This window comes from Cellvibrio sp. KY-YJ-3 (assembly GCF_008806955.1).
Lineage (GTDB): Bacteria > Pseudomonadota > Gammaproteobacteria > Pseudomonadales > Cellvibrionaceae > Cellvibrio.
Map to the genome: position 1 here is coordinate 346,028 of NZ_CP031727.1, position 57,671 is coordinate 403,698.

Consider the following 57,671-nt stretch of genomic DNA (forward strand, 5'->3'; position numbering starts at 1 on the left):
CGACCAGTTCTGTGCCCGCGTTCAGCAGCTGCGTCACCACCGGCGATGTCTGCTCCGGTGTAGGGTGACTGGCTAGCCAGTCGGGATTTCCCGCCGCCGTGGGTAGCCCGGCGATGTGGAATAAATCTTTCACGCCCAGCCGCAGCCCGGCCAGCCTGCCGGATTCTGCGCAGGGATTGGGTTTGGTATTAGGATAGTGACCGCGCCATGCAAAGACGCGTTGATCGAGCGACATGAATGTGAAGCCTTTGAAAGCAGATTACTTGATTGGCAAGTCAGGCTCGCGCTACTACCTCTGAGACACGCCGTGAATACATCCATGTCTCCGATGGTCTCAGAGGTAGCAGCGCAAGCCTTCCGGAAATTGAGCGCTTAACAACACACTATTTCAAATCCGCCGGTGTAGGCACTTTGTCTTTGTAGGTTTCCCAATTACCCAAAATCTTGTCCATTACGGCAGTTCCTACAATATAGGCGGATTCGAGCGATGCATCTAACCCAGCATAGCCTTCATTTTCGGCGAGTAAATTTTCTGCCGCCGTAACACCCGGTGGAGGCATGGTGTAGTTACTGCCAGTGCGCAATACCAGCACACGGTTTTTATCGGCCTTGCCAATATTGTGCAAATAAGTCAGCGACAAATAAGTACCCGTATCTTCCATCGCGGAAGTCACAAATTCGCCTTTACCTTCGGTCCAATAATCGGTCCACTTATTGGCCCAGGTATTCATAATTTCGCCGTGCCAAAAGGTCATGGCCGCGAGCTGATCGCCTTTCAATACAAAGGGTTTACGCTGCGCGTTGGGGTGATTGGTATAGAGTGCGCGGGTCGCTTCCAAACTTTCGATATCGGGTAATTCAATATCCTTGGTCAACTGAAATGCCCACTCGGTTAAGTCGGGATTCAAGCGCAACATCTCGCCCGTTGGTTCAGGTTTTTTCGGGTCATAAGGTTTGCTGGTGTAACGGGCAAAATAACCTGTCTCCCAATCCGCCGGAATTTCGCGCGCATCAATTTCATGGGCGAGGTCGCCATCCACCAAATATTCGGCCCAAGCCGCTGAACCGATGGAGGCATCTTCCGGGTCAATACCGGCAATACCCGCTACCAACCAATAGGCTTGGCTGAAATCAAAACGTGGGTCCATACCTAACGCCATAGTCGCGGCGGTGGAATGTGCAGTGCCAATACCGGTAACTATGCCCATCACTCCGGTTTCCATATTCATATAAATATCGTGATAGGAATTGGGAAATTCAAATTTGGTATCCAGCTTTTGGCGCTCTTTCCACAACTGGAATTCACCGGCTTTATCGCCGCTGTCCTCACCAATTTCAAACATAGTGATGACCACAAATTTCACCGGAATAGGCGCCGGTGCCTGCACACTGGCTTGCACTGGTGTCGCTGCGGATTCGGTCGCGGGTTTATTGCAGCCCGTGAATGCAGCAACTGATAAAAACATCGCCGATAACAAAAAACCTGTACGCATTTTCATAAATAATTCATCTCGATAAAAATAAAAATTTAACCTTCAGTTTCCTGGCTGCGTTTGATCCAATTGTGTTGGCGACGCAAATCTTCCGCGTATTTCAACCAGGAGCCCGCCTGTTTTTCGGTATAGACATAGGCGCGCGCTTTTTTAAACGCATCAAAACCCTGATCAAATTGGGTTTGTTCGGTCATCACAATGCCCAGAATTAACCATGCCTTACCCGGCTCTTTGACGTTGCTTTGCAGCGCTTTGCGCAGGGCTTGTTCGGCAGGTTTCCATTTGGCTTGATCGACATAAATATTGGCGATGCGCACATAGGGGTCGCCACTGCCGGTAATTTTTGCCAGCTCTTCAAACGCTGCAATAGCCGGTGTATTTTCCCGTGCGGCGATCCAGGCGTTAGCCAACAAATCCACATAGGTTTCGTTGCGCGGCACCGCATTTTTTTGCAGCGCGGCATCCAGCAAACGCGCCCCAACTTCCGGCACGCCTTGAGTCACAGACAATTGCACCAGCGAGCGAATAGACGACTCTTTTTGCAATACGCCCAACTTCCACGCCAACTGCAAACTGGCTAGGCCTTTTAATTCTTTGCCCTGCATCACGTACACACTGGCCAACTGCTCCCAGTAATCCGGTTTTTGCGGCCAGGTTTTAATTGCGGTTTGCAAAGCCTCTGCTGCCTGGTTGTAATCTTTTAATTCAAAACTGCAGGCGATATACAGTTGATACCAGCTTTCGCGCGGCTCCTTACCACTGGCAACACCTGCGGCGATGGCTTGTTTTACATAGGGAATGGCTTGTTGGTATTTTTCCGTTTGCGCAAAAATATTGGCCATAAAAATAGCTTGCTCGGGAGTTGGCGCGGCGATGGTTTTAAACCACTCCTCGGCAAACACTAAAGCCTCGTCATATTTTTCCTGCGCGGCGTAGAGTTGCGCCACCATATAACCCACGTTGTATTTCACGTTTTCCGGCAACATATTTAACGCGAGGCTGCGCTTTAAATAATCGATAGCCGGCGCGTAATTATTGCGCCCCATTTCGGTGTAGCCGAGCATTTGCAACACCAGCGCTTCATCAATAGAACCCTGCTCAACTTCGGCGTGCAGCGTTTTCAGTGCATTAAATGCCTCGGTAGATTTGTTGGCGGCAATCTGCTCTTGAATACTGGTGAGCTGTTTAAAGGTGGGGGCACTCACGGAGGTTGATGCACTCCAACTATTCGCCGCAAACACCACGCCCAGCATCAGCGCACTGAATTTTGTCGTGCGCCACAATCGCTTTTTAAATGGATGGGTTGCGGGATTAGCTAACGAATTGTTTTTTGCCATGATCGACACCTGTTTATTTATCGCGTGTTATTCACCACACGGGAACCGCTATTGACTCAATTTAAAATCAATGGTCTGGCGCGCACGTTGCGCCTCGGGTTTACCATTCACAATTTTCGGGCGGAATTTCCAGCGCTGCATGGCTTGAATGGCGGCCTGATCAAATAAGCGCGGCGGGTTGGATTCAAGCACTTGCACATCGGCCACTGTGCCGTCGGGGCGAATGGTTACCGCCATGGTCACCTTGCCTTCCAGCTTCGCTTGCTTGGCCCGCTGTGGATACGCAGGCGGTACCCGCACCACCGGAATCACATCGGTATCAAAACCGGACATGCCATCACCGGCGGCAAGGGTGCCGAGAAATGGCCCCGAACCGCCGCTGACTTGCGTACCGATTTTGGGCATATCCATACTCAAATTGGTATTGTTGGCCATCATCTGATTACTCAGGTCAGGCACATCCGGCGGTGTTTCTGGCGGCGGTGGTGGCTCCGGCAAACGGCGATCTTTGGTATTTACATCGTCGTTGCTGGTATCCACGCGCACAAAATTTAAATAGGTGTGATTTTTATCCGGCTCGGCAAACATGCCGTCTGTCGCGATCAATGCCTGCATGGCGACAAACACCAGCAGCCCAAGCACTACGGCTGCTACCAGGCTGAAGCTGTATTTCGCAAGCATTAGTCATTCTCCGACGCAACCGAAACCGATGTCGCACCGGCGAGGCGCGCCTGATCCATAACATCAATCAAGGTGTGAGTATTGGAATCCTGATCGGCCACAATAATGACGGACGCACCGGGGTTTTCAGCGAGGGATTTTTCCACGTTGGCGCGAATCGCACGCTTATCAATTTGACGTTTATCCATAAAAATTTGATTCGCGGCCGTAATGCCAATTTGAATTGCATTGGATTCAGTAACCACCGAGGTTTTCGCCTGCGGCCGTGTGACATCCACGCCCGATTCTTTTACAAACGTAGAGGTAACGATAAAAAAAATCAGCATGATAAACACCACGTCAAGCATGGGTGTTAAATCGATTTGCGCTTCATCTTCTTCATTCATTAAAAAACGATTGTCACTCATAAAATTCTCACTTGTCTAAAGGCGACCGTTAATGAAACAGTGGCATTGCCGCCGCGTTTTCGCGCAGCTCGCGCTGGTAGCGGCGATTTAATTCGGTCATAAAAGGAATGCCCACGAGTGACAGCACCATACCGGCCATGGTGGGAATAGTGGCCGCACTCACACCATTGGCCATCGCGCGCGGGTTGCCTGAGCCGAGGTAAGCCATGACTTCAAATACCTGAATCATGCCAGTGACCGTGCCGAGCAAACCCATCATCGGCAAGAGTGCAATCAACGCGGGAATTAATTTCATGTTGCGCAACATTAAACAATCCAACTCCGACAACAATTGTTTGCGCTGCTGCTCGGCAAACCAGGAGGATTTATCGCTGCGCGCTTGCCATGCCGCGCGATTGCGCGCGCGGAAGGCCGGGTATTCACGCAGGTAAAACCAGTAGCGCTCAATAATCAGAAAAAATAACCAAAAACTGATGAACATAATTGCCCAGAGCACATTGCCGCCGGTGTTGAGAAAATCACCGAGAGATGTAACTAATTCCATGACGGCGTACCCCCGCGTTAGGCTTTGGACTGGGCAATATCAACCGCTTTTTCAGCGATCATGCCCGACGCTTGTTCACCAATCACTTTGCTGAGTTGTTGCGCGCGGCTGCTGAGCATATTGCTCGATAACAACAGCGGAATCGCCACCACCAAACCTTGCACCGTGGTCACCAGCGCTTGCGAAATACCACCGGCCATGAGTTTTGGATCGCCTGCACCAAAGAGTGTGATCGCCTGGAAGGTGCCGATCATCCCGGTCACAGTTCCCAACAATCCCATCAGCGGTGCAATCGCGGCGAGCACTTTAATGGTGGACAACCCTTTGCGCAGTTCAGCCAAATCTTTGAAAATAACTTCATCGAGTTTTTTGCTGAGCACATCCAAATCTTTAAGGTGTTTGTTTTCGTAGTAAGCCAGCATCATCCGCCCCAAGGGGTTGTCATTGGCCGCATGATCCATATCTTTCAATTGTTTTTTCATCAGTGCCGATACTCGGCCCAATTTGATCATGCGTTCAAGCACCACCAGCAGCCCGATAAAACCCAGCGCAATAATGGCGTAACCCACTTCTTGCCCCTGATCAACACGCTCCATAAAACTGGGCGATTGCACCAGCAAGCCGAGCAGCGCACCGCGCGATGGATCGAGCGCAAAACCTACCGATGTATCGCCGGATGCCTCACTCAAATCGGCGGCTGTTGCGCGAATTGCACCGCTGGGTTGGCGCGCCAGTTCAACCAGTTGTTGACTATCGGCCACGTAATTTAAATATTTGTCGTCGGCAACAATATTGAATGTACCTACACGGGTTACCGGCGCGGTATAAGCTTCGCCATCAGGTTTTATCACGGTGGTTTCAAAACGGCTCACCGATCCCGACAGGGAAATTTCCTGCAGCATCAAACTCCACAGTTGTTGCATTTGGGTGATGGTGGGAACTTCTTTGGTTTCTGCGAGGGATTCCAGCAGCGCAATACGCTCCGGATGTTCTACCGAAATTACCGAGTCAAATAACATTTGTTGGGTATCGCCCGCCATTTGACGAAATACGCCGAATAATTCACCCAGATTGCCGGTGCGTTTATCCAATTGGGTGGACAACTCTGCCAGCTGGGTTTCGTTAGCATCAAACACCAATTGCATTTCAGCGCGCAATTTTTCTTGCGCTGCCAATTTGCCTTGCACCTCTGCCAACATCGCCTGCTGTTCGCCGGCGGCCGCGCGGAAACGCTGCTCGCGCTCGGTATTGTGCGTGGCCTCGGCAGTGACTTCTTTGTTGATTTGTTGATACAGATCTTGCAATGAATTAGCGGTTTGCGCCTGGGCACTGATACTGGTGGTCAGCGCAACAACACCTGCCGCCATGCCAATGCTAACCAGCGCATTGGCAAGTATATTTTTCAGCGATACACTTTTTACAAAAGCGCTTTTCATAAAAATGCTTTTCATTAAAAAGCGTGGAGCAAATTTCAAAGTAGGTTTCATAAACGGAATTCCTTACTTGGCAGGCACATTAACGGGGAGCGTTAACAACTCAGGCGGTGTTTGTTTGCGCGCAATACGCAAACCATCGCGAACTGCAGTGCGATAACTGGCGTCAAGCATTTCCCAGGAGCCGCGTTTGCCATTCCAAAAACCGCTCTCGCTGCCGTCCAGTGTTTGGTAATACAAGCCCACGCGACCCACACGTAAAAAATCCACACTGCGCGCCGCATCGTTTACCACTAATTCACCGCGATAAGCTTCAATCGTGCGGCCGTATTCCACTTCCACCAAATAGGCTTCCATAATGCGGCGATATTTTTCACCGGCGGTGACATCGGCGCGATCAATCAGCGTTTGCAAATTAGCCACGCGCTCTTTGCGTTCATCTTTTAAAAACGGCACATCGGCTTCCACCAAATCGGTGAGCGTTTTGGTCATTTTTAACATCAGCGGCAAGGCACCGGTTTCGATGGTGTCAATTTCACTCGTCTGCCGCTGAATGCTGGAAATTTCATTTTTTTGTGAGGCGATCAGTTTTTCCATTTGCTGGTTGTAAATGGTCAAACTTTCCAACCGCTGGGAGGCAGTGCGATAGGTTTGCAATGCATCTACCGTTTGATCGGCGAGTTTGTCGATGCGCTGCTGACTGGCAGCCGCATTTTTATCAATTGTTTCCTGCTTTTGCAGGCTGTCTTCAACGGCAAAAGCCGGATGCGCGAGCAGGGTAACCGCCATCAGTGCAGCGCCCAGGGGTTTACGCAAAACCATAATCAACCTCAATCAAATTGCGGGGCTCATACGAGCCCCCTGTAACATGAATTAAAACTTGAAGGATGCAGACGCAACAAAGTGACGCGGCAATTCCGGCAGGACGATGGTGCCACCAAACAGATCCGGGAAGTTCGCGCGGAAGTAGCGCTCATCCGTCAGGTTTTTACCTTGCAGGCTGAATTTCCACGCATCCACATCAAAACTAATACCGGCGTTAAGCAAGGTGTAAGACGGCAATTTCACCCCTTTGGAGAAGCCGGAATAAGTGGCATCGGCGTGCACCGTACTCGCTGTTACACGCACACCATTTCCAAAGTCATAGGCACCGGTCAGGCTGTACATGTTTTCCGGAATACCGGATTTGGTTGCATCGTCTTCATTGCCCACCAGCGTTAAACCTTGCATCACATAACCGTAAAACAGTGATGGATCGGTTACGCCGGTTAAATCACCTGCGCCCATAAAACCGAACTGGGTACCGTTCTCCAAGGCGGTGAGGTTAGTGATTTCCAAATGGGTCATAGCAGCGGTCAGCGTGAAATTACTGGTCACCAAAAAGCGCGCTTCCAACTCATAACCTTCGGATTGTGTAGTGCTGTTACTCACCTGATCTTGCGCGCTGTAATTAGTGCGGATCTGATCAAAATAGGCAGCGGCGACATACAAACGGTCATCAAAGAAACTGCCTTTAACACCCACTTCTTCCAACTCGGAATCAGCCAGGGCATTGCCGGCCGCCAAACCATTGTCGAGCGTAATCAAGCCGGGAGAAATTTCTGAACCCTGTCCCATCACGATGGTGGTTTGTGTTGATTTGGTGATGTAAGGCGTAAAACCAAAATCAGTTTTGTAGGAGAGACTTGCCGTCCATGAACCACCTTCGTCTTTATCCTCACCCACTACATCGGCAGTCGCGCCGCGAATTTTTTCAGCAACGGTGGTGGATTCCATATCCAACAAGTCATAGCGCGCGCCTAGCAATACGCTGAGTTTTTCTGCAACGGTATAGTCCGCTAAAAACGCCATACCGTAGTCGGTGTAATCGCCCACTAAATAGTTGGAATAATCCGAATCGGTTACAGTTGCCAATAATTTGCGATCAATACCATTGGAGGGTTTGGTCAAATCGCGACGGTCAAAATATTCGTAGTTGAAATCATCACCCTGTTTAAAATCGGTGTAGCGAATACTGGGCGATACTTGATAGCTGCCTTTTAACCAATCGGTGTGTTCAGTGTTGAAGGCAAAAATTAATTGATCTTCAAACGCGTAGCTGTCCACAAACTGTGAAAAGCCATACGCATTTTCATTAATGTTTTCGAGGGATTCATAAAACATTTTGTTGGTGATGCTGAAGCTGTCGCTAACATCGTGGATCAGATCGAAATACAGGGTTTGTACCGTAGTCACCAACTGGTCTTCCGGTGCCACCATGGTTTGGCTGCCACTCAACTTGGTCGTGCCTGGGTTCAGCAGTGCCCACTGGGGCGCCATGCTCGCATCGGTTGCAGAAGAACCGGGTACAAAAAAGTTACTGTAATTTGCAAAACTATCTTTCCACACATCAAATTCCGCGGGCGAGTTATAGCCATCGCCGTCGGTATCCACTGAGGCGGGCGAACCGGTGATGTAGGTACCGTTATCAATCAGGTCTTGCGTCAAACGGTTCCAACCTGCCACTTGGTTGCCGTCGTATTCGTGATACATACCGCCAAATTCCACGCGGGTTTTATCGCTCAAATCCATGTTGAATGACGCTTGTAAAATATTTTGGTCAGTGGCGGAGTTTTCATAATAACTGCCGGAATTTTCGGTTTCGGCGTAAACGTAATAACCGAGTTTTTTATCGCCAATTTCTGCTGGGCCACCCACTTCGGCGGTGAGCACATTTTTGTCCCAGGTGCCGCGGGTGATAGAAATTTCGCCCGCCGGTTTATCCAAATACTGACCGGTTTCTGCACGCGCTGACTTGGGTTCAAAGTTGAGGAAGCCACCAATTTTTGAAGGGCCATAAATCGGTGATGCGGGGCCGCGCACAATATCGATACGGTCAGTGGCGCCAATTGGCGTTGGGTAGTTACCAGGGTTGTTCACACGACGCACACCACGGAAATAGACTTCACCGGGAGTACCGCGTACATCCAGTGAACCTGCCACACCAAAAAAAGATTGGGTAAATGCACCGGGGGAAATTAATACCAGATCATCAATATCGTTGATGCTGAAATTTTCCATCATATCCGCGCTCACCGAAGTGACGCCGCGCGGTGTTTCCAAAATCGTTTTACCAAAACCGAATACCGACTTAACCGGCTCGGTGGACATCACACCCATGGTGTCTTCTACCTGGCCTTCGGCTGTGTAGGTTTCCAACTCCACTACTTCATCTTTTTTAGCCTCTTGCGCCAACACAGCAGGAGCAGCCACAACGCAGCCAAGGCTGATCAGTAACGCGAGTTGTTTCGGTTTGAATCGTTTGTGCATGATCATGAGGGAACACTCCAAGGGTCTAATAATGATTGCCTGAAACACAAACCAGATTTAGCAAGCGCTGTGCCATTTCCTGTCCGATTGGTTACATTTTTGATTAAAATGATTTATATCCTTATTAATCAACTGGTTATGAATCATAAAAACCGGTTCACTTGCTCATTAATCGATGAATACCAATTTGAACAGCGAACCACAGGAAAAATAACGATCACTGATGAAGCAAAAACACGCGCCATGCACCAAGTAAAAAAGCCAACTTGGTGCACAGCAAAAATTTAACGCCAATCACATAACGCATAGCGTTTGCAGGTGAAGCCGTAGGAGACAGGAGCAGCCGCCGTTAAGCTGGCAATACCCTTGGAGCGGAATTGTTTTTCAAAACGGGCGGCGCGGGTGTTATAGGTGTTGAGCAGTTGTTGTTTGATATCCTCTTCCACAAAACTGTATTGCAATGAATTGCGACTGAGTAATAACAACTCCTCCCAGGACAAATTAAATTCCTTCACCGCCACAAAAAATTCGTCGGTAATATTGGAGTCCCACATGCCGCGATCATCGGTGGAAAGCGCAACCGGAATGCCCAAGCGCAAATATTCGGGGAAAGGATGTTGTGAATAATCGCTCACGTATTCGAGCAATAAATTGGAAATTAAATTAATTTCGATCAGGTAGGGGCCGTGGCGCATTTCGCGCAACAAATCTTTGTCGGTAATTAAATTCACACCGTGACCAATACGATCAGCGCCGAGCATCAGCGTATCGCGAATATGGTAGTTGGGTTCGTCCACCTCACCAGCGTGTACCGACAAACGCACATTGTTGTATTTGTGGCGCAGCTCGCGCAGGGTTTGGGTAAAACGCAGCGGGTAGCCTTTGTCATTGTCCTCACGCCCCACCATGTTCACCGCCACATACAAATCACGGTGGCGCGACACTATGTCGTAAGAGGCGCGCAACTGGTCTTCTGCACTCGGTACAAAGCGCAAAATGGAATCCTGAAAACGCACGGTAACACCGGTTTTTTTCGCATCGGCCTGGGCTAAACGCTGACGAAATATAGCCACGGCTTCATCTTCGGTGAAGGCTGTGCCATCCGGTTTAAAATAACCACCCGCCTCTACCATCGCCTCCAAATAAATTAAACCTTCGTTGCCAAAGGCTTGCATATTTTTATACAGCACTTCCGCGATTAAATAGGGGCTGTGTAACAACTGATCCAATCGCTGCCAATGGGTTTGAAAAAATTCATCGCGCCCTTCGTGTTCGTGATTGAGCATTACACTTTGCACCCAGGCAGCTTTTTCTTTTTCGTCCAGCTCTTCCAGGCGTTTGTATTCCGCTTTTTCACACTCCGGCAATTGCTGGTAAGACGCCTCGGTTAAATTATTAAACAACATTAAATAAGGGCGACGCACAAATTCATTGTTGCCAAAATCGCGGCAATTATTGATGCGCACTTTGGTATAAAAACGATAACCGTGTACTTTTTGCGACAGCGCCAGGTCGTACCACCAATCCGACAATACCGCGCCGCTAATATGGTTGTGCAGGTCGCCACCTTTGGGCATGGCATATAAAAAACGGTATAACTCTTTATCCGTTGCCGTGGATTTAAATTGTTCAAACCAGTGATCTTTGGTAATCACCCGGTCACTGGCGGGGCTACTGACCAGCGCATGGGCATTTAGGCTAGTCAGCCCGGCAAGTGCAATAAGCGCAGCAAACGCAAGGTCGCGGCCTGCACCACAAAGGCTATTCATAGGAAGCAATTGCATAAGCGAGTTCTCTAACAGTTCGGGGGGTTGATATAAAGAAAGGAAGCCATCCCCCAGCCCAATGCAATTGTGATACCAGCCAGCGGCATTTGGCGCCAGCACAAGACAGCCCTGTCATTCCCCCCGCAAATAACCTGTCCGATTGGACAGGTTATGCTTTTATCTGGTGCATGCCATTGCGGATTTGCCCAGTAATATTGCGGCCTGTACCGGAATCACAGCGTAAAACCTAAGGCTGGACGATGGCACAGAATTTGATACAGCCGCTCAAGACCCAACTGTGGAATGCATCATTCAACCTGTGGAATTTTGTTATGCCCAACACCACTGACACCCGCCCCTACCCGCGCGACTTGCTTGGTTATGGCCGCAACCCACCACCCGCCAACTGGCCGGGCGGTGCGCGTATTGCGGTGCAATTTGTGCTGAATTACGAAGAGGGAGCGGAGAATTGTGTGCTGCACGGCGATGCCGCATCGGAAACTTTTTTGTCCGAAATTATTGGCGCGCGCGCCTTTGAAGCGCGTCATATGAGTATGGAATCACTGTATGAATACGGCAGCCGCGCGGGTTTTTGGCGATTGCACCGTTTGTTTAATAAATATCAATTACCGGTGACAGTGTACGGCGTGGCCATGGCACTGGAACGCAACCCCGATGTGGTAGAAGCCATGCTCGAATCCAATTGGGAAATTGCCAGCCACGGTTACCGCTGGATTGATCATCAATTTATGCCAGAGGAAATTGAACGCGAACATATTCGCACCGCGATTGACATCCACACCCGCGTCACCGGTTCGCGCCCACTCGGTTGGTATACCGGGCGCGACAGTCCCAACACGCGTAAATTGGTCATTGAACAAGGCGGATTTTTATATGATTCGGATTCCTACGCCGATGACCTGCCCTATTGGACGCAGGAATATGCGCAGATCAATAACGGCAAGCCGCATTTGATTATTCCCTACACCCTGGACAGCAACGATATGCGCTTCGCAGCAACGCAGGGTTTTAATTGCGGCGAGCAATTTTTTACTTACCTGAAAGACAGTTTTGATGCGCTTTACGCCGAGGGTGAATTTGCCCCAAAAATGTTAAACATTGGATTGCACTGCCGCATTATTGGCCGGCCCGGGCGCATTCAAGCGCTGGAAAAATTTATCCAGTATGTGTTGCAACACAACGATGTATGGGTCTGTCGGCGCGATGCAATTGCACGCCACTGGCACACACATCACTACCCGGCAGGAGCAGCATAAGATGGCGCCGCGCCCGCAGCTCTCTCACAGCCACAACCACAAACACAGCAACTATTTTTTTTCACGTTTTTTATTATTGATCTGTTTGCTGCTGATCTTTATCGGCCTGCTCAGCATTAGCCAAACCTTGCAGGCGCAAAGCTGTAAATTACCGGATCACGCCGCCACCGATTACGACTTTGACATGGCGACCGATAGCTTCGGCCCCAACCCCGACGCCAGCACTGACTATTACAAAATGGCGGTGAACTGGTCAGAAGATTACTGCAAGCGTATTAACATCAATCTCGCTACCGAAACCGACCCCAGCAAATTGGAAAAATTACAGCGGGATAATGAGTTCCAATGTTTTTCCAAGCAGAATTTTGGCTGGGTATTACACGGCGTTTGGGCTTCCTCCTGCGATGGAAAAAGTCTGGGGCGTTGTACGGATTTAAAAGAAATAAAAAAACACCCGCGCTTTTGTGCTGGCGATTTACCAGCACTGCCCTACGCCGACATTGAACCCTATTTATGTATGTCGCCGAGCGCTGCACTGCTACAAGCGGAGTGGGAAAAACACGGCGCCTGTGATTTCAACTCTGCCACCGCTTATTTTGAAAAATCCCAACAGCTGTTTACCGCATTGCGCTACCCACCACGCAACATGAGCCACAAGCAACTCGATCGCTGGATGAAACAAAACAACCCGCCGCTTGCCAACAAACGTCTGTTGTATCGCGGCAGTGAAATGTATATCTGCTACAACACAAACTTTGAATTAATCAGCTGCCCACGGCGCAATTGAACAACCAGATCACGAGACTTTTATGTTTACTAACTCATTAAAAACCTTGTTTAAAACCAGCTTATTAACCAGTGCCTGTTGCTTGAGCGCGTGCAGCTCCATGGAACCCGGTAATAGTGCGCAAGCGCAACCCACTTATGAACGATTAAACGCCGTCCTGTGGATGCAAACCTCCGCTGAATATTATGCGCTCACCCAAAGTGCATACACCCAAGCCACCAGCATGGTGGATAAAGCCTTGGCAGACAAATACTGGAGCGCCGCACAAGAACAAAGCGGTGACTACAGTAAATTACCGCCCGCGATTATTTTGGATATTGACGAAACTGTATTGGACAACCTGCCCTTTCAAGCGCAGTTAATTAAAGACAACGCCCCGTTCACGCAAGAAGCATGGGACAAATGGACCAAACTTGCTGCCGCTGAACCACTGCCGGGTGCTAAAGCATTTTTGGATTATGCCAGTGCCAAGGGAATTACTATTTTTTATGTCACCAATCGCGATGCAAGTCAGGAAGAGGATACGCGCACAAACCTGCGGCAACAAAATTTGCCCCTGCGCGATGACATTGATGTAGTGCTCACCCGCAATGAAAATCGCTGGAGCTCATCCGATAAGGGCGCACGCCGTCATTACGTCAGTCAGGATTTTAGAATTATTGCGCTGGTGGGCGATGACTTTGGCGATTTTGTTTCAGGCGCAAAAGGCACCGCCGAAACCCGCGTAGAACTGGCAAAAAATAGTGCGGCAGCTTGGGGCAGCAAATGGTTTTTAATTCCCAACCCGGTTTACGGTTCCTGGGAAGCCGCACTGTTTAATCACGATTACACTACGCCGGTTAATGAAGTCACTGGGTTGAAATTTAAAAAATTACAGGGGTTTTAAGATTATTAAAAATCTAACAACTAAATCAAAAAATCTCTTCATATAAATATGAAGAGATTAGGTATGCTTCTGTGGCTTAACTCTGAAATGATAAAAATCCCAAAAATGAATCGAATGAAGCAGTTGGCTATGATTTATAGGCTTCGGGGTAAAGCTCTTTATCTACCTCAATCAAATATTTTTTTAATTCCAGTTCGTCGGGAGATGCAAACTCTCTTGAAGAAATTATTCCGTAAGTGAATGATTTTCCTTCTGGGAGCGAGCTACGAGGATTTTTTCCTTGTTTGGCACAACTGGCAATAAAGTTAAGCTGAGCCAATATTGATTGAATAGAAGGATCATTTGTATTTATGATCTTTTGATTAGTAAATTTATCTATAGCTTGAAGCGCTGCTCTTTCAACATTCAAAAGATTCATTTCATATCCACTTCATATTTATACTAAAAATATTTTTTTCATCATTCATTAACAACTGAATACCAGTCTATTACACATGTAAATATTCAAATATTAGTGGAAAAACTTCATGAGTAACATAATGCAAAAAACGTGCGATTTTGGTGACCAGAGCAGGGGAAGTCGGTGAGGATATTTTAGTAAAATGGATACCTCAGAAGACCTAGACTAATTAGCTGAATCAGTTTCTAAAACTGATAACAGGCCCGACAGTCAATTACCTTCGGGCCTCCTATTGATTTATATAGTTTCCCCATCCTGCAAGAATTTAAGTAGAGCCATATCATCAATCGGACCGGTAATGCTTTCTTTAAGTATTGATCCTGATCGCCAAAGCCGCTCCAATGTCTTATAAAGATTATCACTCATAGTACTTGTTATTTTCCACTCGGAAAAATACCTTTCCTTAAGAGCAGGATCAATAAAATCCATAAATGACTCTCTAATACCATCCATATCTTTACTCAAACCACGAAAATTTCCAGCTGCAGCACTAATACCTGAATAATCCCCCTGTTTTGCTTCAGCAATTGAAGTCTTCATATTATTTTTCATATTCAAAAAGTTAGGGATTACTTTTAACTTCCATAAGTGAATATCAGAAGTCACGTTTAAGTACTCCGAATGACTTACCGGTTTTTCAAGAATTTTTTCATAAGCCTCAAATGCCAGTATTCCTGCACTAATAAACTCAATAAAATGTTTTGAATACGCATTCATATAATCAACCGAAGAGAACATTCTTAACAGTAATTTCTCTCTAAGTTTTGAATCTATTTTACACATAAGGCCAATTGGTTAATTTTTGAGTCAACTTTACAGGCGAGCTAAATGCAACATATATTTGCGTTCGACCACCCTCAGATAGCACTTAAACTTTCAAATATCCTTCAAGAAAAATCTGGAATCTTGCTGGCTGAAATTCACCACAAGAAAAAATAAAAATATATTTCCCGCTTTCCTCTATTGAGATATGACCATACAACCTTAACCCTTTCTTTCTTCCCTTGAATATTTTCTCTCCGTCAAATTCAATTACACCAAAATTTAATTCGGACTGTATATTTAATGACTCATCATGAGAGATAATTTTCTCAAGTTTTGAAAAGTCAAACAAATCCGGAAAACTCAGCTTAACTGATGTAACATCGGCAGTAAAAACCATTTCAATATCATTAGCCTCAAGGCTATCACCGTCATAAATTTTTTCATTTAATTTTTCAAACTTCATATCACACTTCCTTTAAGTAACCCTTACTCACCAAATCTTCAATAGTTAACGGCGTTTCTAATTGCGTGCCAAGACCAGCCTGATTAAACCAAGGAATAGCTTTTCCTGCATTAACTTTTGGAATGGGCTTAACCACCGTATATGACTTCATGGTTTTACTTTTAGTATCCGGGGGTAGCGCTCTGTTTTCAAATGGCTCACCTTTATAAGAAACAAAGGTACCAAAATCACGAAACTGGCCAGTATTCCTATCTATAAATCCGCCATAACGATCAATCTGAGTATCTATTTGTAAAGTTATCTCTGACGTACTTATTGCACCTCGATTGGGAGGCCAACCGCCATTGAGATTGTTATCGTTAAATAATGCTTCTAACTCATTCCATTGTTCTTTAGTGTACATCGCATACGCTTGCTCAGATAGCGCATTTCTAACTTCGAATTCTTCTACCGTACTACAAAACTCATCGTATGTAGCTTTCTTTGTTTCATCCTCATCCGATATCACATCACTATTTTTTTCTTTGGATTCAACAGTTGGACTAACCATATTCTGAGTAGGCGTTTCAATTTCCTCTGGATTCCGCGTACCCTCCGGTGCCAAAGGCACTGGCCTATCCGCTGCAGTGGCAGGGAGGAATTCTGCTGCTTTTGCTGGTGGTGCTTTTGGTGGCAAAGGAATTTTATAGGCAAGTAACTCACCCGTCGCGAACAAGTGCAAAGCGTCGGCTAGAGGATTTTGTTTTTGATTAGTGTTGTACAGGTTTTCACTGTTTAAATACGCTAAAAATAGCTGACTACTGATGCCCAACTGATTGAATAATTGCTGAGCAGCATCCGTAGTGTTAATCACCTCGGGTATTAGATCAGTAGCAATGTGCGGATTAGGGCCTTTAATGATACACAAGCCAAATCCATTTTTACCCTTTAATGCACCCGCTGCGGCCAATGTAGGTAACTTATAGATCGCTAGGTCGCCACGCAAAATACATTGGGCAACCGCTTGATATACCTCTCCCGGATGGCTGCTATGGAAATTAGCGCTATGATGGGTGCGATTGAGAATTTGCATCCACTGCTGCAGTGTGACCGGTAACCTGGCAACAAAACGAAAGGTTGAATAGGAATCACTGGAGTAGCGTTTTGCTGAAGATGTGCGAGGAGACCTGGTGCGGGCTGTCAGCTCATAAGACTGGCCGCTCTGGTCTTTAATAACGAGATTTATCACTATGGCATCCCTGTGGTAATTATCTTGATGAAAATTGAAAACGCAGTGTAAGGATTTTATTCAGTATGTCCATAACCGAAGCGCGGCTTATCCTCAAACTGTGAAAATAGTCAATTCCATTATTTCCCTTTAATTTCCCAATCACCCGCAGCCAGTTTCACCAAAGCAAAATTATGCATTTTTGAACGCGAACCCTCGCCCAGTGCCTTGGGTGGATAAAACGCGGCTTTGGCCTCAGGGTAGTCAATCAATAATTCATCCAATGCCGCACGAATTTCGCTCAGGGTTTTTTCCAGATTGGTATCAAAATCCGGGCGCTTACGAATGGTGTGCCCCAGTGCTACCAGCCGCATAAAATATTGATTGGCAAGGTGCAGTAATTCATCGGGTAAAATTGCGTGTTGGCATAGGCGCACACGGGGGTTTTGCTGACAGTAATTTAGCAATGCGGCATAAAAACACAGCGGTTTATTGGCCAGCTCTACTTTGTAATCCGTGTCGCGCAGTGCAATACATTTATTTTCCAAATCCAATACCAGTGCGATATGTTGGCTAGCGCCGGGCGCAAGTGTCGCAGCAATTGCTAGCGGTTTACGCTGCAAATAGGGCGATAAAAAAAACACCAGCAGCAAAGCGAAAAATAAGGGATATACCGAAATAGTTTGCCACAGACTGGGTTCGCAAATGCCCAGTTTTAAACTGATCACTTGCCCCGGCAGTTGCAACTGCCGCTCTACAAAACGGTGTGAATGCGACGCCTGACCCGACAAGTTCATCTCTGACTCAAAGCGCAACTGGGCATCAAACTGCTGCAAGCTGCTGACCCGCACCGATAAATTCTGCGCGACTAATAGTGCATTTAGTTTTTCTAAATAGGCGTGTACTTGCGCCGGGTTGCCGGCCATGTTCAACGCGGGATTGGGCAGCGAAAGCCGCGGCAGATCCAGTGACACACGATTTTCCACCGCGAGGATACTGCGTTCCAGATTGAATTCGCGCTGCAGCGAGGAACCAAAAAAATAAGCTAATTGCAGCGCAACAAAACTACCTACCAATAACAACAGATGGGCGTAGCTGAGCGTATTTTTTAATGCCCCCAGCTGCGGCCGTTTAAAGCGCGGCAATTTCATACCCAAGGCATTGAGATATAAACTTTGCATTAACGTTTCACCAGCGGCTGTGGGCAACCTTCCGCGTAACTGAGTTCACCAAAATAGGTGGACTGTTGTTGCTGTGCGAGGTTACCCAAGGTGGTTTGCAGGGCGCAGAATAGATCCGTATTGCGCCCATTCATTTTTAAATACCAACTGCTGCCGCGAATATCGCTGTCGCCGATGGCTTGAATATAATTTTCTGAAAATTGTTCGCCGTCTTCTTCTGACCAATAGCTGGCAATCATATCTACCTTGCCGCTGGCGAGTAATTCACGCAGGCCGGTGTGATTGTGGCTGTACACAATGGATATTTGATCCTCGCGTAAATCCAACTCGCGAAATAAATGCATGGGAATAATATGCCCGGAGCGACTGGACGGATAATCCAATAAACCTATGCGCCGACCGAGTAAATACTCGCGGGTTAATAAGGGTTTTTCATGGCGACCAATTAAATAGGCTTGATACTGTGAATAGCTGGCAAGACGTTTATAGCCGTGGGTATTTTCCGCATCAAACGCCTGCACAATATTGTCTTTGGTATTCACTAAATCGCCGATGCCTTTGCCGATAAAAGTGATATCGGAAACATCGCCCGTACCCCAATAGGCTTGCACCTGTTGATACTGCCGCTGCACCACCGGATCACCGCACAATAAATTGGCGAGATTGCGCGCAACGCTTTCTGTGTTCATATACACCGTTAATTTTTCTACCGCGGGATTGTTTCCCGCCGCGCAGGTGTAGCTGTCTTCAATCAAACTCGGCAAATGATAATTAAGCGGTGCCTGACTATTTTTGCCCAGCAGCCACATAGCCAATACCGCTATAAAAAATAGCGTGAATGGCAAACTTAGCGGTGCAAAAATTTTTAAGTCATTCATGTGCGTATTCTTATCAGCCCCTGAAAGAAAATTGCAAAAATCGTACCCTTAATACAGAAACGCCTGTGTGTTTGATAAAACTTGTCTATTAGTCGCAAATAGCGGGATTTTTCTCTTGGTTCAATGTTAAATCACGTGTTTTTCTGCTTTTTTCCGTAGAGAAAAAACTCTGGCTGAAAAGACAAGTATTAATTGACCACTGCAATAGTGCGCTTCAGCCACTGCATGCACCAAAGCAGACCAAAGCGGCGACCGGTCAGCGAAAAAACTCGCGACTGCGCGCTCTTATCCAACTCGAATTTTCCTCTCCAGCTCGCACTAACAGCGCACCCGCAACCGATAAACCTTCACATAAACCTGCTTTATTGGTTTGGATAAGCTTATTTATTCACCATAACTAATTGATGTTAAAGATTTATTAACCAGTAACTTTGAATTGCGACAAATGCTTTCTCGCGCACACGGCAATTTGGATGATAGGCCAACACATCTGTTATTGACCTTGTTTGAATTGCTGGAGTTTGTAATGAAGATCGCCCGATTTGTTTGCGGCCTGCTGTTGGTGACCACCAGTGTGCAGGCACTGGCCTGGGGACAAAATGGCCACCGAATAGTTGGCCAGATAGCCAATGAGCACCTGACCAAAAAAACCCAACAAGCCCTGCTGCCATTATTGGGTGGCGACTTGCTGGCCGAAGTGGGCACCTGGGCCGATGAAATGCGCTCCGACCCCGCCGAGTTTTGGCAAAAAGATTCCACCCGCTGGCACTACATTAATGTGGCCGCCCCCAAAGATTTTGATGCAAGCCACTACCACACACCGCAAACCAAAGAAGAAGTAAAAGATATCTACGGCGGCATTTTGCGCTGCATCGCCGCGCTTAAAGATAAAAACACCCCACTCGCCGAGCGCCAGTTTTACTTGCGCTTTCTGGTGCATTTGGTGGGCGATATTCATCAACCCATGCACACCGGCCACGCGGAAGATCGCGGCGGCAATTTGATAGAGGTGAAGTTTTTTGGCGAGCAGACCAATCTGCACTCGCTGTGGGATACCGAGTTACTGGAATCACAAAACCTGAGTTTCAGCGAATTTGCCGCCTTTATTAATACGCAGGACAAACAGCTCATCAAAACCTATTTAACCAGCAGCCCCGCTGACTGGCTCAAAGAATCCATGGCGCTGAGCGAGAGCATCTACCAAAGCGCCACACCCGCAGCAACCAACACCCTGCCCGAATTCAGCTACGGCTACATCCATCAACAACTACCGGTTGCCGAAGAGCGACTGCTGCAAGCGGGCATTCGCCTCGCTGGTTTACTCAACAGCATTTTTGACCCCAGAGCCAAACCGGGCATTGCAGCCTTGGCGGTAAAACCCTAACGCCTTGGCCACACAACCGATCACACAACCATAGCTCGGTAGCGAGCACTGTTATTAACCGCTCCATTACTCTTGTTTAGGGAACACACACTATGAAACCGCTATTAAAAAGAAGCGCCCTCTTTATGGCGATGACTGCCGGGATTTCCGGTTATGCCCATGCACAGGACACCAGCTCATCCATCCTCGGTAAAATCAGCGCGCCGGACGGTTCACCCGCCGCCGATACCCGCATCATCGTGATACATGAACCCTCCGGCACGCGCAGTGAAGTGAAAACCAACAGCGCCGGTAGCTACTCGCTCAAAGGCCTGCGCATTGGCGGCCCCTACAAAATCACCATCGATTCCGATACCTATCGCGACGCCGAGATGCGCGATCTATTTCTGCAATTAGGCAAGGTGCTGCGTCTGGATCAAACTCTGGAAGCGGCAGATATAGCCGAGTTGGAAGAGGTGCTGGTGATGGGCACCATCATCAACTCCAGCACCAAAGGCGCCAGTTCGGTATTCAGTGAAGACGATATTAAAAAGACCCCCGCCTTCAGCCGCGATATTAAAGACATCATCCGCAGCAACCCGATGGTGGTGGTAGAAGACGGACAGCTGAGCATTGCCGGTAGCAACCCGCGCTTCAACAATATCACTGTGGATGGTATCGGCCAGAACGACGACTTTGGCTTGAACTTCGGTGGTTACCCCACGGCGCGCCCACCGGTATCACTGGATGCCGTAAGCCAAATCAGCGTGAATTCGGCGCCCTTCACTGCCAAAGTCGGCGGCTTCTCCGGCGGTTTGGTCAACGTGGTGACTAAATCGGGTACTAATGAGCTACAGGGCTCAGTATTTGCTGAAGGCACCAACGACAGCCTTTCCGGCGACCCGAAAACCGGCGACCTGGATCTGGGCGAAGAAACTACCATGGGGTTCAGCGTGGGCGGGCCACTGGTGGAGGACAAAGCGTTTTATTTTATCTCTTACGAATCCTTCGAGCAGGACACCACCGCGCTCTACGGCCTGAATGGTTCCGGCGCCAACGAGAGTGAAATCACCAGCGCCCAATACGAGCAGTTCCTGCAGATCCTCAACGATACCTATGGCCTGACCGACTCAGTAGCCGGTGGTGCGGGCGAGCGCGATGACAAGCTGTTGGTCAAGTTCGACATCAACCTGAGCGATGAACACCGCCTGGATTTCAGCTACCAGAAGCAGGATAACGAACTCGACCGCAACAGCCCGGATCAGGATTACCAGCTGCGCTTGAATTCCAACTTCTTCACCATCAAAACCGAATCAGACACCTACAGCTCACACCTGTTTTCTGACTGGAGCGATGCCTTCAGCACGGTCATCGGCCTGTCCTACAAAGACCTGACAACTGACTCGCTGAAAAACTCGGACCTGGGTGAAGTGACCGTCAATATCGGCAGCAATGAAATCCTGTTTGGTACCGACCGCTCGCGCCACGCCAATATCGCCGATACCCAAACCTGGCAGCTGCATTTGGACGGCACCTATTTGTTAGGCAACCACGAGTTGCGTTTTGGCTACCAGGGCCAAAGCGTGACCTATTACAACCTGTTCGGCCAATACACCGACGGCGTGTGGGAATTCGCGAGCCTGGATGATTTTGCCGCGAAGAAACCCAATTTCTTTGCCTATCGCAATGCCTACACCAATAACGCCGAAGACCTGGCCTACAGTGCAGAACGCACCACCCATGCACTTTACGCCGAGGACAGCTGGGCGGTTACTCCCTCGCTGTTGCTCACCTTTGGCCTGCGCTATGAGCAGCTCGCCTCAGACGATGTACCGCAAGAAAATACGCGCTTCGTGAGCACCTATGGTTACAGCAATACCGAAAACCTGGATGGGCTTGACATCATCCTGCCGCGCTTCAACTTCAACTGGGACTTGAATGAGACCATGACCCTGCGCGGTGGCATCGGCCGCTTTAGCGGTGGCAAACCCAACGTCTGGCTCGCCAACTCCTTCACCAACGACGGCCTCACCTACGTTGCCGCGCCGAGCAGCGCTACCAACGCGGCCATCACCGACCCCGCTAATGTCGACTTCACCCAAATTCCCGACTCAGTGCAAGCCTCATTGGTCAGCGGCACTGGCAGTACCGCCTATGTCGACCCGGACTATGAACTGGAATCTGATTGGCGCTATCAACTGGGTTGGGATCAGGAGCTGAACATTCCCTATTTGGGCGATGGTTACCTGTGGAGCACCGAATTCAACTACATCGACAAGGAAGACTCCTCCTTCTGGGTAGATACCTCGCGCACCGAAAGACGCCGCACCGCCGACGGCCAGCGCATCATTTACCAGAGCATTTACAGCGGCAACCTGGCCAACAACTACGACCTGATGCTGACCAATGCCAAAAAAGATGGCCGCAGTATTATCTGGACCACAAACCTGAAAAAAGACTGGGATAACGGCGTGAATATGTTTGCCGCCTATACCCATCAGGACGTGACCGAGGTCAACCCCGGCACCAACTCCACCGCCTCATCCAACTACAACTTCAACGTCACCATGAACCGCAACGAGGAGTTGGTTGGCACCAGTAACTACGAAATCAAACACCGCTTTGTACTCAACCTCGGCTACGCCGCCAACTGGTTTGGCGATAACGAAACCCGTATCAATGTAGCGTTTGAGCGCCGCTCTGGCCGCCCACTGAGTTGGACACTCGACGCCTTTAACGACAACGACTTTGGCGACCAGCGCGACTTCCAAAACAGCGATGTCTACCTGCCTTACATTCCCACCGGCCCGAACGACACCAATATCGATTGGGAGGGCAGTAACTGGCCGGGTGCCACCACCAACGAAGAAAAATACGCCGCCATGCTGGAGGTTATCCAAGGCGCTGGACTGGAGGGTTATGCCGGCGGTTATGTGCCGAAAAACTCCACCACCCAACCCTGGGTTACTGACCTGGACTTGAGTGTGCAGCAGGACATTCCCGGATTTGCTGACGGTCACACCGGCACCATTTATTTCACCATTGAAAACCTGCTCAACCTGATCGACAGCAGCAAAGGTGAAGTCCGTCGCATGGAATTCCCACAACAAACCCTGTGGGACTACGACGTGAATTCCACTACCGGCCAATACCAATACGACGTGCGCTTTAACGGCACCAACACCAACAACTGGAGTGAATACATTCCGGAAGCCTCGGTGTGGCGCCTGAAACTGGGCGTGCGCTACAGCTTTTAACCTCAGCTCAACTTCCCGTTAACGAACGCAGCTCCCGCCCTTTTGCCTAGCGGCAAAAGGGTCTGGGCAAGCTCGCGCTCAATTCCGGGCTTTTCGCGTGTTCCACCTTTATCAATCACCACTGTTAAGGAGTTACCTGTTATGAAAAAGCTCGCCCTTGGTTTACTCGCGCTCGTCGCACTCAGCGCTGCCACCACCCAAGCCGCCAACTGTATTTACGGCTGTCCCACCGGAAAATCCGGTCAAGTCGTCACCCGTTCGATTTACACCATCAGCAATAACGCCACCACCAAGTTTGCCGATTGGGCCGCCTATCAAGTCACAGCGGCTACTATCGATGGCCCCTCACGCACCCGCACTTGGCGCGTCGACCCCAGCATCACCGCCGCCAATACTCTCGAACCCGCCGACTACACGGATGCCGCCGCGGTATTGGGTACTGATCGCGGCCACCAAGTCCCACTCGCCGCGTTTAGCAACACCGCCGATTGGGCAACCACCAATTATTTATCCAACATCACCCCGCAAGCCGCCGAATTAAATCAAGGTCCCTGGGAGCGATTGGAAAATGCCGAGCGAGTTATTGCACGCAGTGGGCAACCGATTTTTGTTGTCACCGGCCCACTCTACGAATGGTATTTCGGCTCACTGCCCGGCGCCGATGAATCGCACATCATTCCCTCAGGCTATTACAAAGTTGTCATCGCCGTAATCAACGGCACAGTAAAAGCCTCCGCCTTCATCATGGAACAAGACTCCGCGCGCGCGGATAATTTTTGCAATAAAGAAGTCACCATCGATGAAGTAGAAATGCGCGCAGGCATTAACGTCATGCCCAGTTTATCCACCACGATCCAAGCTCCCGTTGAACGGAGTTACGGTGGATTAAAAAGCCAATTAGGTTGCTAACCGAGTTAGTGTTGTTTTCATGAGCGCTCCACTTGAGCGGGTTCGCCCGCTCTTTTTTTATTATTGTTATCTGACTACTACACCTGCCCCACTGTACTCTAACCTAGCCCGCAACGGGAGTTGATTGAGTCATTAATTAAAAGGTAGGAACCAAACAGTTACTGATTCAATGTTTTGGTAAAAAGAATTTTATCATCCCCTTTTACATTTCTCTGCACGCCTGTAATCGCATAATTCTGGGTGATTAACAGGAGCAACATAGCTTTGTACTTATTCATGCTTTTAACAGAAATTTCTTTTGCCCCCATTTCGCTAACGTGCCGTTCTTGCTCAAGTAATAATTTTTTCGCTATACCTTTTTTTCGGTAATTAGGATGAACGCCCCCTAACCAACTATAAAAACATTGTTCATCAATCCAATAACCCAACTTGTACCCCACCAAAACACTTTTATTTTCTGCAACAAGCAAAAGGAAATTTTTATCTCCAATACGCTCCGTAAAAAAATCAGTGTCTGTTAGAGGTGAAAGCTCTGTAATGTCATTATGCAGAACCAATATTTCATCAAATGAACCAATGCGTATTTCCATAAAAAATCCAAATAACAAAAAATAATGCGCCTATAGCGTTTTGCCCTACTCATATCGGTAAATTATTATCTTAAATAAACTTACTGATCAACGCTAACCCATTCTTTTATAAGCATTAACAACAACTCAACCTGAGTTCTATTAAATCATTTCTCGCTTACCTGCACTGCTTGATGATCGATCTGAGTTTTGATCCGGTTATTAACCACTTTAAGCAGGTGATAGAAATGAAACGTAGTCTTTTTTTACCCGCCGCGTTGATTGCGGCTTTTTCACTGCCATTGCAGGCAGAGGTTTTAATTTCAGAGGTGCTTTACGATCCACCCAATGGTTTGGACAGCACATTGGAATGGATCGAGCTTTTTAATGCGGGCTGTGATGCGATTGATCTGAGCACCTATACCTTGCAAGACAAACAAGGCGCGCCGGTACTTAACCTGAGCGGCACGATTCAGCCAAATAGTTATTTAACATTTGCGCGCGAGGCAGATGCGTTTACCACACGCTACGGCTTTGCACCCAACTTGACAGGTATGTCGCTTGCGCTGGGCAACAGCGGTGATTTATTTGTTTTAAAAAATAATGGTGTCGATGTAGATACAGTTGCATGGGAAAACGGTATTAGCGGTTGGACAATTGCAGCGGTTGATGTATCGATTTATCGCGTTGATAACACAACGCCGGCAACCAACGCGCAGTGGGCAGTCAGCACTGCGGATAGCCCCGGCATCGGCCCGCTCACGCAAGATTGCTCCGGTGGTGGGGCGTCGAGTAGCAATACAACTAGCAGTATAAGCAGCAGTTCAAGTAGCACTGAAGAAATCAGTAGCAGCTCAAGTTCCAGCGTTACATCGAGTGAAAGCAGTAGTATAAGCAGTTTGTCATCTGCCAGCTCATCATCGTTAGCAATACCTTATAGCTACGATGTGTATTATGCACCGGCAATGGGACTTGAAGGATTTGAGTTGCGCGTCGCGCTACACAATATTATTCGCACCGGCCATATTAATTTAAGCTACAGCCAAGTGTGGAGCGCGCTGCAATATGCCGACGAAGACCCGGATAACACCGCAAATGTATTGTTGTTATACAGCGGCCGCTCGGCGGATAAAAATGATCGCGATGGGCAACCTGGATTTGATAACGACTCCTGGAACCGCGAACATGTTTGGGCAAAATCCTACGGCTTTCCTGATGACAATCAATTCGCCTATACCGATATTCATCACCTGCGCCCGGAAGATAAAACCGTTAACAGTTCACGCAGTAACAAAGCCTTTGATAATGGTGGCACTGCGCAAGGTGAAGCACCCGATACCTTTACTGATGACGATTCATGGGAACCGCGTGATGCGGTAAAAGGCGATGTGGCGCGCATGATGTTTTATATGGATGTGCGTTATGAAGGCACCGATGGCAACACACCGGATTTGGTTTTAGTGGATAACACGGCCATGGCAAGCGGTGATGCCAATATCGGTAAGTTGTGTACTTTGGTTGAGTGGAGTCAGCTGGACCCGGTCGATAATTTTGAAATGCGCCGCAACCATCGTATTCAGGAATGGCAAGGAAACCGCAATCCGTTTATTGATAATCCAAATTGGGTACTTAGTTTGTGGGGCGATTTCTGCGGCGTAACATCGTCTTCCAGCAGCAGTAGTACTACAAGCAATGAATCAAGCAGCAGCATAAGCAGTGAAGCCAGTAGCGCCATATTATCAAGCAGCTCATCTACGGCCATAAGCAGTAGCGCAAGCAGCACTGTTATTTCCAGCAGCTCAACCGCTTCTGCGTCAGCCACTAACAGCGGCTCGGGTAGCGGCTCATTAAACTGGTTAAGTTTATTGTTGCTATTAAGTCTAGTTAGATTGCGTAGACAATAAGACCATACGCTTTGTTTTGAATTATAAAATCTATAAACATAAAAATAAAAAACCAGCTTAATCGCTGGTTTTTTATGACTTAACGAAAAATCATTTTTCTCTGTTCCTAATTTCTATGGCAATACTAGCCAGCTGTTTTACGATTTCATTGTGGCTCTTTGCTATTTCCTGCTGCGACGCGGCAATACGTTTTATGGATATAACCATAACAATGAATAAACAAATGACTAACACATAAATTGCGAACATTCCCAGCATCACTACTGGCCCTAATACAGAAAACATACTATCCCTCATAACAAGTTGAAAAACATTCTCATTAAACGAGAAAACGCAGCAAAAATCAACTTGCGGATTAATCCGTTACGCACAATAAAAATCTATAAATTTTTATCAAGCCAGTAAGTGGTTATTGAAAGTACAATTTCCGCCGTAGATTGATCTTCCGCCAAGCCATTCGCCGTAGCTGAACCTAAAATGTTAAACATATGATCTGCACCTTTGATAAGGTGGAGTTCTGCATTGGTGGTACCGGCGTGGTTGATTATATTTATCGATGACTCGTAGGGAACCAAGGTATCCGCTGTACCGGCAATTGCGAGTAATTTTCCGTGATAATTTTTTAAGTCCTGCAAACTGCTATTGGCTTTAACTTCTTCAAACCACTGCAAACCAAAATTTAATGGCTCGGGGCGCCAAGGGAATTTTACGACTGCAAAACCATTGGCTTTTGCCTCTGCATAATAGTCGTCAAAAAAGGATTGGAAAACACCAGTGCCATTTCCACTAACACTGGACCAGGCAACCAGCGATTTAATGCGAGCATCTTTTGTGGCAACGAGCTGTGCAATTAATCCGCCCTGACTAAATCCAATCAGGCCAATGCGCTGTGCATCTATATCCTGCAGAGTAGTTAGATAATCCAGCGTGCTGGCAACATCGCGCTGGGCGCTGGTGAGATTATAAAAGCGATAATCCACCGGGCTATCGCCAGTACCAGCAAAGTCGATACGCACGGAGGCGATACCGGCTTCGGCCAAATCAACAGCCAAACGTTGATACAATCCCCCCACTTCATTTTTCTGCGATGCAGTGCCATGCAACATCACCACCACCGGAAATGGTTTGCCGGTTGCCTGAGTTGGCTTTACTAAAATGGCAGGAATTTTATAAGTACCATTATCGATAAATAATGGCTGCTCGACATAAACAGATCCAACGGGGGTTGCATGATTTGGCTTAACGACGCAACCAGTGATGGCGACAAAACAAAATACTACCGCTAAAAACCTAACGTACTTTAAACGAATCATTAGCTTCACCCGATTAATTATCGCCATTAAATGGCAACGCCATAAAAGTGCACACTTATACAATTAGAAAAATTTAAGAATTACAATTTTCACCCTGTGTAATCCACACTGCCTTCCACAATAATCATATTGGCCGTTGCATTCGCCGTGCGCAGTGCATGGATGGGGGCATATTCCGCGCAAGTCGCCCAATGATTGGCAGTGGCGAGATCAGGAAATTCCATCACCACCAAACGTTTGGGTTGCCAGTTACCGCTAACGACCTCGGCGTTTGCGCCGCGCACTAAATAGCGTCCGTTGCAGGCAAATACTGTGGGCGTAATTTTCGTGAGGTAATCTTTATAGTTTTCGGGGTTATGTACTTCAATATCGACAATCACATAAGCAGCCATAATAATTCCTGCACTCATCCGCTATTGTTGCGCAAGCCAATCGATCAGGGTTTTACGTTCCAAATCAGTCATGTGATGAAAATTTCCCAGTGGCATATAGCCCGATGACAAAGCCGGTAATGCACGCACTTTTTGCGCAGCAAGGTGCACAGTGGAATCAATCACCAAACCAGCAGGTGCGGCATTAAAACCCGGTTGCGAGGGCACAGCCGCATGACAATTGGTGCAGTGCACGTGAATTAATTGGTTAATGCGCTCATCGGTACTGACGCTTTGTTCTGCTGAAGTAACAATTGCCGCTTTTTCAGCTTGTTTAGCGGCAATACTCGCGGGCGATGTCACTGCCATTAGCACCGCAACCAATACCAGGCCGCTAAAACTGCTCAACAAAATAAACGGCTTTACTACACCCAAATGTTTGAGATTAAAAAAGTGCCTGCCCCATGCCAAACATAAACCTATTGCAACCAATACCAGCCAGGAATAAACATGACTGTACAAAAAAGAATAGTGATTGCTGAGCATGCAGAAAATAACCGGCAGGGTTAAATAATTATTGTGCGTTGAGCGTAACTTGGCGAAGGCCATAGCACAGGTGTCCGGCGCTTCATTGTTGCTGACTGCCGCCACAAATTTACGCTGCGCAGGCATAATTCCCCAGAACACGTTGCCTGCCATCCAGGTGGCAATCATTGCACCGACATGCAAATAGGCAGCGCGCGGTGAAAATAACAAGTGCGCCAAATAACTCGCCACACTAATCACCAACAACAATATTGCGGCAAATAATAATCCGCGTTTTACCAGCGGTGTGCGCAACAATAATTCGTAGAGCGCTTGGCCACCGAGAATAAAACCGATGCTGGCAACGACCGCCCAACCTGGTGATTGAATCAGGGTGTTGTACCCCACCAGATAAGTTTGTGCTTGCAGGTAATACATTAATATTAACAAGCCGGTGCCACTCAACCAGGTGCTGTAAGCTTCCCACTTAAACCAGTGCAACTTTTTGGGCATTTCTTGCGGGCGCAAATGGTATTTGGCCACTTCATAAATACCGCCGCCGTGAATTGCCCACAAATCACCTTTTACGCCTTTATCCGCTTTCCATTGTGGCGGCTCACGTAAACTCAAATCCAACCAAATAAAATAAAATGATGCACCAATCCAGGCAATGGCCGCGACCACATGAAACCAGCGGAATGCCAGATTTAACCACTCCAATACCAGCGGGTTAATTAAATCGCCCATGACAATGCTCCTTCTGTAGCGGGTGCGCGGCTAAATACTTTTTTACCCATCACATAGGTGTGGGCGATATTGTGTTCATCACCCAAGGTCATTAATGCAAACAGTTTTTCTGCCAAACTTTTCACTGAATCCGGTGAATCGCTCTGCACCGATGATTGCCGCAATGCCTGTAACGGTGTTGCACCCAAATTAATCACCACAAAATCAGCTTCTTTGCCCGGCGCAAAATTGCCGAGGTAATTATCCAATTGCAACGCACGTGCATTACCCAAGGTGGCCATATAAAACCCTTTTAACGGATGCAAATTTTGCCCTTGCAATTGCAGCACTTTGTAAGCTTCAGCAAGGGTACGCAATTGCGAAAAACTGGTGCCACCACCCACGTCGGTAGCAAGGCTCACGGGAACACCGGCGTTCTCCAACCGCGCCATATCCAACAAGCCACTACCCAAAAATAAATTTGAGGTCGGACAAAAAGCAATGCCCGAACCCGTTTGTGCCAAACGCTCAACCTCAAGATCACTCAAATGAATACCGTGGCCAAATACACTGCGTGGGCCGAGCAAACCAAATTGATCGTACACATCCAGATAATCGCGCGCTCTGGGGTAAAGTTCTTTTATCCACGCCATTTCCTGTAAATTTTCAGAGAGATGGGTTTGCAAATACAAACCGGGATATTGCGCGTAAAGTTTTCCCGTCCCCGCCAATTGTTCCGGGGTACTGGTGGGTGCAAACCGCGGTGTGAGCGCATAGAGTTGCCGCCCCTGTTGGTGCCAACGTTCAATTAAGGCGCGACAATCCTGTTCACTGCTCGCCGGTGTATCAAGCAAATAATCCGGCGCATTGCGGTCCATCATTACCTTGCCGCTAATCATGCGCAGATTCATCTGCGCGGCGGCAGAAAAAAAAGCTTCAGTCGATTGCGCAAATACGGTGGTGTAAACCATGGCCGTAGTGGTGCCATTTTGGAGAAGAATTTTCAGAAATTCATGAGCAGCGAGCGCGGCAAACTCCGCATTAGCAAAACGCGCTTCAGAGGGAAAGGTATAGTTGTTTAGCCAATCCAGTAACTGTTCGCCATAGGAAGCAATCACGCTAGTTTGTGGGTAGTGAATATGGCTGTCGATAAAACCCGGCATAATTAATTGATCGGGAAAATGTTGACACGACTGTAAATCAAATCCTGCCGCCGCCATGTGTTGTGCATCGCCCAAAGCCTTGACTCGCCCTTGTTCAACAACCAACACCCCATCATCAAAATACTCAATACCGGCACCCGTGATGGGATCGGGTTGATCGGTGAAATGTAAAATTTTTGCGCGAAACGCCGCTGCCGCATTATTCGCACCTATCGCATTCACCATACTTTCCATTCCTACCGCAACATCACTCATAACCAGCCTTAACAACAAAATTAAAACAGAAAAATTAAAACTATCTTTTTTTTAATAACCGCGAACACGCGGTATCCATAACAATCAAAAACCTAGCTGCCGCGATAAGTGGAATAACCATAAGCGTTCAATAACAACGGCACGTGATAGTGCTCCTGCGGATTTACCACACGAAAAATAAGCTGGATTTCCGGATAAAAATTGCTCAGCGCTTGGCGTTCATACCAAGGCGCCACCGCAAAATGCAGGAGATAATTACCCGCCTGAATTTCAAAAGTATTTTCCCACTGCATAATTCGGCCATCACCATCAGTAGTCGCACTGGCGATAGGTTCCTGGGTGTCCAGACGGTGCAGGGTTACACGTACACCCGCCGCAGGTTTGCCGCTATCCAAATTAAGAATGTGAGTTGTAATTGGTGCTTTTTGCATAAAATATTTTCCGCAAACTATAAGATTCTTAAATCACAATTTTGTCATATCCCCATGCTCGCGAGAATGACGACTCCCTTTTTAACACTCATGATCTTCAATCAAATTCATTAACCGAAGCGTGGTAATTTTCCCCTGCTCCAACGCACCATTAACCAGCTCCTGACTGCGCGAATTTCCGATGCGCACTTTTAAGAGCGCCAACATTTCTTCTGCGGATTTGCCACTGGCGCAGACAATAAAAATAAAACCATTTTGCTGTTCATATACCTGATTCAGTGCATAGAGCTCCTGAATAACTGCGTCACTCGCGGCCAACACTTGACCCTGCTCCTGGGTGGCGCGACCGGCATAACGGGAACGCAATAATTCGATGTCACCAATACGTGCATGGCCGGAAAAGGCTTCCAGCATTTCGCTTTCGTTGGCGCGCGCCCAGACTTGCTGCGCGGCGATTAATAAATCCTCGCACTGCACAAAAGGGCGACGTGCCGATACTGCTTCTGCCCAATGCTGGCAATGACAGCAGCCGTACAGTGCACTTACCGCATCCACCGCAGGCAGATGATTAAATTCATCCAACTTCATGATTTATTCCCCCAGCAAACATTCACCACCCCAATTACTCGCATAAAATTGTCGTGGTTTTTTGTTGTTGCAGAATAGTTTTAATATCGCGCCAGGAACTGGAGATCCCCGTTTGCGGTGCAGCGGTCTGGTAATACAAACTTTGCAATTGCGCCGCAATGGATACCGCAACCTCCATTGGCAATTTACCTTTCACTTCCGGCAAGCCAATCGGGCTGTGAATTTTTTCTATGGCTGTATCCGCAAAACCGGAATCACTTAAACGTTTGCGAAAACGCAATGCTTTGGTTTGCGAACCAATCATTCCTGCATAGGCCCAACGCTGATCAGATAACAGGGTTTTACACAGCGCAAAATCCAATGTGTGGTCGTGAGTAAAAATAATTGCCCAACAATTGTCGGGTAGGCACACAGCGGCCTCTGTGGGATCGGCATAAAATTCGTAACGGCAATTCGCGGGCAGCGGCGCTGCCATTAATTCCGGGCGATTATCAATCACCCGCACCTGACACGGCAGCCCGGCGAGAATAGTGACTAAGGATTGACATACATGGCCCGCACCAAACAGCGCGATTTGCCAGGCACAGGCCGCAAAACATTCCAACATCACCGTGACATTACCACCGCAACATTGCGCCGCCTCTGCCGCGAGTGGAATCGCTTTTAATACCTGGCAGTTTTTATTTTGCGCGAGCAATTCACGTGCTTGCTGCACCAGCAAAAACTCCAGCTGACCACCACCAATGGTGTCGTAGGTGGCATCCGCCGCAATCACCATTTTGCTGCCGCCATCGCGCGGGGTTGAACCCTGGGTATTAATAATGGTGGCGATCACATAGGCGCTACCGCTTTGCTGGCAGTGTTGAATCGCGGCTGACCAATTAAGCAGTGCCATTAGGCGTCTCCTGTATTCACTGAGGTCGCTTGTGCAACACCGGCTGCGCGCACTTTATTAAACGCCGCGCACTCTTGCAGCGCCCAATAAATTCGCTCGGGCGTTGCGGGTGTATCCAAGCGTGGGCTGAATTGATAATCGGCTGTGCTGCTGCAAGCATCGCGCAGTGCCGCCCACACACAAATCGCCAGCATTAAGGGTGGCTCACCCACTGCCTTGGATAAGTGAATAGTATTTTCCAGATTCGGCTCATCAAATAATTCCACGTTGAATTTTTCCGGCACATCAAACGCGGTAGGAATTTTGTAATTGGCAGGGCTATTGGATATAAGGCGGCCTTTTTCATCCCACAATAATTCTTCTGTGGTGAGCCAGCCCATGCCCTGAATAAATCCGCCTTCAATTTGGCCGATATCAATGGCCGGGTTGAGCGATTTACCCACATCGTGCAGCACATCAATTTGCTCAACTTTGTATTCGCCGGTTAAACAATCCAGCGTGACTTCTGCCACCGCCGCACCGTTGGAAAAATACAAAAAGGGCTGGCCTTTGGCTTTGGCGCGGTCGTAATAAATTTTTGGGGTGCGGTAATGGCCGGTAGCCGAGAGAGCAACACGATTGAGATAAGCCAATTTAATAAATTCAGCAAAACTCATAGCCTGCTCACCCAGCACTACCTGGTCCTGCGCAAAACTAATTTGTGCTGCGTCCAACTGAAAATGCTCAACGGCGAAAGCAATTAAATCGGCTTTGATTTTGTCGCACGCATCTTTAGCGGCCATGCCATTTAAATCAGTGCCGGATGACGCGGCGGTAGGTGAAGTATTGGGCACCTTATCGGTACGGGTGGATGACACCATCACCCGCTGCACACTCACACCAAAAGCGCTGGCAACAACTTGTTGGATTTTGGTGTAAAGCCCCTGGCCCATTTCCGTGCCGCCGTGATTAATCAACAAGCTGCCATCGGTATAAATTTGCAACAGCGCACCAGCTTGGTTGAGATGTTTAGCGGTAAATGAAATACCGAATTTTACCGGCGTAAGCGCCAGCCCTTTTTTCAAGGTGCGATGGGTTTTATTGAATTCGGTGATAGCAACGCGGCGTGCGCGATAGCTTGAACTTTGCTCCAACCGTTCGATTAACGCTGGCAGCACATGCTGCTCAATTTTTTGCCCGTAGGGCGTTTCATCCGCACCGGGTTGGTAGAGATTGGTTTTACGAATATCGAGCGGGTCTTTACCCAAATAACGCGCAATATCTTCCACGATGGTTTCAATCGCCATCATACCTTTTGGGCCACCAAAACCGCGAAAGGCAGTATTGGAAACCGTGTGGGTTTTGCAGCGCAAACCCAGAATGCGAGCGTTATTTAAAAAGTAGGCGTTGTCTGCATGGAACATGGCGCGGTCGACAATACCTTCCGATAAATCGGCAGAAAAACCGCACTTACCGGCGAGCAACATATCCACGCCGAGCAATTTGCCTTCGCTATTAAAACCAACTCGCCAGCGATTTAAAAAATCGTGGCGTTTGCCGGTTTGTACCATGTCGTCGCGGCGCGGCATGCGGTAGCGCACCGGGCGACGGGTGCGCTGCGCAAATAAGGCGGCGATACACGCAAGCGGTGCCGCCTGACTTTCTTTACCACCAAAACCACCGCCCATGCGCCGCACTTCCGCCACCACTAAATGAAACGGAATAGCCAGGACTTCAGCGACTAATTTTTGCAATTCGGTGGGATGTTGCGATGAGCTGATCACATGAATGCCGCCATCTTCCGTTAGCCGCGCTTCACTGATTTGCCCTTCCAGATAAAAATGTTCCTGCCCGCGCACATAAATTTCACTGCTTAAGTGATGGGGCGCGGCGCTGATACTCGCATCGGGATCGCCGAGCAATAATTGATGTTGGGGCAATACAAAACTCTGTTCGGCGAGTGAATCCTCCACAGTTAATTGCGCAGGCAATTCGTCGTACTCGATCTTTGCCAACACTACCGCGCGTTGCGCTGCTTCAAAACTGGTGGCCGCCACTGCAAAAATGGGTTGGCCGATAAATTCAACCAGTTCGCCCGCCAGCAAGGGATCACCGGAATACACCGGCGCCACATCGATCTTGCCGGGAATATCGCCTTGTACGATGACATCGAGTACACCGGGCGCATTTTTTACGGCGGTTAGATCCAGCGTGCGAATACGCGCATGGGGTTTAGTGGACTGACCGGTGGCGACAAATATGGTGCCGGGAAGTAGCGGCAAATCATCCACATACTCCGCTGCGCCGCGCACATGTTTGTGTGCCGATTCATGCGCGGTGGAGTGACCAACACCACCGTTGGATGCTGGCGCCACAATCGCCGGAGACAATTCAGAATTGGTGATTAATCTACGCATGGGCAAACAACCTCGTTTCAATTTGATTGCCCGAGGCTTCTGCAGCAAATTCGTAACAGGATTTTTTAAGCAGGTTGCACGCCATGGCCATGCGGTACTCAGCGCTGGCACGCACATCACTCAGTGGTGAAAATTCACTGCGCAATACATCGCAGGCTTGTTCGAGAATATTTTCATCAACCACACCATTAACATACCAATTGGTATTCGATAAAAATTGTTCGGTGGCACTGGCACGTTTTGGAATCGCCGCCATACCGCCAAAGGCAATGAAAAATTCGTTCGTTGTTTTTCCGCTCCAGCAAAATACACCCATCACGGCGGAGATATCGTCTTCATAACGCTTGCTGATTTTGAACAGCTTCAATGGTTTTGCTAAGTGCGCGCGGTTGATATAAATGCGCGCCAGGTATTCACCGGTCATCAAACTGGTTTTTTTGTAATCGCGATAAAATTGCGTCAGCTTTTCACGGCGTACTTCACCGCGCCCATTCACAATTTCCACTTCCGCATCCAGCGCCAATAAATACGGCGGGCTATCGGCGATGGGCGAGGCATTACAAATATTGCCACCCAAGGTGCCACGATTGCGAATTTGCCGCGAGCCCAAGCGCCCGAGCAACGCGACAAATTCCGGCGAGAGATCGCGCAGGGACTTTTCCATCTGGCTGTAACACACCGCCGCGCCGAGAATGACTTCGCGCTCATTGATCTCGATCTGCTGTAATGTCTCCACCCGATTCAGATCAATCAGGTGCGCCAAGGATTTGTACTGCTGGGTAACCTCCAGCATTAAATCCGTACCACCGGCCACCAAACGCGCGTGGGGATAGGCGTGCAATAGTTGCTGCAACTCCACTTCGGTGTGCGGCTGCCAATAACTGCTGCCATCACCCTGTAATAGCGGCGCGGCAACAGGCGCCACCGACTCAGGATTTTTGCCCGCTAAAGGTGCATTCGGCACCCACTCTTGCACAAAACTGGCCACTTGGGCAGGTTTTTTAAGGGCCACCATTCCCGCCGTGACAATGGGGCGATAACCGGTGCAGCGACACAGGTTTCCGGAGATAGCATCAATCACCGCCGCGCGCTGTACCGCATCCTCCGCCTGTGCCAAACGCTCGCCCTCATTGAGCTGCAAGTTGGCTAGCGACATCACAAAACCGGGGGTGCAAAAGCCGCACTGGGAGCCGTGGCATTCCACCATCGCGGCCTGTACCGGGTGCAGGGAATCCGCACTGGCGGCGAGTGCTTCCACCGTAAAAACATGGCAATCCTGCAGGCTGCCGAGCGGGCAAATACAGGCGTTCACCGTGCTGTAAGCCAGGCCCTGCGGGCTGGGGCGCCCAATGATCACCGTGCAGGCGCCGCAATCACCGGAGGCACAGCCCTCTTTGGTACCCATCAATTGTTGACCGCTGCGAAGGTAGCGCAGCAGCGTCATATCTGCTGCCGCATCCACACCTTCAACCGGTTTATTGTTCACCACCAACCGCACAATACCTCCTCCACTTGCCTGCCTTGCACGGGTATTACACCCTCGCTGGCACGGCTAAAAAAATCGAACCTGCCAAGGCCAAAGCAAAAGTCTGGCCAAACAGACAATTTTTCATAGGTTTTTTGCAAAGCGCGGTTTATGGCAGTGAATGGCATGCAATTTGCTCAACCCGACTTATCTTTTTGTCCAGATAGTCAGGTTTATGAGCGAGTTGATTTATGTCTGAAAAAAAGGCCATGCGCCTTGAGCTATTAGCGCTCACCAAGGCTTACCCCGGCTGTATCGCTAACGACAGCGTGAGCCTGCAGGTTGAACCGGGCGAGATCCATGCGCTGCTCGGCGAAAACGGCGCCGGTAAAAGTACCTTGATGAAAATGATTTACGGCGTGGTGAAACCCGATGCCGGGCAAATGCTGTGGAACGATAAAGAAGTGAGCATTAGCGGCCCCGCCCATGCGCGCCAATTGGGGATGGGCATGGTGTTCCAGCACTTTTCCCTGTTTGAAACCCTGACCGTGACCGAAAATATCGCGCTCTATTTAACACCTGCCGAATACGGCAATTTGGAGCGATTGCGCGAACGCATTATCGCGGTGGGCGATGAATATGGCCTGGCGATAAATCCTGACCGCTTGGTGCACAGTTTGTCGGTGGGCGAACAACAGCGGGTGGAAATTATTCGCTGCCTGCTGCAGGACATCCAACTGCTAATTCTTGACGAACCCACCGCCGTACTCACGCCGCCAGAAGTGGCACAGCTGATTGCTGTGCTGAAAAAACTTGCGCGCAAAGGGTGCAGCATTTTGTTTATCTCGCACAAATTGCACGAAGTGAATGCACTGTGCGACAAGGCCACCATTCTGCGCGGCGGCAAGGTCACCGGCACCTGTGTGCCGAGTGAAACAAGCCCCACCCAAATGGCGCGCCTGATGCTGGGCGATGAATTGGAATTGCAGGATTCCATGCCCGCCGGCAGCGCCGGTGAATGCCTGCTCGCGCTCGATAAGATTACGGTGAAACCGCGCGATGCATTTGCGATTCACCTGCAAGACATTCAACTGCAGTTACACGCGGGCGAAATTCTTGGCCTTGCCGGTGTGGCCGGTAACGGGCAAGACGAACTGGTGGATTTGATTAACGGCGAGCTGCGCAGCGATAGCGGCAGCCTGTTATTGGGCGGCAACGATATTGGCCAACTCGGCGTGCAACAGCGTCGTCGCCTGGGCATGGGTGTGGTGCCCGCCGACCGGATCGGGCGCGGTGCGCTGGGCAATATGAGCCTGACCGAAAATAATCTACTCACTGGCTACATCAACCAAAGCGGAAAATTCGGCTGGCTGAATTGGCCGCTACTTAAAAACCGCGCCACCGACATCATCGCCAAATACAAAGTCAAAGCGACCGGCGCCGATGCCAGCGCCAAAAGCCTCTCCGGCGGCAACCTGCAAAAATTTATTATCGGCCGTGAAATTCTGCAAAACCCGAAAGTGCTGGTGTGTTTTCACCCGACCTGGGGCGTGGATGTGGGCGCGGCGAATTTGATTCATCAGGAGCTGATCAAGCTGCGCGATAAGGGCGCGGCGATTTTGGTGATCAGCGAAGATTTGGATGAATTGTATTTATTGGCCGATCGCCTCGGCGCCCTGTGCGGCGGGCGCCTGTCACCGTTGGCAGCTAAAGCGGAGGTGCCTCTGGGGCAACTCGGCCAGTGGATGACCGGCAACTTTGGCAGCCACCTCGCTGACAACACAGCAGCGGAGGTTGCCCATGCGCATTGAGAAACGCCTGCAAGACTCCCGCGCGATGATGTACCTGTCGCCCCTGCTCGCCCTGCTGCTCACGCTCGTCTCCGGTGCGCTGTTGTTTGCGCTGCTTGGGCGCCCGCCGCTGGGCAGCCTCTACACCTTTTTTATCGCCCCGATTAGCGATTTGTACGGCCTGTCGGAACTGGCCGTAAAAGTCACCCCGCTGTTGCTCTGTGCGATTGGGTTAACGCTCTGCTTCAAAGCCAAAATCTGGAATATCGGCGCCGAAGGCCAGTTTGTATTTGGCGCGCTGGTTGGCGGCGCAGTGACCTTGCAGTTGGCGGATAGCGAAGGCGTTTGGGTGCTGCCGGTGATTATCGCCAGCGGCGCCTTGGCGGGTTTGGTCTGGGCGGGCATTGCCGCGCTCTTGCTCACGCGCTTTAACGCCAACGAAATTCTCACCACCATCATGCTCAACTATATCGCCGTGAACCTGCTGTTGTGGGGCGTGCACGGCCCGCTCAAAGACCCGGAAGGGCTCAACTTTCCCGAGTCCGCGCTCTTTGCCAGCCAGACCCTGTTGCCGGTGTTGTTTGAGGACTACCGCGTGAGCATCGCCATTTTTATCGCGCTGTTTATGTTGGTGGTGATTTGGGTGGTGCTCACCCGCACCCTGCTCGGCTTCCAATTGCGGGTGATGGGCGAGAACCACAACGCTGCACGCTTTGCCGGTTTTAACGGTAAAAAACTCATCTGGCTGCTGCTGTTATTCAGTGGCGCCATGGCCGGTATTGCCGCCATTTCCGAAACCAACGGCCCGGTGGGGCAACTGATTCCCACCCTCTCGCTGGGCTACGGTTATGCCGCAATTATTGTGGTGTTTATGGGGCGCATGCACCCGCTCGGCATCCTGCTCGCCAGTTGTCTGTTAGGGCTTACTTACCTGGGAGGCGAGATGGCGCAAATCGATCAGGGTCTGCCCAAGTCCATCACCGGATTATTCCAGGGCATGCTGCTGTTTTATTTGCTGGCCTGCGACCTGCTGATTAGCTATCGCCTGGTGCCCGGCAGCAACCCAACCATAAAAGAACACAAGGTATAAACGAAGGGTATAGATGTATGGATATCGGCATGTTTGAAAACATTCTCTTCGCCATGGTGCGCACCGGTACGCCGCTGCTGCTGGTGGCCTTGGGGGCGATGATGTCGGAGCGCGCCGGGGTATTAAACCTGGGGCAGGAAGGCATGATTCTGGTGGGCGCGGCCTGTGGGTTTATCGCCGCTTACGCCGGGAGCAGCCTCGGTTGGGGTGTGCTCGCGGCAGTCATTTCCGGGGTGGTAGTGTCGCTGTTGTTTGCATTTATCGCGCTCACGCTGATTTCCAACCAGGTCGCCACCGGCCTTGCGCTCACTATTTTTGGCACCGGCCTAAGTGCTTTTTTGGGCGCAGGTTATGTCGGTCAAACCATCACCGGGTTTAACACGGTGAAAATTCCGCTGCTGGGCGATATCCCGCTGATCGGCAAAGCGCTGTTTGAGCAGGACTTATTGGTCTACCTCGCGTTTGCACTCTTTGCCGCCGTGTTTGTGGTGATGCGGTATACGCGGCTGGGCCTAATTATTCGCGCCGTGGGCGAAAATCCCGATGTCGCCCACGCACTGGGTTACAAAGTGATGCGCGTGCGCTACGGCGCGGTAATGTTTGGCGGCGCCATGGCCGGTTTGGCCGGTGCCTATTTGTCGCTCGCCTACACACCCATGTGGTCGGAAGGCATCGCCGCCGGGCGCGGTTGGATCGCCCTCGCGCTGGTGGTATTTGCCAGCTGGCGCACCGAGCGCATTTTGCTCGGCGCCTGGTTGTTTGGCTTCGCCAGTATTTTGCATTTGTTATTGCAAGGTTATGGCTACGAAATATCGCCCAACCTGCTCGCCATGCTGCCCTATGTGGTCACCATTGTGGTGTTGGTACTCATGATGTATCGCCAACAAAATCAGGGCTTATTTGCCCCGCGCTCACTCGGGCAGCCGTGGCATTCGCCGAAATAAATTGTTTGTTAATGATGCTAAATCGCTAAAAAAGAGGAACCACCATGACGCTGTTAACCCGCAAAAAATTTCTCCGTGTGCTGGGCGCCACGGCGGCACTGCTAACACTGAGCGCCAATGTATTTGCCGCGCCGCTGAAAGTCGGCTTTGTGTATGTAAGCCCGATTGGCGATGCCGGTTGGACTTATCAACACGACGAAGCGCGCAAAATTGTGCAGCAAGAATTTGGCGATAAAATCGAAACCACTTTTGTCGAAAGTGTGGCCGAAGGTGCCGATGCCGAGCGCGTGATTCGCAACATGGCCTCACGCGGTTACGATTTAATTTTCACCACTTCCTTCGGTTACATGAACCCCACCATCAAAGTGGGCAAGATGTTTCCCAAAGTAAAATTTGAACACGCCACCGGTTATAAAACCGCCGCCAACGTCGGCAATTATCAAGCGCGCGATTATGAAGGCCGCTTCCTCGCGGGCATGATTGCCGGTGCCATGAGCAAAAAAAATGTGATCGGTTATGTGGGCGCATTTCCCATTCCCGAGGTGATTCGCGGCATCAACTCCTTTATGCTCGGCGCCCAGGTGATGAACCCGGACATCAAAATGAAAGTGGTGTGGGTCAATACCTGGCACGATCCAGCCAAAGAACGTGAAGCGGCGGAGAGTTTAATTTTGCAAGGCGCCGATGTAATCACCATGCACACCGATTCTGCGGCAACCATTCAAGCGGCAGAAGCGAAAGGCGTTTATTCGGTTGGCTTTAATTCCGATATGAGTGCCTACGGCCCCAAAACCCATTTGACCTCATCCACGCAACACTGGGAATCCATTTACCGCGCAAAAATCCAGGCGGTATTGGATGGCACCTGGAAGCCGGAAGCGATTTGGCACGGACTGCGTGAAGGTGTAGTAGCACTATCGCCCATGAACCCGGTAGTGCCAAAAGAGGTTGTGGAGAAAATGGAGGCGTATAAAATGGAAATTGTCGCGGGCAGCCGCGCTGTGTACCAAGGGCCTATTTACGATCAAGCCGGTGCATTAAAAGTTGCCGAGGGCAAAACCCTGAGCGATGAAGAATTGCACCAACAAAACTGGTACGTAAAAGGCATAGAGGGGAAAATTCCGCAATAATTGCCTGGCGCGCGGCACGAATTTATGCGCTGCCAGCGCGCCACCAATAAAAACATCCAGCGAGAAACAATAACAATGGCCATTAAGACCACCGCCGAAAAAAAACCTGTCGCCACGACAAGCAGCAAACAAGGAACCGGAAAAACTATGGCAAGCAAACCAGCAGAAGCCCAGCCGGAGTTTAACCCCACTGAAACGCCCACCGGCAAATACAAACCGGGCAAAATTCGCGACCGCAACCTGAGCAATATTATTAACGCCGCCGAAGAAGAATTTGTGCAAAACGGTTTTCGCGGCGCCAGCATTCAAAATATCGCCGACCGCGCGGGCATTCCCAAAGCCAACGTGCACTATTACTTCAAAAGTAAAACCAATTTGTATGTGGCGGTGCTGGATAACATTATTAATTTATGGAACGACCTGCTCGGTGAAATCACCGTGGACGACGACCCCGCAGAAGTATTGGATCGTTTTATTCGCAAAAAGGTAGAGCTTTCCTACACCAACCCCCGCGCATCAAAATTGTATGCGATGGAAATGATTCAGGGCGCACCGCATTTAAAAGGTTATATCCGCACCGAGATGCGTCAATTTGTCCGGCGCAAAGCGCAGATTATCGAGCAGTGGATCGAGCAGGGCCGCATGGACAAAGTTGACCCCATGCATTTGATCTTTTTAATTTGGGCATCCACCCAACACTACGCGGATTTTGATGTGAAAATTCTCACCGTCATGAACCGCGCAGAATACGAACCGGACATGATTAAAGATATTTCGGATTTTTTAAGCCAAATGATTTTAAAAGGCTGCGGCCTGAAACCACCGGTTAAGTAATCAACAACCATGACAATGATTTCATCAAACAGCAACACTCTTTGGCTTAAAAATCCACGCGCCTGCTGGACAGGCAATACACAAGACGCCAGCAATGGCCTGGTGATTCAAGGCAATAATATTATCGAATTGGTCGCCGCCGGTGCTACACCGGCCAGCACCTACGATTACAGTTTTGATGCCTCCGACCATGTCATTCTGCCCGGCCTGATTAATTGCCATCACCATTTTTACCAAACGCTCACCCGCGCGCTGCCCAGTGCACTCAACAAAGAATTATTTCCCTGGCTACAAGCGCTCTACCCCGTGTGGGCGAATTTAAATGACGAAGCCATTTTTGCCTCCACGCAATTAGCGCTGAGTGAATTATTACTCTCCGGCTGTACCACCGCCGCGGACCACCATTACGTATTCAGCAGCATTATGCCGCACGCGATAGACGCACAAGTCGCCGCTGCCAAAACCATCGGTAATCGCGTTACCTTAACGCGCGGCTCCATGAGCCTCGGCCAATCCAAAGGTGGATTACCACCGGATTCGGTAGTGGAAAGCGATGAAAAAATTCTGAGTGAAAGTGAACGTTTAATTCACAGCTATCACGACACCAGCGAAGATTCCTTTTGCCAAATCGCCCTCGCCCCCTGCTCACCGTTTTCCGTCACGCCAGATTTAATGCGCGCAACCGCCGTGCTCGCACAACAAAAAAATGTGTTGCTGCACACGCACCTCGGTGAAACGGAAGATGAAAATAATTTCTGCCTGAAACAATTTGGTATGCGCCCGGTGGATTACCTGGATGATCTAGGTTGGTTAAATAACCGCGTCTGGCTCGCCCACGGCATTCATTTTAATGAAGAAGAAATTGCACGCTTGGGCCACGCCTGCGTCGGCGTCTGCCACTGCCCCAGCTCCAACATGCTACTCGCCTCCGGCATGTGCCACACCCGCGATTTACAACGCGCAGGCGCGCCCGTCGGTTTGGGTGTCGATGGCTCTGCATCCAACGACGGCTCCAATATGATTCAAGAAGTTCGCCAAGCCATGCTGCTACAAAAACTCCGCTACGGCTCCGCAAACTTCACGCATATCGATGCACTAAAACTCGCAACCTCTGGCAGCGCCAAATTATTACACCGCCCCGAACTCGGCGAACTCGCCGTCGGCAAAAAGGCAGACCTCGCATTGTTCAGCCTAAACGAACCCCGCTTCTCCGGCCACGGCGACCCACTCGCCGCATTAATTTTGTGCGGCGCCCACAAAGCGGATTTTGTAATGGTCGGCGGCGAGTGGAAAGTGAAGAATGGTGAAATGGTGGATATGGATATTAATGATGTGATGGCGAGGCATGGGATTGCGGCGAAGCGATTAAGAGAGATGGCTGCAAATTAAAATCCAGAGCGGTTTGCCAACATGCGTCTCGAATCTTAGTTAATCTATACAACCTCCAACCTTAAAATCTCCTCCTTCAGCTCTTCAGGGATGTTAACCCACGTTGTTTCTTTACAAACCTGAAGCTGATGCGATTGCTCTTTTACAACCGAAATTATTTGAGTGTACCAATGAAAATACGACCACTCTCTCGGCTTTGGAGAATAGAGGTATTTTTTCTCCGAACACCAACCAATTTCCATCGCCTCACGATAAATATACGGGAAAGCTGCAAATACAGGGATAACATAAAGCCTTCCCTCTTCGTCAATTCCAACTTCTACTATTTTGGTATGTATCATAATTTTGCGATTCTCAATCTGAATCTATTTTTTATTAGGCGGAGCCCAATTAGGCCTTAACCCAAGCTCATACTCTTCGCGCACCTTTATAAGCGACTCTTCATCCCCCATATCTGCCTCGGCTTCACCAACACAACCCCAGCAATTACCGCCACAATCAACAGATAAAGGATCTTTAGGGTTGTTCAACTCCCGGCCACAAATTCTACAGCTTAATATTTTTAGTGCCATTAACGACTAATCCCAAAATTAACTTTATTGGAAGATTGATTAAAATAATATGCCGACCAATAAAATGTATATATGCGATCTGCAATAAGAACGCTAAAGCAATCGTAATTACTACATTCCAATTCGAACAATTACCAAAGATTACACCAAATCCATTATCGGTTGGGTTTACAATTGAATTAACTCACCACACAGGCCTCCCCCATGACCACCACAAACAAACTCCGTATAGACATAGTGTCCGATGTTGTCTGCCCCTGGTGCATTATTGGCTACCGACAGTTGGAACGCGCCCTGACGGAAACTGGAACCGCGTATGAACTTCACTGGCAGCCCTTTGAGCTGAATCCCGATATGCCTACAGAAGGACAAAATTTGCGTGAGCATTTGGCAGAGAAATATGGCTCGACCAAAGAGCAATCGGACGCTAACCGAAAACATATAACGGCGGTAGGCGCCGAGTTGGGATTTGAGTTTTGTTTTACCGATGATATGCGCATGCACAATACGTTTAATGTGCATCAGCTACTGCATTGGGCTGATCAACAAGGGCGCAAGCAGGATTTGAAACAAGCGCTTTTTGCAGCGCATTTTACCCATCGCCGAAATTTGTCGGACGATGAAGTGCTGGCCGATATCGCCGCAGAAATTGGCTTGGCGCGAGGCGAAGCTTTGGCTGTATTGCACGATCAACGTTTTGCCAATGACGTGCGCGCTGCCGAAAAGTTTTGGATAGATGCAGGCATTCGCGGTGTACCGGCGATTGTGTTTAATCGCCGTCACTTGGTGACAGGGGCGCAAGGCACTGAGAATTACAAACAGATTTTGCAGCAGCTTGCAGAGGAAGCTAATTAAACAGTGAGCGCATTTGACCCAAGGGCATGATGCGCATACGATATGCGCATCACGTGAAGGAGGCAGTTATGCTTGCGCTATACGATCAAAACGCCCCAAAGAAACCCACAAACCTTAGTATAAACAGTGACTTACTTAAAAAAGCCAGGGATTTGGACATTAACCTTTCCGCTGCTTTAGAACAGGCACTGACAGACCAACTAAAGGCCAAGCAAGCGCAGCAATGGCTGGAACAGAATAAAACGGCTATTGCGGCCTACAACAAATCTGTTGATGACAATGGCGTATTCAGCGATGGACTGCGGAGTTTTTGATGGCGCAATTTACGGTTTACCAAAACAAAAATTCGCAGAGCAATAAAGTATTTCCTCTGCTCCTGGATATTCAAACAAATCTGCTCGATTCGCTACAAACAACGGTGGTAGTGCCACTCAAAAAACTGGGAAGCAATAAAGATAAGGCGTTAACTCACTTAACGCCCACCATAAATATCGAAGGCATTGATTATTTAATACTGATACCTCAGCTAGCAGGTATTCAACGCAAAGAGCTAGGCAAAGCCATTGCCAATGTTGAGTACGCAAGAGCTGAAATACTCAATGCCTTGGATTTTCTGCTTACGGGCATTTAACAGAATCGTGCACAAATACTGCATTTATATTTCTGCAGTATTCGACATACCAATACTGCAACAATAATTACCTTTCTTGTAATCGTTATAGGCTTCCAAATGTCCAACACTCCCCTCTACGGCTTTTCCGACACCTCCTTCCAAGCCGCAGGTGGCATCGATGGCATCCGCCGACTGGTTGATGATTTTTATTTGGAAATGGATGCGCTGCCGGAAGCGGTGATTATCCGCAAGATGCACAAAACCGATCTCACCGAGTCGCGCGATAAACTCACGTTATTTTTGTGCGGCTGGATGGGTGGGCCGGGGCTTTATCATGAAAAATACGGGAGTATTAATATTCCCCGCGATCACGCCCACTTACCGATAGGTGAAGCGGAGCGCGATGCGTGGTTGTTATGTATGGAGCGCGCGATTGACAAGCAAAATTATTCACCGGAATTTTCAACTTATCTCTTAGCTCAACTTAAAATTCCCGCTGAGCGGATTTTTGCGACGAGTAAAAAACCGGCAGTATAGAAAAATATAGCTGCAATCCCCGATTTATTTTTCCCTCATTCTCTGCCTCACTTTATTCGAATGCAAAACAGCAGGAACAATCACTAATATCGCAATCATAGCTAAAATCCAAAGATAACTTTGGCCCATGATGGTGAGGTTTACCATTTCACCGGCTTGGTCGTTATTGATATGTTTTGCAAAAGCAAATGGCCCAATGGCCGCTTCATTCGCAATGGAAAAACCAATGCCGCTAAAAGCGCTGTTCCAGCCGAGAGCAGAAAAAGTAGCGTAGGCTTTATAGCCTATTGCTGAAGCGCCAAAGCCGATGACGCCAATGCCGATAGTGCCCAAGCCAAACAAACCTATGCCCACAGCGCCGACGCTGATCAAACCAACAGAAATAATGCCGACACTGACAGGTGCAATCGCAACGCCGCCCCAGGCAAACAACATTCCATAGGCGTAGTCGCCACCGGCAATCCAACCTACGACAGGTTTGTCGCCCTGCTCCGGCATACCAAAACGAAAATGCAGCAAAGGAATTCCCGCGAGACAAAAACGACTTTTGTATTCCCGTTGTTTTGCGCCGATTTGATCTGCCTCACCCTGAAATGCCTGCGGATTAAATAATCGCTCCTCGGCCCTGAGCTTGCGCATTCCGCGTAGCATACGAATCACCAAAATAATATGACCGAGCACCATGCCCAACACTACAAGTTGCGAAACGGCGGCGTAAATACCCGCGTTGCCAACATCATTTAATGCCATGTGCTTCAAGCCAAACATAGCCACTACATAAACAATAGTGATTGCAAAAAAAAGTACGGTGTAAATGATCACGCTGTTGCGCTCGCGTTGTGTGCGTGACTGATCAAGACCTGCCCTTACACCGAAGAACGAACTGACAATACCCGAGAAAGCAGCCAATACCACAATAACGCTCGCCCACTTGAACATTGAGCCGGTTTTCATCGCGCCCGCACTCAAGGCTGCGGCTTTTACCGGCGGGGAAATACCGCCGATAGCCGCCATTACCGCTAGAGTAAACACCGCGCCCTGCGTACTTTTTGCGAGTGTATCCTCCACAAATATCACCATCGCTTTTTGCAGTAGCTTGCGCCCGCGCGACAAGCGTTGTTTCACTGTGTCTTCCGACAGATCTAACTGACTGGCGACATACTCCACCGAGCGATGTTCGCGGTAAAACAAAATCAAAGGTTCGCGATAAGTGTCGGGCATTTTTTCCAGTGCCTGCCAAAGCAATGCCTGCTCTTGCGCACTGATTGCTGCATCTTCAACTTTCACCTGCTGCGAATGCCCACTGGCATGCTCATCTAACTCATCCAGTTCATCGGCGCCCTTCACCGGCTGCGTCGCCTCTTTGCGACGAAAGTGGCTCGCTTTAAACCGCAGAATCCCGCACAGCCACGACTTTAATTTTTCCGGGTCATTGAGGGTGTCGAGTTTTTTCCATGCTTCAATAAATGCTTCTTGTGCTATGTCCTCACTGTGTTTTAAGTCCCCAACAGATGAATAAGCCAGGGAACACAACAGATTTTGGTAGCGCGCAACAATTTTACAAAAGGCATCGCGATCACCCCCTAATGAGGCCATCACCAAGGCGGCGTCGCTCGAATCAATGATGGGGTTTCGTTTTTTAAAAATACTCATGGCTCACTATCTCTACTCTGGAACCATTAAGTGCCCAGCTCCCCACTAAAGGTGACAAGGATTTTTCAATTATTTATCAAAAAAAATCTGTCACCTTCTTTCTCTTATTAGGCACTTAAGTGTTGTGACGATCAGCAATCGCCACAGATTTTTTATCGGCATATTGAATATCCCCAATTACCTATGGAATACCCTTTATGAAACATCTTTTTAGTAGACATCTTAGCTTAGTGGCAATACTCACTTTTTCTAGCGCCAGCTTTGGCGGGGGTTTGAGCCCGTTAATCGACGACTTTAGCGATGCAACCAATAACAACCTGGGCATTCCACGCCAATTCCTAAACGATACCCTTGCAGGAGGAAGTACGACAACCGCACAGGAAGTTGTGCAGGGCATTATCACCGCCAAGGGTGAAATTATCCCGCCACGCGGCCAACCGGGCTGGGCAAGCATGGTATTGCCTCTTGATTCGCAAAGCCTGCCTAAGGATGCAAGCGCATTCGAAGGCGTGCGCCTGCTGATAAAAATCAACAGCGGTAGTATGTCAATTTCAGCCAATAGCACCGAGATCACCAATTTTGACTACCACGCCGCGCCCATCGCCTTATCGGCAGATGGCAAATTCCACGAGATAAAAATTCCCTTCGCCGCCATGAAACGCGCCTGGTCTGAACAGACTCCGCTCAACACCAAAACCATCAACAGCCTGAGTATCGTCGCCTTTGGTTTGCAAAAGAGTGCATTCGATTTCGCCGTGGACGAAGTGAGTTTCTATTAATCAAAAAAGCAGAAACCCGGCAAATAGTATTGCCGGGTAATAACAGCGCAATAGTCGATGCACCTGTAATTCTTTATCCAATCCACTGAAACAACACTATGAATATCTCATCACAACATAATGGGCGACTCGACTATTTAGATGCAGCCCGAGCCTTCGCGCTACTGCTGGGAATTATTTTTCACGCCAGCATATCCTTCATGCCGATTTTTATTGGCTGGGCGGTGATGGACATATCAACGAGCTCCATAGTGTCGACATTTATGATGGTTAGTCACTCCTTCCGACTGGAATTATTTTTTCTGCTTGCTGGATTTTTCAGTCATATGACATTTCATCGCGACGGTGTAGCCAGTTTTTTGCAGTCGCGCTTGGTGCGCATTGCGATCCCATTTGTAATTGGCTGGTTTTTATTGCGCCCGCTGTTGGTTTCCGGCTGGATTATGGGCGCGGAAAGTATGCGCGGTAAAGTGAATATTTTAAATGCATTGAGGGCCGGTTTCGCCACACTGGGCGACTTGCCAAAAGATCTGTTGGTCGGTACGCACCTTTGGTTTTTGTATTACCTGTTATTGATCAGCCTGAGCATCGTATTAATGCATTCTATTTTTCACATGCACAAATCGACAGAACAAAAAATAGTTCAATTCGCTGAAAACACTATGCATTGGTTGTGTAGCTCGCGCCTTGCTATTTTTGCGGTTGCCATTCCCACTGCAGCTTGCCTGTGGTTTATGAACCACTGGGGCATGGATACACCCGACAAGTCACTGGTGCCACACATTCCTGTAACGATCATCTACAGCGGATTTTTTATTTTCGGTTGGCTGCTGCAACGCCAAACAAATTTGCTGGAAAATTTTACTCGCTTAAGCTGGGGTAAGTTCGCGCTCTGCTTACTCGCGATAGTTGCCGCTAACCTGCTCGCCCGTTTTGAAATAAAATTCGCACACCCGCATTATCAACTGATTAAAACTGGTTTTGTATTCAGCTATGCCATTATGATGTGGTCGCTTGTCTCGCTCACTATCGGACTCTTTAAGCACTTTCTTAATCGCCCGAGCAAAACTGTCCGCTATCTGGCCGACTCATCCTATTGGCTTTATCTTATTCATTTACCCATCGTCATTTGGTTGCAAATCGCCTTTGCCGAATTACCACTGCACTGGTCGATAAAGTTAGTCGCCATTTGCGCAATTACTATTGCATTATCCTTAGTGCTCTACGATGTATTGGTGCGATCAACCGTTATTGGAATGGTGTTGAATGGAAAGCGTAAGCCGCGAGTTAGGTGATGGTAATGGCTTACCTATTACAGAAAAAGAGAATTGAAGCCAAGCTCCAGTTCTCTTTTTTTTGCAATCTGGCGAACATTACTTCTGCTGTAAAAAATTCAACAAATCCTGATTCAAGCGATCTTTGTGTGTATCCGCCAAACCGTGTGGTGCGCCGGGGTATACCAACAATTTTGCACCTTTAATCAAGGCCGCAGATGCTTTACCAGAGGTTTCAATCGGTACGATTTGATCGTCGTCGCCGTGGATTACTAACGTTGGTACATCAAATTTAGCCAAGTCACCTCTAAAATCAGTCGCTGAAAATGCCGCGATTGAATCGTAGGTATTTTTTGCACCGGCCAGCATGCCTTGTCTCCAGAAAGATTGGATTGCACCTGCTGATGGTTTTGCGCCGGGGCGGTTGTAACCAAAGAAAGGGCCGGAGGCGATATCCAAATATAATTGTGAGCGATTTTCGTTGGAGGCTTTGCGTAAGCCATCAAAAACTGAAATCGGTAATCCGTTCGGATTGCTTTCGGTCTTCAACATAATGGGCGGTACGGCACTGACCAGCACAGCTTTTTTAACTTGTTTGGTGCCGTGGCGGCCGATATAACGAGCCACTTCACCACCGCCGGTTGAGAAGCCGACCAGCGTGACATCATCAACATTGAGCGCGCTAATTACATCGGCTAAATCATCAGCGTAATGATCCATGTCGTTACCATCCCATGGTTGGCTGGAGCGGCCATGGCCACGGCGGTCATGCGCAACTACGCGATAACCTTTTTCTGCCAGAAATTGCATTTGCGATTCCCAGCTGTCGGAACTCAGCGGCCAGCCGTGGCTGAACATCACCACTTGGCCATTTTTGGGACCCCAATCTTTGTAATAAATTTGTACGCCGTCTTGGGTGGTCACTGTGCTGGCAGTGTGAGAAATTTTTTCGGCGGCCTGTGCTTGCAGCGTTACAAAAGATGTTGCGGTGGTAATTACAAAGGCGCTGAGTATGTGCATAAATTTTTTCATGACTAATCTCCAAATTAATTAAAAAGTTTCAAGGTTCAATAAGAAAGTGTGAATGAATTTAGTTTTCAATAACCACTAACTCGACATCGATATTGCCGCGTGTTGCATTCGAGTAAGGGCAAACCTGATGCGCTTTTTCAACCAGCTCTTGCGCTTGCGCCAATGGCAAACCGGGCAGAGAGATTTCTAATTTCACGCGCAGTGCAAAACCGGTTGGGATGGGGCCGATGCCTACTTCTGCTGCTATTTGTGCGCTGGCTGGTATTTGTACCCGCGCTTGGCCTGCAACAAATTTGAGTGCACCTAAAAAGCAGGCTGAGTAACCGGCTGCGAACAATTGCTCGGGGTTGGTACCTGAACCGCCGGCACCGCCGAGCGCTTTGGGTGTGGAAAGTTGTACTGACAAAGCGCCGTCATTGGACTCTGAACGGCCTTCGCGGCCACCGGTTGAAACTACGTTTGCGGTATAGAGAATTTGTGAAGGTTTCATAATCTGCATTCCTGTTTGGATATTGGTTGAGGTTTGTTGGTTGAGGTTTGTTTGTTGCTGTTGACGAGGAGCATTGTGCTGGATATATAAATACGAACTGATACAATTAGTATTCAATATTTAACGAATCGTATTTTTATGGTTGATCGCCTGGCAGCACTTCTGGGGCACTTTTCGATAAGCGCCCAAACCTTCCAAACCGGCCCGCTATGCGGCATTAACACGCTGGACGGCAGCAAACCCTATGGGCAGCTGCATCTATTGAGGCGAGGAAAAGCAGAGGTGTGGCATGGGCATACCAAAGCCCATGAGCTTGAGGAGCCGAGCCTGCTGTTTTATCCGCGCCCGACACCCCACAGTTTTGTGACCGACCGCGAACATGGCGCTGACTTTGTGTGTGCGCATATTTTGTTTGAAGGCGGCTCGGCCAACCCGCTGCTGAATGCCCTCCCGGATTGCCTGTGCATGCCGCTCACCCAACTGCCGGACAGCGTCGCGCTACTCTCACTCCTGTTTGCAGAAGCCGAGGCCAACAACTGCGGGCGCCAGACCGTGCTCGACCGTTTGTTCGAGGTGATATTGATTCAGTTGTTGCGCGGGCTGATGGAAAGCGACAGCCCACAACTGGGATTATTAGCGGGCCTCGCCCACACACAATTGCGCCGCGCGATAGTGGCGATGCATGAAAAACCGGAAGAGGATTGGTCGGTCGAACGGCTAGCGAAAATCGCGGGCATGTCGCGCAGTGTTTTTTCCAATCAATTCCGCGATGCCGTAGGCGATACACCCGCGAATTATTTACAGCGGTGGCGTATTGGTCTGGTGCAGAAATGGCTGAAGAACGGCCAGCCGTTGCGATTAATCGCAGAAGAAGCTGGCTACGGCAGCGAAGCCGCACTATCGCGCGCATTTAAATCGCAATGCGGACTTTCGCCGATGCAGTGGTTGAAGGAAAGTCAGGCTGCAAAACATTAATCCCGCCATCGGTTTTCAGCGGGATTAACTTATGCGAAATACTCACGCTATTGATTGATTAAATTCTGAATTTCCGTTGGGTGGATTTTTTGCGACTGGTAAAACACTGATTGTGGAAAAGAAACAGATACGCACTCAAAAACTTCCACTTTCTTGGAGTTAATCCATTTGATCTGCATAAATCCCCAAATCAGTTCCCTCACGCTCACACACTGACTTAACCACATCACGCTTTGCGAGCTTACGTAAATACGCTCCCAGATTTTTAAACGCTAATGGTGGCTGTGCAAAACCGCTAGCCCAGTGCGACAACATAAATAAAAAGTAGTCGCACACACTAATACTCTCGCCCACCAAAAAATCCTTACCTTCCAACGCCTTGTCAATCAACGAAAACATTTCCGTCACGCGCAACTCTTGTGCCTGAACGATTTCTTTAGTGTTTTCTCCCGCAGTGTGTTTCTGCGGGTAAAAATACAACATCAGCTCGGGCTGAATGGTGGAATTCAAATAAAATAACCATTGATAAAATGTTGCGCGCAACGGGCTCGCTGCGCTGGGAATCAAGCCGGACTCGGGATGCTTATCGCAAAGGTATAAACAAATAGCGGCGCTTTCAAAAATAACCAGATCCTTATCTACCAAGGTAGGAATACGACCAGTAGAATTTAACGCGAGATATTCATGTGACTTTTGCTGATTGGATTTTCTGTCCACCAATATCAACTCAAACTCAACACCCATTTCAGTCAATACCAAATGTGGCGCCCAACTTGCGTTTCTCGGGTAGTAAAATAATTTATACACCATTCACTCCGTTTGTGTGATTTGGAATACAGCAATCATTTTATTTAACCCACAACCCCAAATCCCCCAATAACTGCAGCGACAAGGCTTTTCGGTAATCTTTCAGCGCGGTGAAATTTTCCGCTGCCATATACAGCGCAAATGCCGCAACGGGTTTGCCGCCATCATCTTTGACATAACCCACATACCAACCTTCGAACGCGCCATCAAAATTATTCGGGTCGACTGGGCCAGCTCCGGTTTTGGCGTAGAGTGAGAAAGTATTTTTGGTTTCCTGCAAGGCGATGGATTCAAACGCGGCAAGGTTTCTGGCGCTTACACCGCAGCCATCCTTGAGCAAGCAGGCGATAAAGTCGACTTGTTCTTGTGGAGAAATTGTTAATTCATTGTCGAGCCAAAATTCATTACTGCCCGGCGTAAACACTTGGTCGCCATACTGAAAACGGGCAAGCCATTTTTTATAGTCGGCGGGTTTAATACGGGGCACTAATGCTTTGTAGTACCACACCGCTGAATGTTTAAAGGCCGATGCCAATGTGTGCGATTGCTTCCAGGTTTCTGGCCAAAAATCTTTAGCGGGATATTTTTTCTGATCCCACTCAAACCGTTCATCGACCGATTTCACCGCGCCGGTTTCCAGCGCAATTAAACTGTGCGGAATTTTAAACGTGGAATAAGGCCCGTGGCGTTCAGTCAAACCCGTTTTATTGATATAGCGACATTCGTTGCTGCGGTAATCCAATACCAAAAAAGTTACTTGTCGGGTGCCAATGTCCGCGATGTAGGGATCGGTATTGATGGGTTTGGTGGTGTTACAGACCTCGGCAACACTGATCAAAGGTGTTAACAGCAGTAAGGCAAATACACTTTTTATTTTCACTGATGATTTCTCCATCGCTAATTTTTTAATCCAGAAAAAATTTATAACTCCACGCTGCTTACAGCGCGAGCGCTAACCTTAGGGGCAAAAAATCAATCACTGTTGATTGATTACTCACGCGCCCGAAAAAATACCAAGTAGATCACCCTGCGCCCGGCATTTCATCTGATTTTGACAATTGTTCTCGCTATTCCGTCCAAAATCACTTGTATACAGGTTTGTTCGATCCCTAGTATGCCAAGCGGCAACGCATTCAAATATAAAAATAATTTTATGCAAGATAAAAAGAGACTGATGCATTCAACCCTCTACATCCGCTCGATGAATGGCAATAAGCAGTAGAAACGGTCAATTACCTTCCCGGCGCTAACCGAACAAAACCCGGTTGGCGGCGCCATCACTGTTGTAACCAATATTCATCTGCATGGAGGAATTTCTTATGCGTCATCACAAAGCAAAGAGCCATCGCCTGATGGCTGTGCTCGGGTTGGGGTTAATGACCGCAACCTGGAGCACGGCAGCATCGGCGGGTTGTAGCTACACCGTCACGAATGCCTGGGGCAGCGGTTTTACCGCAACTATCCGCGTCACTAACGATAGCGCGGCGGCGATTAACGGCTGGCAAGTCAATTGGGCCTACAGTAACAACACAGTCACTAATGCCTGGAACGCGCAGCTCAGCAGCGCAGGCAGCCGCAATTACACCGCAACCAATGTCGGCTGGAACGGCAGCTTGCAACCCAGTCAGTCGGCCGAGTTTGGCCTTCAAGGTGTCACCAATGGCGGCGCGCTTGAAACACCGCCAATCTCCGGCGCTATTTGTGGCGCGGCGGCAACCTCCAGCTCCAGCATCGTCTCCAGCATAGCCGCGAGTGCGACCAGCTCATCATCGGCGTCCGTTACCAACAGCGCCAATATCGCCGGATTGGCGACGGCAACTACGTCTTATGTATCGCCTTGGGAAACCTTGCGCGCGGTAAACGATAACAGTAACCCCGCCAACTCGAATGACAAATCTGCCGGTGCTTATGGCAATTGGAATAATCCCAATTCTATTCAATGGGTGCAGTACGATTGGCCACAAAACTACACCCTAAGTTCAACGCAAGTTTATTGGTTTGATGACAACGGCGGGGTGTTAACACCCACACGCGCTTATCTCGAATATTGGAATGGCAGCGCCTGGGTTAACGCGGGCAATCTGCCGCTGGCTAAAAATGCGTTTAATACCTTGGCGTTGAACGGTGTTGTCACTAATCGCGTGCGTGTGTCTATGCTCCATAGCACCCAATCCACCGGCATATTGGAGTGGCGTGTTGCAGGTACAGCCGCCGGTGCGATTACCTCATCAGTGGCCTCATCCAGCAGCAGTCTGGTGCGCAGCTCCAGTTCATTGGCAGTCAGCTCAATACCGCGCAGCAGCTCAAGTTCGGTAGTGAGCAGCGTGGCGAGTTCATCGGTGCGCAGCAGCACACCCGCCTCAAGTAGCAGTTCCGCTGCCAGCAGCAGCGCGCCGAGTGTGGCGCAGTGCAGCGCTTACGACTGGCCGAAATACGAGCCGGATTTAAATTACGATTTCCGCACCGACTTTGGCCAAGTGGATACCAGCAACTTCAAGGTCTATAACGGCTGCCCCGCCAACACTATCGCCGGGGTAAAAACCAAAGGGCGTTTTGCGTTTATTTGGGGGCACAACCGCAATCCATCGATTACCGATGCGGATATTGATCGCGTGCTCACCAACCTGAATGAAGATGCCGACTACATCCACAATGTGATGGGTTGGCCGGTGGATAAACTGCAGCAAGAAGGCTACTTCAGCAATATCTACCTCTATGGTTCAGGCCTGTGTACCGACAGCGCAGCCAACACCGAGCGCGGTGGCTGGCAGAGCGGCATCAACGGTTATCCGATGGTGTTGTTGTCCTACTATCCCGTGGTGACCCCGAGCGAGCGCGGCGGCATTACCCACGAATTTATCCACACCATTATGGCGACCCGCGGCAACAAGGCAGCCTGGTTTAACGAGGGCGGCAATACCTGGCTGCAGATGAATCTGGAAGCGTCGCGCACCGGCACTTACGGTGTGGGCTTTTTGGATGCGACATCATTCCTCGCGCCGCACATGCCCATCGAAAACTACAGTGGCTGGTTGCAAGACGGCACTTTTGGTGGCCCGAATGCAGAGGGTGTAGATCGCCGTGTGAATGGCCAACAAATTTCCACCTGGCGCGAATACCTGGGCGGCAACCAATATAACGCCGCCTTCCCGCACTTCCTCGGTGTGCATGTCTCCAAAGGCGCCAATGCGTGGATTTGGGCCAAAGGGCCGCACAACCATATTCTGCGTTCACTCTCTGCCGGTGTGGGCGAGGAGCAAGTGCAGCGCATGATTATGGAATTCCGCGCGCGTCAGGCGATGGTGGATTTCGGCCCTTGGTCTAATGCGTTCAAGGTGCCGATCAATAACAATTGGGGCAGAACAATTAACGCCGAACCGGTCGCCGGTGGCATTCTGCAAGACCCGGGCCCGCATCGGTTGACATTCTACTCAGCCACCACCCAGGAAGGCACCACCCTGGTTCCAAGCACCACGACCTTGCCCGGCTGGTCGGGTGCCAACCAGATTCCACTCAGAGTGACCGGCAATAAAGTGCGCGTAAACTTCCAACCCATCGGTCAGAATATGCGTGTGCAATTGGCCTATCGCGCGGCAGACGGCAGTGCGGTTTATAGCAAACCGGTCACCAGCGGCGAAGCTTGTTTGGATCTCACCAAAGCGCCGAAAAATGGCGTAGTGGTAGCGGTGGTAAGTAATGTGGATCACTTGTACAACGGTGAAGAAACCCGCACGCGGAAACACGATTACCGTTTGCAATTATTGGAAGGCGTGACTGGCACAGCGCCGCTGTACGACAAGCATTATCAATAAATAATGGCTCAATATTTATTGGGTTGATAAAAAACGGCGCAAGTGAAAGCTTGCGCCGTTTTTTTATAGTGACAGTCATAACAACACAGGG

General features: G+C 49.1%; 54 protein-coding genes (1 of these 54 cut by a window edge). 22 read left to right on the forward strand and 32 right to left on the reverse strand.

Translation table 11 applies throughout. The features are described from left to right. From D0B88_RS01600 to D0B88_RS01640, 9 genes are all read right to left on the reverse strand, one after another. Positions 1–235, reverse strand: partial view of an amidase gene (locus D0B88_RS01600; RefSeq protein WP_151054527.1) — the start only. Its footprint begins 959 nt before the window's first position; only the first 235 of its 1,194 coding nucleotides appear in the window; its start codon is at positions 233–235; the stop codon falls past the left edge of the window. A gap of 148 nt (positions 236–383) precedes the next feature. After that, positions 384–1,499 (reverse strand): purine nucleoside permease, encoded by a 1,116-nt coding sequence (locus tag D0B88_RS01605; protein WP_191966489.1) that lies wholly within the window; start codon positions 1,497–1,499, stop codon positions 384–386. A gap of 29 nt (positions 1,500–1,528) precedes the next feature. Continuing rightward, a complete protein-coding gene (locus D0B88_RS01610) occupies positions 1,529–2,830 on the reverse strand; it encodes a lipopolysaccharide assembly protein LapB (RefSeq protein ID WP_225318483.1) in 1,302 nt (433 codons plus the stop codon). Positions 2,831–2,878: 48 nt separating this feature from the next. Beyond that, positions 2,879–3,511 carry an energy transducer TonB gene (locus D0B88_RS01615; protein ID WP_151054529.1) on the reverse strand — a complete coding sequence of 211 codons (633 nt, stop codon included), beginning with the start codon at positions 3,509–3,511 and terminating at the stop codon, positions 2,879–2,881. Beyond that, positions 3,511–3,918 carry a biopolymer transporter ExbD gene (locus D0B88_RS01620; protein ID WP_151054531.1) on the reverse strand — a complete coding sequence of 136 codons (408 nt, stop codon included), beginning with the start codon at positions 3,916–3,918 and terminating at the stop codon, positions 3,511–3,513. Before D0B88_RS01620 ends, D0B88_RS01615 begins: the two co-directional genes overlap by 1 nt. 28 nt (positions 3,919–3,946) lie before the next feature. Further along, positions 3,947–4,462: a MotA/TolQ/ExbB proton channel family protein gene (locus D0B88_RS01625; RefSeq protein ID WP_007639983.1), complete on the reverse strand. Its 516-nt coding sequence runs from the start codon at positions 4,460–4,462 to the stop codon at positions 3,947–3,949. A 17-nt stretch (positions 4,463–4,479) separates the two neighbouring features. Further along, complete coding sequence (locus D0B88_RS01630; protein WP_151054533.1) at positions 4,480–5,949, reverse strand: MotA/TolQ/ExbB proton channel family protein; 1,470 nt, start codon at positions 5,947–5,949, stop codon at positions 4,480–4,482. 12 nt (positions 5,950–5,961) lie between these two features. Then, the gene (locus D0B88_RS01635) at positions 5,962–6,717 is read right to left on the reverse strand and encodes a DUF3450 domain-containing protein (protein ID WP_151054535.1); all 756 of its coding nucleotides are present in this window, start codon (positions 6,715–6,717) and stop codon (positions 5,962–5,964) included. Positions 6,718–6,768: 51 nt separating this feature from the next. Next, positions 6,769–9,210, reverse strand: coding sequence for a TonB-dependent siderophore receptor (locus tag D0B88_RS01640; protein WP_007639977.1), 2,442 nt, complete (start codon positions 9,208–9,210; stop codon positions 6,769–6,771). Here D0B88_RS01640 and D0B88_RS01645 point away from each other — a divergent pair. Next, positions 9,199–9,492: a hypothetical protein gene (locus D0B88_RS01645; protein ID WP_151054538.1), complete on the forward strand. Its 294-nt coding sequence runs from the start codon at positions 9,199–9,201 to the stop codon at positions 9,490–9,492. The two genes, D0B88_RS01640 and D0B88_RS01645, sit on opposite strands and share 12 nt — an antisense overlap. Here D0B88_RS01645 and D0B88_RS01650 read toward each other — a convergent pair. Beyond that, the gene (locus D0B88_RS01650; RefSeq protein WP_157152451.1) at positions 9,489–10,988 is read right to left on the reverse strand and encodes an adenosine deaminase; all 1,500 of its coding nucleotides are present in this window, start codon (positions 10,986–10,988) and stop codon (positions 9,489–9,491) included. The genes D0B88_RS01645 and D0B88_RS01650 overlap by 4 nt on opposite strands. Before the next feature lie 314 nt (positions 10,989–11,302). On the opposite strand from D0B88_RS01650, the gene puuE reads away from it, so the two are divergent. From puuE to D0B88_RS01665, 3 genes are read left to right on the forward strand one after another with little or no spacing between them, the layout of a single operon-like run. Continuing rightward, on the forward strand, positions 11,303–12,247 hold the full coding sequence (gene puuE, locus D0B88_RS01655; RefSeq protein WP_151059162.1) for an allantoinase PuuE: 945 nt from the start codon (positions 11,303–11,305) through the stop codon (positions 12,245–12,247). Position 12,248: 1 nt separating this feature from the next. Then, complete coding sequence (locus tag D0B88_RS01660) at positions 12,249–13,034, forward strand: ribonuclease (protein WP_191966490.1); 786 nt, start codon at positions 12,249–12,251, stop codon at positions 13,032–13,034. A gap of 22 nt (positions 13,035–13,056) precedes the next feature. Beyond that, a complete protein-coding gene (locus D0B88_RS01665; RefSeq protein WP_151054544.1) occupies positions 13,057–13,920 on the forward strand; it encodes a 5'-nucleotidase, lipoprotein e(P4) family in 864 nt (287 codons plus the stop codon). 127 nt (positions 13,921–14,047) lie between these two features. Here the strand turns inward: D0B88_RS01665 and D0B88_RS01670 are convergent, their stop codons facing one another. The 6 genes from D0B88_RS01670 to D0B88_RS01695 form a co-directional block, all read right to left on the reverse strand. Then, the gene (locus D0B88_RS01670; RefSeq protein WP_007639959.1) at positions 14,048–14,338 is read right to left on the reverse strand and encodes an immunity protein Tsi6 family protein; all 291 of its coding nucleotides are present in this window, start codon (positions 14,336–14,338) and stop codon (positions 14,048–14,050) included. 279 nt (positions 14,339–14,617) lie between these two features. Next, a complete protein-coding gene (locus tag D0B88_RS01675) occupies positions 14,618–15,097 on the reverse strand; it encodes a hypothetical protein (protein WP_151054546.1) in 480 nt (159 codons plus the stop codon). Between the two features lie 151 nt (positions 15,098–15,248). Continuing rightward, entirely contained in the window at positions 15,249–15,608 is a 360-nt protein-coding gene (locus tag D0B88_RS01680) for a hypothetical protein (RefSeq protein WP_007639954.1), read from the reverse strand. 1 nt (position 15,609) lies between these two features. Then, entirely contained in the window at positions 15,610–16,836 is a 1,227-nt protein-coding gene (locus D0B88_RS01685) for a TNT domain-containing protein (RefSeq protein ID WP_007639953.1), read from the reverse strand. 119 nt (positions 16,837–16,955) lie between these two features. Beyond that, positions 16,956–17,996 carry a hypothetical protein gene (locus tag D0B88_RS01690; RefSeq protein ID WP_151054548.1) on the reverse strand — a complete coding sequence of 347 codons (1,041 nt, stop codon included), beginning with the start codon at positions 17,994–17,996 and terminating at the stop codon, positions 16,956–16,958. Then, positions 17,996–18,874 carry a PhnD/SsuA/transferrin family substrate-binding protein gene (locus tag D0B88_RS01695; protein ID WP_151054550.1) on the reverse strand — a complete coding sequence of 293 codons (879 nt, stop codon included), beginning with the start codon at positions 18,872–18,874 and terminating at the stop codon, positions 17,996–17,998. The genes D0B88_RS01690 and D0B88_RS01695 overlap by 1 nt, the downstream gene beginning before the upstream one ends. A gap of 526 nt (positions 18,875–19,400) precedes the next feature. On the opposite strand from D0B88_RS01695, the gene D0B88_RS01700 reads away from it, so the two are divergent. The 3 genes from D0B88_RS01700 (at position 19,401) to D0B88_RS01710 (ending at position 24,403) form a co-directional block, all read left to right on the forward strand. After that, positions 19,401–20,258 carry a S1/P1 nuclease gene (locus D0B88_RS01700; RefSeq protein WP_191966491.1) on the forward strand — a complete coding sequence of 286 codons (858 nt, stop codon included), beginning with the start codon at positions 19,401–19,403 and terminating at the stop codon, positions 20,256–20,258. 92 nt (positions 20,259–20,350) lie between these two features. Further along, positions 20,351–23,494 (forward strand): TonB-dependent receptor, encoded by a 3,144-nt coding sequence (locus tag D0B88_RS01705; protein ID WP_151054554.1) that lies wholly within the window; start codon positions 20,351–20,353, stop codon positions 23,492–23,494. Between the two features lie 141 nt (positions 23,495–23,635). Further along, positions 23,636–24,403 (forward strand): DNA/RNA non-specific endonuclease, encoded by a 768-nt coding sequence (locus tag D0B88_RS01710; RefSeq protein ID WP_151054556.1) that lies wholly within the window; start codon positions 23,636–23,638, stop codon positions 24,401–24,403. A gap of 158 nt (positions 24,404–24,561) precedes the next feature. On the opposite strand, the gene D0B88_RS01715 is transcribed toward D0B88_RS01710, so the two are convergent. Next, positions 24,562–24,993 (reverse strand): GNAT family N-acetyltransferase, encoded by a 432-nt coding sequence (locus tag D0B88_RS01715; RefSeq protein ID WP_151054558.1) that lies wholly within the window; start codon positions 24,991–24,993, stop codon positions 24,562–24,564. A 227-nt stretch (positions 24,994–25,220) separates the two neighbouring features. Between D0B88_RS01715 and D0B88_RS01720 the strand changes: the two genes are divergently transcribed. Then, positions 25,221–26,876 carry an endonuclease gene (locus tag D0B88_RS01720; RefSeq protein WP_225318484.1) on the forward strand — a complete coding sequence of 552 codons (1,656 nt, stop codon included), beginning with the start codon at positions 25,221–25,223 and terminating at the stop codon, positions 26,874–26,876. A gap of 380 nt (positions 26,877–27,256) precedes the next feature. On the opposite strand, the gene D0B88_RS01725 is transcribed toward D0B88_RS01720, so the two are convergent. From D0B88_RS01725 to xdhA, 9 genes are all read right to left on the reverse strand, one after another. Next, on the reverse strand, positions 27,257–28,189 hold the full coding sequence (locus D0B88_RS01725) for a S9 family peptidase (protein WP_191966492.1): 933 nt from the start codon (positions 28,187–28,189) through the stop codon (positions 27,257–27,259). Between the two features lie 89 nt (positions 28,190–28,278). Further along, positions 28,279–28,581, reverse strand: a complete 303-nt coding sequence (locus D0B88_RS01730) for a DUF1330 domain-containing protein (RefSeq protein ID WP_151054564.1) — start codon at positions 28,579–28,581, stop codon at positions 28,279–28,281. Between the two features lie 21 nt (positions 28,582–28,602). Then, the gene (locus D0B88_RS01735; RefSeq protein ID WP_151054566.1) at positions 28,603–29,832 is read right to left on the reverse strand and encodes a urate hydroxylase PuuD; all 1,230 of its coding nucleotides are present in this window, start codon (positions 29,830–29,832) and stop codon (positions 28,603–28,605) included. Then, positions 29,820–31,229 (reverse strand): guanine deaminase, encoded by a 1,410-nt coding sequence (gene guaD / locus D0B88_RS01740; RefSeq protein WP_151054568.1) that lies wholly within the window; start codon positions 31,227–31,229, stop codon positions 29,820–29,822. The genes D0B88_RS01735 and guaD overlap by 13 nt, the downstream gene beginning before the upstream one ends. Before the next feature lie 92 nt (positions 31,230–31,321). Next, positions 31,322–31,660: a hydroxyisourate hydrolase gene (gene uraH / locus D0B88_RS01745; RefSeq protein WP_007639922.1), complete on the reverse strand. Its 339-nt coding sequence runs from the start codon at positions 31,658–31,660 to the stop codon at positions 31,322–31,324. A gap of 81 nt (positions 31,661–31,741) precedes the next feature. Next, positions 31,742–32,248: a 2-oxo-4-hydroxy-4-carboxy-5-ureidoimidazoline decarboxylase gene (gene uraD, locus D0B88_RS01750; protein WP_151054570.1), complete on the reverse strand. Its 507-nt coding sequence runs from the start codon at positions 32,246–32,248 to the stop codon at positions 31,742–31,744. A 34-nt stretch (positions 32,249–32,282) separates the two neighbouring features. Further along, complete coding sequence (xdhC, locus tag D0B88_RS01755) at positions 32,283–33,143, reverse strand: xanthine dehydrogenase accessory protein XdhC (protein ID WP_151054572.1); 861 nt, start codon at positions 33,141–33,143, stop codon at positions 32,283–32,285. Then, positions 33,143–35,539 carry a xanthine dehydrogenase molybdopterin binding subunit gene (gene xdhB, locus D0B88_RS01760; protein WP_225318485.1) on the reverse strand — a complete coding sequence of 799 codons (2,397 nt, stop codon included), beginning with the start codon at positions 35,537–35,539 and terminating at the stop codon, positions 33,143–33,145. Before xdhB ends, xdhC begins: the two co-directional genes overlap by 1 nt. Continuing rightward, positions 35,532–37,037, reverse strand: a complete 1,506-nt coding sequence (gene xdhA / locus D0B88_RS01765) for a xanthine dehydrogenase small subunit (protein WP_225318486.1) — start codon at positions 37,035–37,037, stop codon at positions 35,532–35,534. Before xdhA ends, xdhB begins: the two co-directional genes overlap by 8 nt. 218 nt (positions 37,038–37,255) lie before the next feature. Between xdhA and D0B88_RS01770 the strand changes: the two genes are divergently transcribed. From D0B88_RS01770 to D0B88_RS01795, 6 genes are all read left to right on the forward strand, one after another. After that, a complete protein-coding gene (locus tag D0B88_RS01770; RefSeq protein ID WP_151054574.1) occupies positions 37,256–38,815 on the forward strand; it encodes an ABC transporter ATP-binding protein in 1,560 nt (519 codons plus the stop codon). Beyond that, entirely contained in the window at positions 38,805–39,884 is a 1,080-nt protein-coding gene (locus tag D0B88_RS01775; protein ID WP_151054576.1) for an ABC transporter permease, read from the forward strand. The genes D0B88_RS01770 and D0B88_RS01775 overlap by 11 nt, the downstream gene beginning before the upstream one ends. Before the next feature lie 29 nt (positions 39,885–39,913). Then, entirely contained in the window at positions 39,914–40,828 is a 915-nt protein-coding gene (locus tag D0B88_RS01780; protein WP_225318487.1) for an ABC transporter permease, read from the forward strand. A gap of 44 nt (positions 40,829–40,872) precedes the next feature. Beyond that, positions 40,873–41,958: a BMP family ABC transporter substrate-binding protein gene (locus D0B88_RS01785; protein ID WP_151054580.1), complete on the forward strand. Its 1,086-nt coding sequence runs from the start codon at positions 40,873–40,875 to the stop codon at positions 41,956–41,958. Positions 41,959–42,033: 75 nt separating this feature from the next. After that, positions 42,034–42,792: a TetR/AcrR family transcriptional regulator gene (locus D0B88_RS01790; protein ID WP_225318488.1), complete on the forward strand. Its 759-nt coding sequence runs from the start codon at positions 42,034–42,036 to the stop codon at positions 42,790–42,792. Between the two features lie 9 nt (positions 42,793–42,801). Continuing rightward, on the forward strand, positions 42,802–44,181 hold the full coding sequence (locus tag D0B88_RS01795) for an 8-oxoguanine deaminase (protein WP_225318489.1): 1,380 nt from the start codon (positions 42,802–42,804) through the stop codon (positions 44,179–44,181). A gap of 44 nt (positions 44,182–44,225) precedes the next feature. Here the strand turns inward: D0B88_RS01795 and D0B88_RS01800 are convergent, their stop codons facing one another. After that, positions 44,226–44,522: a hypothetical protein gene (locus D0B88_RS01800; RefSeq protein WP_151054584.1), complete on the reverse strand. Its 297-nt coding sequence runs from the start codon at positions 44,520–44,522 to the stop codon at positions 44,226–44,228. A gap of 435 nt (positions 44,523–44,957) precedes the next feature. Between D0B88_RS01800 and D0B88_RS01810 the strand changes: the two genes are divergently transcribed. From D0B88_RS01810 to D0B88_RS01825, 4 genes are all read left to right on the forward strand, one after another. Next, complete coding sequence (locus D0B88_RS01810) at positions 44,958–45,608, forward strand: DsbA family protein (protein ID WP_151054586.1); 651 nt, start codon at positions 44,958–44,960, stop codon at positions 45,606–45,608. A gap of 68 nt (positions 45,609–45,676) precedes the next feature. Beyond that, a complete protein-coding gene (locus tag D0B88_RS01815; protein WP_151054588.1) occupies positions 45,677–45,922 on the forward strand; it encodes a type II toxin-antitoxin system CcdA family antitoxin in 246 nt (81 codons plus the stop codon). After that, positions 45,922–46,239, forward strand: a complete 318-nt coding sequence (locus D0B88_RS01820) for a CcdB family protein (RefSeq protein ID WP_151054590.1) — start codon at positions 45,922–45,924, stop codon at positions 46,237–46,239. Before D0B88_RS01815 ends, D0B88_RS01820 begins: the two co-directional genes overlap by 1 nt. Before the next feature lie 99 nt (positions 46,240–46,338). Continuing rightward, complete coding sequence (locus D0B88_RS01825) at positions 46,339–46,758, forward strand: group II truncated hemoglobin (RefSeq protein WP_151054592.1); 420 nt, start codon at positions 46,339–46,341, stop codon at positions 46,756–46,758. A gap of 24 nt (positions 46,759–46,782) precedes the next feature. On the opposite strand, the gene D0B88_RS01830 is transcribed toward D0B88_RS01825, so the two are convergent. Continuing rightward, a complete protein-coding gene (locus D0B88_RS01830) occupies positions 46,783–48,411 on the reverse strand; it encodes an RNA polymerase sigma factor (RefSeq protein ID WP_151054594.1) in 1,629 nt (542 codons plus the stop codon). A gap of 272 nt (positions 48,412–48,683) precedes the next feature. On the opposite strand from D0B88_RS01830, the gene D0B88_RS01835 reads away from it, so the two are divergent. Both D0B88_RS01835 and D0B88_RS01840 read left to right on the forward strand, forming a co-directional pair. Next, positions 48,684–49,190 (forward strand): CIA30 family protein, encoded by a 507-nt coding sequence (locus tag D0B88_RS01835; protein ID WP_225318490.1) that lies wholly within the window; start codon positions 48,684–48,686, stop codon positions 49,188–49,190. Between the two features lie 98 nt (positions 49,191–49,288). Next, positions 49,289–50,485 carry an acyltransferase family protein gene (locus D0B88_RS01840; protein WP_151054596.1) on the forward strand — a complete coding sequence of 399 codons (1,197 nt, stop codon included), beginning with the start codon at positions 49,289–49,291 and terminating at the stop codon, positions 50,483–50,485. A 78-nt stretch (positions 50,486–50,563) separates the two neighbouring features. On the opposite strand, the gene D0B88_RS01845 is transcribed toward D0B88_RS01840, so the two are convergent. After that, positions 50,564–51,496, reverse strand: coding sequence for an alpha/beta fold hydrolase (locus D0B88_RS01845; protein ID WP_151054598.1), 933 nt, complete (start codon positions 51,494–51,496; stop codon positions 50,564–50,566). 58 nt (positions 51,497–51,554) lie between these two features. Then, entirely contained in the window at positions 51,555–51,986 is a 432-nt protein-coding gene (locus D0B88_RS01850) for an organic hydroperoxide resistance protein (RefSeq protein WP_040391165.1), read from the reverse strand. A 138-nt stretch (positions 51,987–52,124) separates the two neighbouring features. Here D0B88_RS01850 and D0B88_RS01855 point away from each other — a divergent pair, with 138 nt between their 5' ends. Next, positions 52,125–52,961, forward strand: coding sequence for an AraC family transcriptional regulator (locus D0B88_RS01855; protein ID WP_151054601.1), 837 nt, complete (start codon positions 52,125–52,127; stop codon positions 52,959–52,961). Positions 52,962–53,120: 159 nt separating this feature from the next. Here D0B88_RS01855 and D0B88_RS01860 read toward each other — a convergent pair whose 3' ends face one another. Both D0B88_RS01860 and D0B88_RS01865 read right to left on the reverse strand, forming a co-directional pair. Beyond that, complete coding sequence (locus D0B88_RS01860) at positions 53,121–53,771, reverse strand: glutathione S-transferase family protein (protein ID WP_225318491.1); 651 nt, start codon at positions 53,769–53,771, stop codon at positions 53,121–53,123. A gap of 37 nt (positions 53,772–53,808) precedes the next feature. Next, positions 53,809–54,648: a class D beta-lactamase gene (locus tag D0B88_RS01865; protein ID WP_191966494.1), complete on the reverse strand. Its 840-nt coding sequence runs from the start codon at positions 54,646–54,648 to the stop codon at positions 53,809–53,811. Positions 54,649–55,087: 439 nt separating this feature from the next. On the opposite strand from D0B88_RS01865, the gene D0B88_RS01870 reads away from it, so the two are divergent. Beyond that, entirely contained in the window at positions 55,088–57,580 is a 2,493-nt protein-coding gene (locus D0B88_RS01870) for a cellulose-binding domain-containing protein (protein WP_225318492.1), read from the forward strand. Positions 57,581–57,671: the final 91 nt, after the last annotated feature.

Coding starts and splice junctions, on each gene's coding strand:
- D0B88_RS01605 (WP_191966489.1), bottom strand. CDS start 1,499: ATGAAAATGCGTACAGGTTTTTTGTTATCGGCGATGTTTTTATCAGTT.
- D0B88_RS01610 (WP_225318483.1), bottom strand. CDS start 2,830: ATGGCAAAAAACAATTCGTTAGCTAATCCCGCAACCCATCCATTTAAA.
- D0B88_RS01615 (WP_151054529.1), bottom strand. CDS start 3,511: ATGCTTGCGAAATACAGCTTCAGCCTGGTAGCAGCCGTAGTGCTTGGG.
- D0B88_RS01620 (WP_151054531.1), bottom strand. CDS start 3,918: ATGAGTGACAATCGTTTTTTAATGAATGAAGAAGATGAAGCGCAAATC.
- D0B88_RS01625 (WP_007639983.1), bottom strand. CDS start 4,462: ATGGAATTAGTTACATCTCTCGGTGATTTTCTCAACACCGGCGGCAAT.
- D0B88_RS01630 (WP_151054533.1), bottom strand. CDS start 5,949: ATGAAACCTACTTTGAAATTTGCTCCACGCTTTTTAATGAAAAGCATT.
- D0B88_RS01635 (WP_151054535.1), bottom strand. CDS start 6,717: ATGGTTTTGCGTAAACCCCTGGGCGCTGCACTGATGGCGGTTACCCTG.
- D0B88_RS01640 (WP_007639977.1), bottom strand. CDS start 9,210: ATGATCATGCACAAACGATTCAAACCGAAACAACTCGCGTTACTGATC.
- D0B88_RS01650 (WP_157152451.1), bottom strand. CDS start 10,988: ATGCAATTGCTTCCTATGAATAGCCTTTGTGGTGCAGGCCGCGACCTT.
- puuE (WP_151059162.1), top strand. CDS start 11,303: ATGCCCAACACCACTGACACCCGCCCCTACCCGCGCGACTTGCTTGGT.
- D0B88_RS01660 (WP_191966490.1), top strand. CDS start 12,249: ATGGCGCCGCGCCCGCAGCTCTCTCACAGCCACAACCACAAACACAGC.
- D0B88_RS01665 (WP_151054544.1), top strand. CDS start 13,057: ATGTTTACTAACTCATTAAAAACCTTGTTTAAAACCAGCTTATTAACC.
- D0B88_RS01670 (WP_007639959.1), bottom strand. CDS start 14,338: ATGAATCTTTTGAATGTTGAAAGAGCAGCGCTTCAAGCTATAGATAAA.
- D0B88_RS01675 (WP_151054546.1), bottom strand. CDS start 15,097: ATGAATGCGTATTCAAAACATTTTATTGAGTTTATTAGTGCAGGAATA.
- D0B88_RS01680 (WP_007639954.1), bottom strand. CDS start 15,608: ATGAAGTTTGAAAAATTAAATGAAAAAATTTATGACGGTGATAGCCTT.
- D0B88_RS01690 (WP_151054548.1), bottom strand. CDS start 17,996: ATGCAAAGTTTATATCTCAATGCCTTGGGTATGAAATTGCCGCGCTTT.
- D0B88_RS01695 (WP_151054550.1), bottom strand. CDS start 18,874: ATGAATGACTTAAAAATTTTTGCACCGCTAAGTTTGCCATTCACGCTA.
- D0B88_RS01700 (WP_191966491.1), top strand. CDS start 19,401: ATGAAGATCGCCCGATTTGTTTGCGGCCTGCTGTTGGTGACCACCAGT.
- D0B88_RS01705 (WP_151054554.1), top strand. CDS start 20,351: ATGAAACCGCTATTAAAAAGAAGCGCCCTCTTTATGGCGATGACTGCC.
- D0B88_RS01710 (WP_151054556.1), top strand. CDS start 23,636: ATGAAAAAGCTCGCCCTTGGTTTACTCGCGCTCGTCGCACTCAGCGCT.
- D0B88_RS01715 (WP_151054558.1), bottom strand. CDS start 24,993: ATGGAAATACGCATTGGTTCATTTGATGAAATATTGGTTCTGCATAAT.
- D0B88_RS01720 (WP_225318484.1), top strand. CDS start 25,221: ATGAAACGTAGTCTTTTTTTACCCGCCGCGTTGATTGCGGCTTTTTCA.
- D0B88_RS01725 (WP_191966492.1), bottom strand. CDS start 28,189: ATGATTCGTTTAAAGTACGTTAGGTTTTTAGCGGTAGTATTTTGTTTT.
- D0B88_RS01730 (WP_151054564.1), bottom strand. CDS start 28,581: ATGGCTGCTTATGTGATTGTCGATATTGAAGTACATAACCCCGAAAAC.
- D0B88_RS01735 (WP_151054566.1), bottom strand. CDS start 29,832: ATGGGCGATTTAATTAACCCGCTGGTATTGGAGTGGTTAAATCTGGCA.
- guaD (WP_151054568.1), bottom strand. CDS start 31,229: ATGAGTGATGTTGCGGTAGGAATGGAAAGTATGGTGAATGCGATAGGT.
- uraH (WP_007639922.1), bottom strand. CDS start 31,660: ATGCAAAAAGCACCAATTACAACTCACATTCTTAATTTGGATAGCGGC.
- uraD (WP_151054570.1), bottom strand. CDS start 32,248: ATGAAGTTGGATGAATTTAATCATCTGCCTGCGGTGGATGCGGTAAGT.
- xdhC (WP_151054572.1), bottom strand. CDS start 33,143: ATGGCACTGCTTAATTGGTCAGCCGCGATTCAACACTGCCAGCAAAGC.
- xdhB (WP_225318485.1), bottom strand. CDS start 35,539: ATGCGTAGATTAATCACCAATTCTGAATTGTCTCCGGCGATTGTGGCG.
- D0B88_RS01770 (WP_151054574.1), top strand. CDS start 37,256: ATGTCTGAAAAAAAGGCCATGCGCCTTGAGCTATTAGCGCTCACCAAG.
- D0B88_RS01775 (WP_151054576.1), top strand. CDS start 38,805: ATGCGCATTGAGAAACGCCTGCAAGACTCCCGCGCGATGATGTACCTG.
- D0B88_RS01780 (WP_225318487.1), top strand. CDS start 39,914: ATGTTTGAAAACATTCTCTTCGCCATGGTGCGCACCGGTACGCCGCTG.
- D0B88_RS01785 (WP_151054580.1), top strand. CDS start 40,873: ATGACGCTGTTAACCCGCAAAAAATTTCTCCGTGTGCTGGGCGCCACG.
- D0B88_RS01790 (WP_225318488.1), top strand. CDS start 42,034: ATGGCCATTAAGACCACCGCCGAAAAAAAACCTGTCGCCACGACAAGC.
- D0B88_RS01795 (WP_225318489.1), top strand. CDS start 42,802: ATGACAATGATTTCATCAAACAGCAACACTCTTTGGCTTAAAAATCCA.
- D0B88_RS01800 (WP_151054584.1), bottom strand. CDS start 44,522: ATGATACATACCAAAATAGTAGAAGTTGGAATTGACGAAGAGGGAAGG.
- D0B88_RS01810 (WP_151054586.1), top strand. CDS start 44,958: ATGACCACCACAAACAAACTCCGTATAGACATAGTGTCCGATGTTGTC.
- D0B88_RS01815 (WP_151054588.1), top strand. CDS start 45,677: ATGCTTGCGCTATACGATCAAAACGCCCCAAAGAAACCCACAAACCTT.
- D0B88_RS01820 (WP_151054590.1), top strand. CDS start 45,922: ATGGCGCAATTTACGGTTTACCAAAACAAAAATTCGCAGAGCAATAAA.
- D0B88_RS01825 (WP_151054592.1), top strand. CDS start 46,339: ATGTCCAACACTCCCCTCTACGGCTTTTCCGACACCTCCTTCCAAGCC.
- D0B88_RS01830 (WP_151054594.1), bottom strand. CDS start 48,411: ATGAGTATTTTTAAAAAACGAAACCCCATCATTGATTCGAGCGACGCC.
- D0B88_RS01840 (WP_151054596.1), top strand. CDS start 49,289: ATGAATATCTCATCACAACATAATGGGCGACTCGACTATTTAGATGCA.
- D0B88_RS01845 (WP_151054598.1), bottom strand. CDS start 51,496: ATGAAAAAATTTATGCACATACTCAGCGCCTTTGTAATTACCACCGCA.
- D0B88_RS01850 (WP_040391165.1), bottom strand. CDS start 51,986: ATGAAACCTTCACAAATTCTCTATACCGCAAACGTAGTTTCAACCGGT.
- D0B88_RS01855 (WP_151054601.1), top strand. CDS start 52,125: ATGGTTGATCGCCTGGCAGCACTTCTGGGGCACTTTTCGATAAGCGCC.
- D0B88_RS01860 (WP_225318491.1), bottom strand. CDS start 53,771: ATGGTGTATAAATTATTTTACTACCCGAGAAACGCAAGTTGGGCGCCA.
- D0B88_RS01870 (WP_225318492.1), top strand. CDS start 55,088: ATGCGTCATCACAAAGCAAAGAGCCATCGCCTGATGGCTGTGCTCGGG.